Source organism: Hallella faecis, from assembly GCF_018789675.1.
GTDB classification, from domain to species: domain Bacteria; phylum Bacteroidota; class Bacteroidia; order Bacteroidales; family Bacteroidaceae; genus Prevotella; species Prevotella faecis.
Map to the genome: position 1 here is coordinate 1 of NZ_JAHKBE010000025.1, position 42,126 is coordinate 42,126.

At 52.8% G+C, this 42,126-nt stretch carries 37 protein-coding genes and 1 riboswitch; of the genes, 11 read left to right on the top strand and 26 right to left on the bottom strand.

Annotated elements, in window-relative coordinates; all coding sequences use genetic code 11:
• Positions 1 to 8 precede the first annotated feature (8 nt).
• Together KM934_RS07155 and KM934_RS07160 are read right to left on the bottom strand one after the other, a co-directional pair.
• Entirely contained in the window at positions 9 to 548 is a 540-nt protein-coding gene (locus KM934_RS07155) for a DUF1016 N-terminal domain-containing protein (RefSeq protein ID WP_215759973.1), read from the bottom strand.
• A gap of 106 nt (positions 549 to 654) precedes the next feature.
• Positions 655 to 870: a helix-turn-helix transcriptional regulator gene (locus tag KM934_RS07160; RefSeq protein WP_042517970.1), complete on the bottom strand. Its 216-nt coding sequence runs from the start codon at positions 868 to 870 to the stop codon at positions 655 to 657.
• A gap of 162 nt (positions 871 to 1,032) precedes the next feature.
• Here KM934_RS07160 and KM934_RS07165 point away from each other — a divergent pair, with 162 nt between their 5' ends.
• Complete coding sequence (locus tag KM934_RS07165; protein ID WP_215759939.1) at positions 1,033 to 1,335, top strand: hypothetical protein; 303 nt, start codon at positions 1,033 to 1,035, stop codon at positions 1,333 to 1,335.
• 609 nt (positions 1,336 to 1,944) lie between these two features.
• Here the strand turns inward: KM934_RS07165 and rplT are convergent.
• From rplT to KM934_RS07205, 8 genes are all read right to left on the bottom strand, one after another.
• Positions 1,945 to 2,289, bottom strand: coding sequence for a 50S ribosomal protein L20 (gene rplT, locus KM934_RS07170; protein WP_215759940.1), 345 nt, complete (start codon positions 2,287 to 2,289; stop codon positions 1,945 to 1,947).
• 44 nt (positions 2,290 to 2,333) lie between these two features.
• Positions 2,334 to 2,531, bottom strand: a complete 198-nt coding sequence (gene rpmI / locus KM934_RS07175) for a 50S ribosomal protein L35 (protein ID WP_215759941.1) — start codon at positions 2,529 to 2,531, stop codon at positions 2,334 to 2,336.
• 70 nt (positions 2,532 to 2,601) lie between these two features.
• Positions 2,602 to 3,297, bottom strand: coding sequence for a translation initiation factor IF-3 (gene infC / locus KM934_RS07180; RefSeq protein WP_215759942.1), 696 nt, complete (start codon positions 3,295 to 3,297; stop codon positions 2,602 to 2,604).
• 362 nt (positions 3,298 to 3,659) lie between these two features.
• Positions 3,660 to 5,606: a threonine--tRNA ligase gene (thrS, locus tag KM934_RS07185; protein WP_215759943.1), complete on the bottom strand. Its 1,947-nt coding sequence runs from the start codon at positions 5,604 to 5,606 to the stop codon at positions 3,660 to 3,662.
• Positions 5,607 to 6,013: 407 nt separating this feature from the next.
• On the bottom strand, positions 6,014 to 7,993 hold the full coding sequence (locus KM934_RS07190) for a tetratricopeptide repeat protein (RefSeq protein WP_215759944.1): 1,980 nt from the start codon (positions 7,991 to 7,993) through the stop codon (positions 6,014 to 6,016).
• Between the two features lie 34 nt (positions 7,994 to 8,027).
• Positions 8,028 to 8,591 (bottom strand): peptide deformylase, encoded by a 564-nt coding sequence (gene def, locus KM934_RS07195; protein WP_215759945.1) that lies wholly within the window; start codon positions 8,589 to 8,591, stop codon positions 8,028 to 8,030.
• The gene (ruvX, locus tag KM934_RS07200) at positions 8,588 to 9,007 is read right to left on the bottom strand and encodes a Holliday junction resolvase RuvX (RefSeq protein ID WP_215759946.1); all 420 of its coding nucleotides are present in this window, start codon (positions 9,005 to 9,007) and stop codon (positions 8,588 to 8,590) included. The genes def and ruvX overlap by 4 nt, the downstream gene beginning before the upstream one ends.
• A gap of 48 nt (positions 9,008 to 9,055) precedes the next feature.
• Complete coding sequence (locus KM934_RS07205; protein WP_215759947.1) at positions 9,056 to 9,556, bottom strand: SPOR domain-containing protein; 501 nt, start codon at positions 9,554 to 9,556, stop codon at positions 9,056 to 9,058.
• A gap of 251 nt (positions 9,557 to 9,807) precedes the next feature.
• On the opposite strand from KM934_RS07205, the gene KM934_RS07210 reads away from it, so the two are divergent.
• From KM934_RS07210 to KM934_RS07220, 3 genes are all read left to right on the top strand, one after another.
• On the top strand, positions 9,808 to 10,026 hold the full coding sequence (locus KM934_RS07210; RefSeq protein WP_215759948.1) for a YtxH domain-containing protein: 219 nt from the start codon (positions 9,808 to 9,810) through the stop codon (positions 10,024 to 10,026).
• Between the two features lie 95 nt (positions 10,027 to 10,121).
• Positions 10,122 to 10,469 carry a phage holin family protein gene (locus tag KM934_RS07215; RefSeq protein WP_215759949.1) on the top strand — a complete coding sequence of 116 codons (348 nt, stop codon included), beginning with the start codon at positions 10,122 to 10,124 and terminating at the stop codon, positions 10,467 to 10,469.
• Positions 10,470 to 10,499: 30 nt separating this feature from the next.
• Positions 10,500 to 10,742 carry a hypothetical protein gene (locus KM934_RS07220; RefSeq protein WP_215759950.1) on the top strand — a complete coding sequence of 81 codons (243 nt, stop codon included), beginning with the start codon at positions 10,500 to 10,502 and terminating at the stop codon, positions 10,740 to 10,742.
• Between the two features lie 1,279 nt (positions 10,743 to 12,021).
• On the opposite strand, the gene KM934_RS07225 is transcribed toward KM934_RS07220, so the two are convergent.
• The 3 genes from KM934_RS07225 to KM934_RS07235 are packed head-to-tail and all read right to left on the bottom strand — an operon-like array spanning position 12,022 to position 14,671.
• Complete coding sequence (locus tag KM934_RS07225; RefSeq protein ID WP_215759951.1) at positions 12,022 to 12,786, bottom strand: MBL fold metallo-hydrolase; 765 nt, start codon at positions 12,784 to 12,786, stop codon at positions 12,022 to 12,024.
• A 2-nt stretch (positions 12,787 to 12,788) separates the two neighbouring features.
• Complete coding sequence (gene murB / locus KM934_RS07230) at positions 12,789 to 13,814, bottom strand: UDP-N-acetylmuramate dehydrogenase (RefSeq protein ID WP_215759952.1); 1,026 nt, start codon at positions 13,812 to 13,814, stop codon at positions 12,789 to 12,791.
• Positions 13,815 to 13,816: 2 nt separating this feature from the next.
• Positions 13,817 to 14,671, bottom strand: a complete 855-nt coding sequence (locus KM934_RS07235; RefSeq protein ID WP_215759953.1) for a DUF4348 domain-containing protein — start codon at positions 14,669 to 14,671, stop codon at positions 13,817 to 13,819.
• A 110-nt stretch (positions 14,672 to 14,781) separates the two neighbouring features.
• Here KM934_RS07235 and pheS point away from each other — a divergent pair, with 110 nt between their 5' ends.
• Entirely contained in the window at positions 14,782 to 15,819 is a 1,038-nt protein-coding gene (gene pheS / locus KM934_RS07240; RefSeq protein ID WP_215759974.1) for a phenylalanine--tRNA ligase subunit alpha, read from the top strand.
• Between the two features lie 445 nt (positions 15,820 to 16,264).
• Here the strand turns inward: pheS and KM934_RS07245 are convergent, their stop codons facing one another.
• From KM934_RS07245 to KM934_RS07255, 3 genes are read right to left on the bottom strand one after another with little or no spacing between them, the layout of a single operon-like run.
• Positions 16,265 to 18,478 carry a S9 family peptidase gene (locus KM934_RS07245; protein ID WP_215759954.1) on the bottom strand — a complete coding sequence of 738 codons (2,214 nt, stop codon included), beginning with the start codon at positions 18,476 to 18,478 and terminating at the stop codon, positions 16,265 to 16,267.
• Between the two features lie 46 nt (positions 18,479 to 18,524).
• On the bottom strand, positions 18,525 to 19,346 hold the full coding sequence (gene coaW, locus KM934_RS07250; protein WP_215759955.1) for a type II pantothenate kinase: 822 nt from the start codon (positions 19,344 to 19,346) through the stop codon (positions 18,525 to 18,527).
• Between the two features lie 44 nt (positions 19,347 to 19,390).
• The gene (locus KM934_RS07255) at positions 19,391 to 20,056 is read right to left on the bottom strand and encodes a B3/B4 domain-containing protein (RefSeq protein WP_215759956.1); all 666 of its coding nucleotides are present in this window, start codon (positions 20,054 to 20,056) and stop codon (positions 19,391 to 19,393) included.
• Positions 20,057 to 20,378: 322 nt separating this feature from the next.
• Here KM934_RS07255 and ligA point away from each other — a divergent pair, with 322 nt between their 5' ends.
• Both ligA and trmD read left to right on the top strand, forming a co-directional pair.
• Positions 20,379 to 22,379: an NAD-dependent DNA ligase LigA gene (gene ligA, locus KM934_RS07260; RefSeq protein WP_394369490.1), complete on the top strand. Its 2,001-nt coding sequence runs from the start codon at positions 20,379 to 20,381 to the stop codon at positions 22,377 to 22,379.
• Positions 22,380 to 22,474: 95 nt separating this feature from the next.
• On the top strand, positions 22,475 to 23,152 hold the full coding sequence (gene trmD / locus KM934_RS07265; RefSeq protein ID WP_215759958.1) for a tRNA (guanosine(37)-N1)-methyltransferase TrmD: 678 nt from the start codon (positions 22,475 to 22,477) through the stop codon (positions 23,150 to 23,152).
• A gap of 597 nt (positions 23,153 to 23,749) precedes the next feature.
• On the opposite strand, the gene KM934_RS07270 is transcribed toward trmD, so the two are convergent.
• From KM934_RS07270 to KM934_RS07295, 6 genes are all read right to left on the bottom strand, one after another.
• Positions 23,750 to 24,244: a cob(I)yrinic acid a,c-diamide adenosyltransferase gene (locus KM934_RS07270; RefSeq protein ID WP_215759959.1), complete on the bottom strand. Its 495-nt coding sequence runs from the start codon at positions 24,242 to 24,244 to the stop codon at positions 23,750 to 23,752.
• Positions 24,245 to 24,250: 6 nt separating this feature from the next.
• Entirely contained in the window at positions 24,251 to 25,264 is a 1,014-nt protein-coding gene (locus KM934_RS07275) for an iron chelate uptake ABC transporter family permease subunit (protein WP_394369491.1), read from the bottom strand.
• 32 nt (positions 25,265 to 25,296) lie between these two features.
• Positions 25,297 to 26,400 carry an ABC transporter substrate-binding protein gene (locus KM934_RS07280; RefSeq protein ID WP_215759961.1) on the bottom strand — a complete coding sequence of 368 codons (1,104 nt, stop codon included), beginning with the start codon at positions 26,398 to 26,400 and terminating at the stop codon, positions 25,297 to 25,299.
• 1 nt (position 26,401) lies between these two features.
• On the bottom strand, positions 26,402 to 27,496 hold the full coding sequence (locus KM934_RS07285; RefSeq protein WP_215759962.1) for a hypothetical protein: 1,095 nt from the start codon (positions 27,494 to 27,496) through the stop codon (positions 26,402 to 26,404).
• Between the two features lie 51 nt (positions 27,497 to 27,547).
• Positions 27,548 to 29,539 carry a TonB-dependent receptor plug domain-containing protein gene (locus KM934_RS07290; protein WP_215759963.1) on the bottom strand — a complete coding sequence of 664 codons (1,992 nt, stop codon included), beginning with the start codon at positions 29,537 to 29,539 and terminating at the stop codon, positions 27,548 to 27,550.
• A gap of 19 nt (positions 29,540 to 29,558) precedes the next feature.
• Positions 29,559 to 29,799, bottom strand: a riboswitch (cobalamin riboswitch).
• Between the two features lie 80 nt (positions 29,800 to 29,879).
• Positions 29,880 to 30,722, bottom strand: coding sequence for a patatin-like phospholipase family protein (locus KM934_RS07295; protein WP_215759964.1), 843 nt, complete (start codon positions 30,720 to 30,722; stop codon positions 29,880 to 29,882).
• An 88-nt stretch (positions 30,723 to 30,810) separates the two neighbouring features.
• On the opposite strand from KM934_RS07295, the gene KM934_RS07300 reads away from it, so the two are divergent.
• The 4 genes from KM934_RS07300 to KM934_RS07315 all read left to right on the top strand — a co-directional run bounded on the left by KM934_RS07300 (position 30,811) and on the right by KM934_RS07315 (position 37,615).
• Positions 30,811 to 32,211 carry an aminopeptidase P family protein gene (locus tag KM934_RS07300; protein WP_215759965.1) on the top strand — a complete coding sequence of 467 codons (1,401 nt, stop codon included), beginning with the start codon at positions 30,811 to 30,813 and terminating at the stop codon, positions 32,209 to 32,211.
• A gap of 37 nt (positions 32,212 to 32,248) precedes the next feature.
• Positions 32,249 to 33,460, top strand: a complete 1,212-nt coding sequence (locus KM934_RS07305; protein WP_215759966.1) for a C1 family peptidase — start codon at positions 32,249 to 32,251, stop codon at positions 33,458 to 33,460.
• Between the two features lie 449 nt (positions 33,461 to 33,909).
• Positions 33,910 to 35,643, top strand: coding sequence for a single-stranded-DNA-specific exonuclease RecJ (recJ, locus tag KM934_RS07310; RefSeq protein WP_215759967.1), 1,734 nt, complete (start codon positions 33,910 to 33,912; stop codon positions 35,641 to 35,643).
• Between the two features lie 67 nt (positions 35,644 to 35,710).
• The gene (locus KM934_RS07315; RefSeq protein ID WP_215759968.1) at positions 35,711 to 37,615 is read left to right on the top strand and encodes a RecQ family ATP-dependent DNA helicase; all 1,905 of its coding nucleotides are present in this window, start codon (positions 35,711 to 35,713) and stop codon (positions 37,613 to 37,615) included.
• A 202-nt stretch (positions 37,616 to 37,817) separates the two neighbouring features.
• On the opposite strand, the gene ilvC is transcribed toward KM934_RS07315, so the two are convergent.
• From ilvC to ilvB, 4 genes are all read right to left on the bottom strand, one after another.
• Positions 37,818 to 38,861: a ketol-acid reductoisomerase gene (gene ilvC / locus KM934_RS07320; RefSeq protein WP_215759969.1), complete on the bottom strand. Its 1,044-nt coding sequence runs from the start codon at positions 38,859 to 38,861 to the stop codon at positions 37,818 to 37,820.
• Between the two features lie 107 nt (positions 38,862 to 38,968).
• A complete protein-coding gene (locus KM934_RS07325) occupies positions 38,969 to 39,739 on the bottom strand; it encodes an acyl-[acyl-carrier-protein] thioesterase (protein WP_215759970.1) in 771 nt (256 codons plus the stop codon).
• Positions 39,740 to 39,744: 5 nt separating this feature from the next.
• Positions 39,745 to 40,296, bottom strand: a complete 552-nt coding sequence (gene ilvN, locus KM934_RS07330; RefSeq protein ID WP_215759971.1) for an acetolactate synthase small subunit — start codon at positions 40,294 to 40,296, stop codon at positions 39,745 to 39,747.
• Positions 40,297 to 40,315: 19 nt separating this feature from the next.
• Positions 40,316 to 42,073 (bottom strand): biosynthetic-type acetolactate synthase large subunit, encoded by a 1,758-nt coding sequence (ilvB, locus tag KM934_RS07335; protein ID WP_215759972.1) that lies wholly within the window; start codon positions 42,071 to 42,073, stop codon positions 40,316 to 40,318.
• Positions 42,074 to 42,126 lie beyond the last annotated feature (53 nt).

A 42,126-nucleotide genomic window follows, 5' to 3' on the forward strand; every position in this document is an offset into this window, starting at 1 on the left:
TTCAAGCCTTATTTGAGGCTTGATACCCCGCCATGCCCTTTCGCTGAATAGTTACGCAAAGTTACAGCAAAATTATTAGGCATTGTACCTTCCTTCAAATACAGTTGCTCGCGTATATTATATTTAAGTTTATCAACGCTCCAAAATTCACTTGCAACCTTGTAGATATAAAACAATCTTTCATTGAGTGTGTCTGTACGTTGCAATATTTCATAATGATGGGTAAACTGTACTGTAAGAAATGCATCCAGGGTTGCCTTGTCAAATTGGTCCGTTGTCAATGGACCAATTACAACATCTTCAGAATCAGTGATATTGGTGAAATCTGCGATAGAACTATTTTTGGGGAAATCCGAGGGTGTACGAAAGTAATTTTGCCATGCGAGATAGAATGTTTTCATTCTTTTCAACTGCGTTTTAGAAAAACCTTTTAAACCAGGCATCTCTTGTTGCAGTAGTGAAGAAATAGTTTCAAGAATTTTATCACCCCAACTGGATCTTTTCTGACTTTGGCAGATGTACCGTCCTATGCCGTATACAAAGCTAATGCATTTTTGTTTGCACTAAGCATCATTGTCTTTCGCGTTAGCTGAATGGCAGATTTGATAGCAGCTGCAGCTTTCACGACATCAGTTTGGATTATATTTTGTTCCATTATATTTCTTCATTATCAACTATTAATATATCCGAAAGTTCTACATTGAGAAGTTTTGATATTTTTATCAAACACTCAACGTCTGGCTGGCTTGAATTAGTGCACCATTTTGAGATGGTTGTTTTATCTTTTCCAAGTTGCTCAGCCAGCCATAAGCCTGTTTTCTTTTTCTCAACAAGCAATAGTTTTAGGCGATTCAACTCTTTATGTGTCATAATATTTAATTTATACCGCAAAATTACTAATTATTATCAACAAACTTGCAAAACAGCCTTAATTTTATGCTATGTTCTCAACAAGTTGAAAACTATTCAATAGTTTTATGTCTTTTCCGAGGATTGACCTACAATATATCTTTGCTTCAAAAACAGCATATTATGCCCGATACACTTACATTTACATCCGTCCATAACATCTCCGGCACCCACGCCTCCGCAGCTTTCACCTCCAAGACAAGTGAAGTCTTCAAGGAGGAGCACAACATCGCACCAATCATCATCAACGACAAGATGAAGTACATCCCGTGGGGAGGTGACAATCAGATGCCGTACAATATCATTGACCTCATTGAGTCTGACGAGACAATGTACAAGCATAAGTGGATGACTTTATGCAGGACAACGACCTCGCAAGTTACTGTAAAGTTGCACACCTTGGTGCCACAGCTGAAGGTATCGTGAAGCAGACGACTTTGTATGATAATTTGACCAAAAAGTTTGCCTAAGATTTCAGATGAAATAGAAAGCGAAAAGACAATTTGGGGAGAAAAGAACGATCGCAACCAACAGACGCGATCAACATTAGGCATCTTTCGAGATGCAAAAGGGCATCTATCGAGGCTCGAAAAGCCATCTTTCGAGACTCGAAAGGCAAGCTATCGCAAGTCGATTAGGCATGTTTCGCAATAGGAAATACGGAAATTGGGAATATGAAGGGCAAAGCATGATGTGCAGAATGCAGCTTCACCGATACAAGCATCTCATTATCAAAGAATTACAAGATTACGCCAAGAATCGCATATTTGGAACCAACAATGCGCTAACCCGAAAAGAAGTGTGTAGTTTTAACTATAGTTTGTTGCCGATTTTCAACGCAAACAGCTTCCTGCTACGCACCCGTAAAGCCCGTCCAAAGAGAACAACAAGCAAACAATAATGTGCGAATTGTTCTCAACGATAGGCCCGTAACACCCAGCGAAGAAGGTCAATCACAGGGCTGAGAGGCGCTAAACGCAAAAGGTGCGCGAAGCATTGCTCCGCGCACCTCTTGTATGTTGAGTCAATTGTGATTTACTTCACCTTGTCAACGATGGCCTTGAAAGCCTCAGGGTTGTTGACGGCGAGGTCAGCGAGGACCTTACGGTTGATCTCGATACCGGCCTTGTGAAGAGCACCCATGAGCTGGCTGTAGCTCATATCCTGCAAACGAGCGGCAGCGTTGATACGCTGAATCCACAGGGCGCGGAAGTTGCGCTTCTTATTGCGGCGGTCACGGTAAGCGTAGGTCAAACCCTTCTCCCATGTATTCTTGGCAACCGTCCAAACATTCTTACGGGCACCGAAGTAACCCTTCGTGAGCTTCAGGATACGTGTTCTCTTTGCTTTAGAAGCAACGTGATTTACTGATCTTGGCATAATTTTTCTTCTTTAAACGTTCGACTAAAAAGTGAAATGAATGATTAACGCAGATTGAGCAGATCACGCACCTGCTTCATGTTGTCGCGCACGACCACTGTCGAGTGCACAAGGTTTCTCTTCTGCTTCTTTGTCTTCTTAGTCAGAATGTGACTGTGGTAAGCGTGATTACGCTTGATCTTACCGGTAGCTGTGAAAGAAAATCTCTTCTTTGCGCCGGAATTAGTCTTTACTTTTGGCATTTTTTGTTGTTGTTAAAATGATTATAATAAAAGGTGGCAACGCATATACCTGGCGGTACCACTCAGTTTTTTACTCTTGTTCGCCGCTGTTCTCAACCAACTTCTTCAAGGCGTCGCCACCTTTGGCGTTGGCGAGCAGTCCGTTTTTCTCAGCCTGCTCAGCAGCCTTTTGAGCGTTTTCCTCTTTGGCAGCAGCCTCTGCGGCCAGACGATCGCGCTTCTGCTGGCTCTGCTTAGCCACACCTGCCTTCTTAGGAGCCAAGAAGAGGAACATCTTCTTACCCTCCAAACGGGGCAACTGCTCAACCTTGGCATACTCTTCCAGGTCATTGGCAAAGCGAAGCAAAAGCACCTCACCCTGCTCCTTGAAAAGGATGGAGCGTCCGCGGAAGAACACATAGGCGCGCACCTTGTTGCCCTCCTCCAAGAACTCCTGGGCGTGCTTCAACTTGAACTGGTAGTCGTGAGCGTCGGTCTGGGGTCCGAAACGAATCTCCTTGACCTCAACCTTGACCTGCTTCTGCTTCATTTCCTTCTGACGCTTCTTCTGCTGATAGAGAAACTTGCTATAGTCGATGATACGACAAACAGGAGGTTGCGCATTGGGAGAGATCTCCACCAGGTCAACACCCTGCTGGCGAGCCATATCCAAAGCTTGACGAGTAGGCATCACTTCTGAGCCATTGTCGCTAACCACACGAACTTCCCGCACATGGATCTGACCATTGACGCGGTACTGATTCTTCATCTTGTTGTTGTCTTTCATTCAACTATTTTAAGTTCTGTATCGAAGTGGGCGTACTTTCCCCAATTCAGCGTGCAAAATTACGAAAAACTATCGATACTTCCAAAGAATTCCTCAACAATTTTTCAAACCTCAATCGGTCATTTGATTTTGTCAGGGACTAAGCACACACCAATATTGTTCCTGCTCCGGTCTAATGAGCGATTGGGAGTAAAGCAATAAGGTGGAAGTCACGCATTTACATGCGTTTCTTCCACCTTGTCTATTACATGAACCTATGGTGCCACTCCACCCTACCGTCCCGCCGCCCACATGGCAACGATACGTTGCGTGCAAGCCAAACAAAGGGCTCCGGATTGGTTGGGGGCTATGCACCCACGGTATTAAATGTTCTTCAGTTGCTCGGCCACTTCGTCCTTGATGCGCTGTGCAAAGTCTTCCATCTTCATGGTAGCCTGCTCGCCACCGCCCTGAACGCGCATAGACACGAGTCCGTCGGCAGCCTCCTTCTCGCCCACGACGAGCATGTAAGGCACACGCTTCAGCTCATTGTCGCGAATCTTACGTCCAATCTTCTCGTTGCGGTCGTCGATGTAAGCGCGCACATCCTGATCGTCGAAATAAGCCTTCACCTTCTGAGCGTAGTCGTTGTATTTCTCCGAGATAGGCAGGATGGCCACCTGGTCGGGCGTGAGCCACAAGGGGAAATGACCAGCGGTGTGCTCAATGAGTACAGCCGTGAAGCGCTCGAGCGAACCGAACGGTGCGCGGTGAATCATAACCGGAGTCTTCTTGGAGTTGTCCTCTGCGGTATACTCCAAGTGGAAACGCTGCGGCAGGTTGTAGTCCACCTGGATGGTACCCAACTGCCAACGGCGGCCAATGGCGTCCTTCACCATGAAGTCGAGCTTAGGACCATAGAAAGCGGCCTCACCTTCCACTTCGCGAGCCTGGAGACCTTTCTCCTTACAAGCCTCACGAATGGCGTTCTGGCTCTCTTCCCAAATTTCGTCAGAACCGATGTATTTCTCTGTGTCCTTAGGATCACGCAATGAGATTTGAGCCTCATAGTTGTCGAAACCGAAGGTAGCGAAGACCTTCTGGATGATATCGATAACCGACTCGAACTCGGCCTTCACCTGGTCGCTGCGCACGAAGATGTGCGCGTCGTCCTGTGTGAACGTACGCACGCGGGTCAGTCCGTGCAGCTCACCGCTCTTCTCATAACGGAACACCGTACCAAACTCAGCGATGCGCAAGGGCAGATCCTTGTAAGAACGGGGCTTGCGAGAATACACCTCACAGTGGTGAGGGCAGTTCATCGGCTTCAACATGTAGATCTCGTCCTCCTCGGGAGTCTCAATGGGCTGGAAGGCATCCTTACCATAGTGGGCCCAGTGGCCACTGGTGATATAAAGATTCTTAGAGCCGATACCTGGGGTGATGACCTCCTGATAGTTGTAAGGCTTCAGCACGCGGCGCAGCAAATCCTGCAAGCGGAGGCGCAGCTCGGTGCCCTTGGGAAGCCAAATGGGAAGACCCTTACCCACGCGGTCGGAGAACATGAAGAGCTCCATCTCCTTACCAATCTTACGATGGTCGCGCTTCTTGGCCTCCTCAAGCATCTGCAGATACTCGTCGAGCATCTTCTTCTTCGGGAAGGAGATACCATAGATACGGGTCATCTGCTCGCGCTTAGCGTCGCCACGCCAGAAAGCACCGGCTACGCTGGTAATCTTAATGGCCTTGATATTGCCTGTCGACAACAAGTGCGGACCACGGCAAAGGTCTGTGAAAGCGCCTTGGGTATATGTGGTAATGGTTCCGTCCTCCAAGTCGAGCGAGATATGCTCCACCTTGTACTGCTGACCGGCGGCCTCAAACTCCTTGATGGCATCGGCCTTCGCCACTTCGCGGCGAACGACGGGCTCGTTCTTCTTGGCCAACTCTTTCATCTTGGCCTCAATCTTCGGGAAGTCGTTCTCGGAGATAACCTGTCCCTCGGCGGGCATCACATCGTAGAAGAAACCATTCTCCACGGCCGGTCCGAATCCGAACTGTATGCCTGGATAAAGTTCCTGCAAAGCCTCGGCCAACAAGTGGGCGGAGGTGTGCCAGAATGTGTGCTTGCCCTCTTCGTCATCAAACTTAAACAGTTGGATGGCGCTGTCCTCATTGATGGGACGGTTCAACTCGGTTGTCTCACCATTGATCCCACAACATACAACGTCACGGGCGAGAGCCGGTGAGATGCTCTCAGCGATTTGAAGTCCGGTTACGCCCTGCTCGTACTCACGCACAGAACCATCCGGGAATGTGATTTTAACCATGATACAAATTAGTTTTATTTAAATCACCGCAAAAGTAATACATATTTTTTGAATGCAATAACAAAAAGCGGTTTATTTTCAACAGATTGGAAGGACTTTGCCATAAAAGAACAATGGGGCACCCAAAACGCCGCAAACCCAACGACGGGAAAGGCTAACGGCTTGGATGCGCCCTCAACATAGCCATACATTGTGCTCGCAATAGCCTCGCTACATCATCACAAGCGGAGCCTTCTCATTGTTGTTCCACGCTTGTCCCTACGCGCTCCCCGCATTGAACGACGCAACCGCTCATGGCCATTCTCACACAGAAAGAGAATGGCTATCATAATAGATAAGGATGGCTGACAGAACCAACAGGGATGGCCGAATAGGCAAAGGGGAATGGCGCCTGGAATGGGATGGCGCTATTTCTTGCGCGAAAGTTGCTTGCTAATGGCGTAAGCGTTGTAAAGGCCCAACTCACCAGCTTTGCTGAAGTCGTGCAATCCATCAGTTGTTTTTCCAGAATAGCAACGCGCCAAGCCACGGTTGAGATAAGCCTCGGCGAAGTTAGGGTCGATCTCGATGGCGCGCGAATAGTCGTCGATGGCACGCGAATAGTTCTTGGCGGCGGCGTAGAGGTTGCCTCTATTATAGAAAAGGTAGGCGTTCTTCGGTGCCACCTTAATGGCTTCGGCGATATCGCCCTCCACTTGTGCCGACTTCATGCTGACATTCTGTCCACGCGAAGCATCGTAACTATTGAGCATGGCCTGACAAACGGCACGCTCCCAACGGCCGATGGCCGACAGGGTGTCGATCGAGAGGTAATCGTCGAGATCGGCAATGGCGTCGGCATAGTTCTGCGCCTCGGCATAGGCCACGGCACGCTGCAAGAGCAGGGCGGCGCGCGCCATGCGGTCGGTTTCCTCATTGATGCCCTCAGTCAGGGCGTCGATGAGTTGGAATATCTGGCGCGACTGGGTGTCGGTGAGTTTCTCTCGGTTCTGGTTACAGGTCAAATATAGCTTGCGCAAGGGGGCCTGCGTGTTGTTGAACCGATCCACGGCGGCATCGTAAGCCTGGTAATCACGCACGCCATTGGCATAGGTGAAATACGACAACTGGAACATGGGCAAGAAGGCAACCTCCACGTCGCGGTTCTGCACAGCACCACGGTAGTCGCTGTTGTACTCGTGTTCCACACGCGGCTTGTCCTCCACGACGATGTCGTTATACTTGCTCAAGTCGAGTTCCGAGCGCTTACGCACCGCCTTCAACTTCGAACGGCTCCAGCGCTGCTGCACACCCACGTGCTTGTCCATCTGCGCCTTGAAGACACGAAACTCGTCGAGCTCGGCCTTTGCCGTCATGCCCAACTTACGATAGGCTCGGGCACGCTGCGTCAGACCAGTCCAGAAATTGGGGAACTGCTCGATGATGGCGGTATAGTCGCGGATGGCGGCACGTAGGTTGCCCACCTTGTCGTTGAGCAAAGCGCGGTTATAGATGGCCAAGAAATTCTGCGGCTCCATCTTAACAACAAAATCGAAATCCTCTATGGCACGGTTATCGTCGCCCAGTTGCACACGCAACAAACCTCGGTTATAATGGGCCAGGAAGTTGTTAGGGTCAAGGTCGATGGCCAAGTCGTAATCGGCCATGGCTCCCCTGAGGTTGTTCACCTTGAGGCGCGCCAAAGCACGGTTCACATAGTTGCTCGCCACCTTGGGTCGCAAATGTATGACTTGGCTGAGACATGAGTCGGCCACCAACCACTGCTGTCGGTTCAATGCGATGAACGAACGTGTGGCCCAAGCGTCGGCATTGTAAGGCTCTTGCTGCAAACTGCGGCTTAGCCATAGGTCGGCTGTGGTGGTATCCTTGCGCTCCAAATAGATCTCAGCCTTCAACGAATAGGCCGTGGCCGTCTTCGACCAACGCGAGATGATGGTGTCGGCGTCGAGAAGCGCCTGATCGTAATCTTTGGCGTTCAAACGGCAAATGGCACGGTTGAGCCAAAAACTCGACACATTGGGATTGAGCTTGATGGCACGGTCATAGTCGGAGATGGCATCCGTGTATTTCTCCTGACGTATGCGCGATATGGCGCGCAGGTCGAAGATCTGCTCAATATAGGGATTGAGGGAGATGGCTTTGGAGGCGTCTTGCTCGGCGCCCACAAAGTCCTCCAAATAAAACTTGGCCGTGGCACGGTCGTACCAAGGCAACCAAAGGTATGGCTTAAGCGCCAACACCTTATTAAAATACTGTATGGAGAGCACGTAGTCCTCATAGTGCAACGCCACCTCACCACTGGTAATCAGGCGATCCACATTATATTGTGCCTTGGCCTTGCCGCAAAAAAGCAAAGCCAAGAGCATGGGGACGAGCACGCGCTTCATGACAGTCGAATTCTGATGTTAGGCCAAACGACCATTAGCGGCGAGGCGCCTTCACACGATAAGGGCAACGGAACTTGCCTTGCGCGATGCCACGCAACTTGCTGTTAATCATCTGCTTGCGGAAGGCAGACACCCGATCAACGTACATAACGCCCTCCAGGTGGTCGAACTCGTGTTGCATAACACGTGCCAGATAGCCCTCCACCCACTCGTCGTGCGGATTGAGGTCCTCGTCGAGGTAGGTCACATGGATGCGCGTGGGGCGTGTTACGCTCTCGTGGAGACCAGGGATGGAGAGGCAGCCCTCGTCCAACGTCGCCTTCTTCGACTTTTCATCGTACTCCACGATGTGTGCATTGATGTAGGCGTGGCGGAAGCCAGCATACTCCGGAAAGTCGTCCTTCAGCACGTCGAGGTCGATAACGACCACACGCAAGGCCTTGCCCACCTGTGGTGCGGCCAAGCCCACGCCTTCCGCTGCGTCGAGGGTTTCGTACATGTCGGCGATGAACGTCTTCAAGGTGGGGTCGTCCACGGCCACTTCTTGGGCAACCTTTCTCAGAACAGGCTGACCATATGTATAAATAGGTAATATCATCTCTTCTTGGAGTTCATGTAATCCTGAAGTATAATCGTTGCCGATATTTCATCGACAAGACCTTTGTTCTCGCGTCTCTCCTTCTTTCTCACGCCACCGTCGATCATGGCTCGATGGGCAAGCACGGAGGTGAAACGCTCATCATAATACTCGATGGGGATGGAAGGTCGCGCCTTTCGCCAACGGTTGACGAAGTTCTCCACCCTTGCCAAGTTTTCCGACGGCTGGCCATTTGGTTGCATAGGCTTGCCGACAACGATTCGCTCGACCTCCTCTTTTTGCACATATTGGCTGAGAAAGTCGAACAAATCCTTGGTCTCCACCGTCGTCAGTCCATTGGCAATGATCTGCAAGGGGTCGGTCACAGCCAACCCCGTGCGTTTCTTGCCATAATCAATGGAGAGAATTCGCGGCATGAATATCAATTGATGAGCTTCATTGCGTCAAGGCAATCGCTCCGCTTCTTACTTCTTGAAAAGCAACCAAGCGTCGCTCTTGGGGTTATACTGGCTGCCACGGATGGCGTCGCGGCTCTGCACAGCGCTGGCCTTATCGGCATAGGTCGAGGCAACAACGCGATACATATTGATGCTTGAGTTGTAAGCGATTTGTGCATCGTAACCGCCCTGCTTGAGCGTGTTCTGCATGCCCTCGGCGTTGGTCTTCAGCGAGAATGAGCCTACAACGACGCTATATGCCTTCAAGCCAGGACCGCTGACGACGGTAACGTCCTCTGTGCGCACGGTGGCATTGTCAACATTGGTAACTGTGGTCTGGTCGGCCGACTTCTCCACGAGCGGAGTAACAACAGGAGCCGTCTCCTGAGCAGGAGCCTGGTTACGGTTCTGCTCTTCCTGAGCCTGAGCCTTTTCCCACACTTTCTTGTAGGCACTCTCCTGTGATTTACAACCCGTGAAGGCAAAGGCCACGCAGAAGGCCGCGCCCAAAACCATGTATTTCTTCATACTTTTATAATATTATAAATGTTAGTAATATCGCTTTTTAAGCTTTTGCTTCTTTAATTTGCGAAATTACAAAATAATCCACATACGTGCGCCGCAACGCCACATAAAGTTTGTTAAATCAGGAAAATAGGGCTTATTTAACAAAAAATAGCCTTTTTCAGCCTTGATTTTAAGGCGGAATGCTTATATTTGCAATTATAAAATGCGAACTATTCGCTAACGATAACTATTTACCATTAAACGATACGCTTATGAAGACAATCGGTTACATCGGTGCTTTCCTGGGTGGCGCCATCGCAGGCGCAGCCTTAGGCTTGCTCCTGGCACCTGAGAAGGGTGCTGACACTCGCACAAAGATTTCTGACGCTGTGGACGACTTCTGCAAGAAGCACGACATCAAGCTCAACCGCAAACAGACGGAAGACTTGGTCGACGACATCAAGGATGCTGTAGACAACACAGCCGAATAACCTCAAGTCCATCCTCGGATGCGCCAGACTACCCTCTCGGCGCACCCGCAGGAATGGCAAAACACATCATCATCCACGTTTTCCCACAACGAATTATGTTTTCAAACGACAAGAACATAGAGACCATCGGTCAACTGGTGGAAACCCTGAAACACTACGCCACGCTCCAAAGCGAGTATATCAAGCTCGACGTAGTGGAGAAGACAGTGCGCCTGCTGACGGTCATCACCATGACGGTCATCATTTCGCTGCTCGTCATTCTCATGCTCATCTACCTCAGTTTTGCCGCCGCCAGTGCGTTGGCGCCATGGGTGGGCGAAGCTGTTGGGTTCCTCATTGTTGCCGGAGCCTATTTCCTGCTGCTCTTGTTGTTTATCACCTTCAGAAAGCAATGGATCGAAAAACCACTCGTTAAGTTTCTCGCCTCCATCCTTCTTAGCTAACCGTCAACCCGTTTCCAACGCTCATCAACCATGACACCAACGTCTTACACCACCATCGAGGAAATACAACTGCGCAAGGCTATGTTGCAGACAGAAATCCAAAAAGACAGCAACAAGTTGAGCAACGAGTGGAGCTCGCTCTTCAAGAAGCCCGAGGCGCTCGATCGCAAAGCGTCACCCACCAAGCGCTTCAACAGCCTGTTGAGCACCGGAGCCGGTCTCTTCGACGCCATGATCTTGGGCTGGAAGCTCTATCGCAAGTTCAAAAAGTAGGTTTTATCCGTTGTTCCACGCTATCATAGGCGATGCCTCACTTCATCACAAGCATTGCCCCGCCTGCCATTGGAACCACCCAAGCCTATCCACAAGTTGCCCCTCGTCTCACACCAGCCAACGCCACAGCTTACGAATGACGACGCCTCGTCTCACACCAGCCAACGCCATAGCTTACGAATGACGACGCCTTGTCTCACATGAGACTACACAATAACAGCAAAAGCCTCCACGTTCCTGCCCTTCCCGGCAAGCCATCTTCCCTTATCAGGCCGTACTTTTCAACCCAAATCGGCCATTCCATCCCCCCCACACGTAAAACCCCAACTCGCGCTTTGCAAAGCCATAGCTCACGTTTTGTAAAGCTACAACTCATAATTGATAAAGCCACGACTCGGGTTTTACAAACCCACAGCTCGCGTTTAGCAAAAACACGACTCATGTTTTACCCTCCAATCCCTCAAAGACTGCGGTTTCGCATTTTACATCACACGCAATCCCAAATCAACTTTTCAACCCCAAGCGCCAACAAGGCAGAAGGTCATCAGCCCTTAACCTTTCATTAGTGCCACCACACACATCCAACCAGTCCAATTTCGTGGCCACACATCACCAAACCTGCCACGGGGCAACCCACCTCTACACATGTAGCCCAACCTTGCCAAACGAACCTTAAACACAGCCATAACGGTCCTTACAAGGCTAAGCTCCATCCAGCGTCAAAGCCGCTCAGATTGCAACAAAAAACGCAACCGCATTTGGCACAAGGTCTATTTTTGCCACAAAAAGAAAAAAGAAAGAAGAAGGCGTGAAACGCTAACACTTTGATAAGTTTTCTTATTAAAAACTATTAAGTGGAAAATCCGATTTGTTAATGTATGTTATTTATAAGAAATTTATGCGCTATATATTTGCAAGTTCAAATAAAAGTCGTAACTTTGCATCGTGTTTTTCATAGTATTAGATTTAAGGTTAACAAGGTTGGAGTACAGCGGTACTCCTTTTTTTGTGTCCTTTCAAAAACAAGCCCCTTCTATTTAGTGTTTTCAAAAAGCCTTCAGGCTTCACCAAAACACGCCCATCCTCATCGCGCAACCCATTAGTTACCAACCCACTACAATCCACATTTCTATAAAATATCATAGCTATCGATGGTTGTTCAAACAGGTTTAGAACAAGCATTTCCGAGACCTTAACCCCTTACCGGCCATTAAAACGAAACAGGAAAATCGTTAGAAACAAATACCAACAAGAACCAAAAACGAACGGCCGATTGGGGCTAAACCTCTATGATTTCGCCGTCGTAGGCAAACCACATGTTCTTGGGCAAGCGAGCATTAGCCTCATCATGCAGTCCTATTCCGTGGCCCATGTGAGTAAAATAGGTGCGTTCAGCCCCCACCCTTTGCGCAAATGCCATGGCCTCCTCCACCGTCATGTGGCTATGATGCCATTTTTCCCACCGCAGGGCATTGACCACCAATGTCTTTACGCCTCGTAAATGTTCGAACTCCTCATCCTCTATGGTCTTCATATCGGTAATGTAAGCGAAATCGCCGAACCGATAACCCAAGATGGGCAACTTGTCGTGCATCACGCCAAAGGGTTCCACCTCCACGTCGCCAATGACCAATCGTTGGTGGCAACGTATGGTGTGAAGGTTGAATTTCGGCACACCGGGATAAAGATGTTGCACAAAACAATATGGAAAATTATGCATCACGGTCTTCACCGCGATATCGTTGCCATAGATATCGATGTCGCCAAACTTGCAGAAAGGTCGCAAATCGTCGAGTCCACCCACATGGTCGTAATGGCCATGGGTGAGCAGCAGGCCATCGATACGCCTAAAAGGCAATGACATGAGTTGCATTCGGATGTCAGGGCCACAATCGATAAGGATGCGAGTATGGTTGGTTTCCAGCAACGCAGCGGCGCGATACCGCTTGTCGTGCGGGTCCGTGCTCTTACACACCTCACAGTCGCATCCATTCACCGGAACACCCGTGGAGGTTCCTGTGCCCAGGAAAGTAAGCCGCCGCATGCTCATATCACATTCACCTCCGGGTGCAGCTCCAGCCCGAACCGTTCTCTCACCGATGCCTGAACGGCGTGCATCAGCGCCACCACATCCTCGCCTTTCGCTCCGCCTCGGTTCACAAGCACCAAGGCTTGCTTGTCGTGCACACCAGCGCGGCCCAGGCTCTTACCCTTCCAGCCGCATTGGTCGATCATCCATCCGGCAGGAATCTTGTATCGTCCCTCACCCATCTCAAAATAGCGCAGATCAGAATGTTCAGCTTTCAGGCGCTCAAACGTAGCCTCGTCTACGACAGGGTTCATAAAGAAAGAGCCTGCGTTGCCCATCACCTCCGGGTCGGGGAGCTTGGCGCGACGGATATCGACAATTACCTGACGCAGCTGATGGGCCGTCAGCGTTGCCGCATCGATGCCACAACGCTCCAATTCGGCACGTATGTTGCCATAGTCAAGGTCGGGCGTAAAAGTCTTCGAGAGACGGTAACTCACCGTCAGGATAACATACTTGTCTTTCCATTCGTGCTTGAATCGGCTCTGTCGATAGCTATAATTGCAATCTTCCGCCTTGATGACGACATGCTTTCCTGTGGCCAGCTCCACGGCTTCCACATCCACGAGGATGTCCTTTGCCTCAGCGCCATAGGCTCCAATGTTCTGCACCGCCGACGCTCCGCATTCGCCAGGAATGAGGCTCAGGTTCTCCATGCCATACCATCCCTGCTCCACAGCGTAAGCCACCACATCGTCGAACGTGGTTCCAGCCCAGCAGCGAATAACCACATCATCTGCACTTTCACGTTCCACCTTCACGTCAAACCGCTTCTCGGGTGTGATGACGATGCCTGGGAAATCGCGCGTCAGAAGCAGGTTGCTACCGCCGCCCACCAGCAAGTAAGGCATCGAACGCAACTTGTCGTCGAGCGCCACCTGCGTAGCGTCGGCCACATTTTGATAAACCCACAACTCGGCACATTTCTGGTCGATGCCGAAGGTGTTGCGACTGAGCAACGAAATGTCTGTAAATGTCTGCATACTTAGCTGTTGAATTTCACCAATTTCCACTTGCCCTTCACCTTACGGAAAACCAACTCGATCTCCAAACCATTGGCAATGCCACGAATCAGGAATATCTTTCGGGTCGTCTCGGTGTAATGCTGTCCGTAGATAATGTTGTATATGATGCCGCGCGGAATAAGTGTCGGCTTAAAGTCGGGCCACTGCTCGGGCATGATAACGCCTGAGATCTGCGAGAAATCGTCCTCCGGGTCGGGAGCCGTAAACTCCACCTCGTCGGCCATGCTCTTCACCTGGAAAGCCGAATCGACCGCAAAATGATGGTAGAACCTCAGGAACGAGGCGTTCTTGTTCTGATAAAGGGGCTTGTAATTCATCGACGTCAGCATCCATTCGCCCTGTAAACGGTCGAACACAAACTGCTGAACGGTCTTCCTTTTAAAGAAGATCTTCTCCACGACAACATGTCCGATAGTGGTGTCTTTCATCAAATACTTCTGCTTGTTGTTGTCGAACACAATCGTGTAATAGCCTTGATGCATGAAGAAGTGCTCCATCTTCCATTGCTCCTTGTCCACATGCTTGGTCAGCTTCCCGTTATGGTAGACGGGCAGCGGGAACTGGATGCGCCTCATCTGCAACTTGCGGTTGGCCGCAAAATTGAACACAAAGTCGTCAAAAAGCTCGTCGGCGGCCTTGGGAACAGGGGTCTCGGCTATCAAAGTCTCTGTGGAATCGAGGCTCGAAGTGTCGTTAACCAGCGTGTCGGACGCCGCTGAGTCGGCCGATGCTGCTTTCCGGTCGGTGCACCCATAGGGCACGGCCATCATCAGCAAGAGCAAAAAGAAAACAGCAAATACAATTCCTTTTCTCATAACATCATTCATAAACCGAGGCAAAATTACACATATTTTTTTTAATAGAACCGCATTTTCAAATAAAAGTTAGTAACTTTGCAAATCGAATAAAGTTAATCAAAAAGATGATGTTAACAGACAAGATAGACGAACTTCTCAAAGAAGTGTCAGCCCTCTCAGCCAAAAACGCTGAGGATGTGGAGCAACTCAGATTGAAATATCTCAGTAAGAAAGGCGAAATCAACGCCATCATTGCAGATTTCCGCAATGTGGCCAAAGAGGAAAAGCGCGAGCTGGGCATCAAGATCAACGAACTGAAAAAGGCAGCCACCGACAAGATCAACGCGCTCCGCGAGCAGGTGGAGACCACCGAGACAGCCTCGGAGAGCCTCGACCTCACACGCACTGCCTACCCCGTCGACCTTGGCACTCGCCATCCGCTGACACTTGTCCGTAACGAGATCATCGACATCTTCCAGCGTATGGGCTTCACGCTCTACAATGGTCCTGAGGTCGACGACGACAAGCACGTGTTCACCATGCTCAACTTTGCTGCCGATCACCCAGCACGCGACATGCAGGACACGTTCTTCATCTCCCAGAACCCCAACGACGTAACCAAGAATGTGCTGCTTCGCTCACACACCTCGGGCGACGAAGCCCACTATATGGAGACCCACGAGCCGCCTATCCGTGTGCTCTGCCCTGGACGCGTTTACCGCAATGAGGCCATCTCAGCGCGCGCCCACTGCTTCTTCCACCAGGTGGAGGGTCTGTATGTCGACAAGGGCGTAAGCTTCACCGACCTGAAGCAGGTGCTCCTCACCTTCGCTCGCGAGATGTTTGGCGCCGACACGAAGATTCGCCTTCGCCCCAGCTTCTTCCCGTTCACCGAGCCCAGTGCCGAGATGGACATCTCTTGCTCTATCTGCGGAGGAAAGGGCTGCAACTTCTGTAAGCACACCGGATGGGTGGAGATTTTGGGTTGCGGCATGGTCGACCCACACGACTTGGCAGCCTGCAACATCGACCCCGAGGTTTACACGGGCTATGCCTTCGGTATGGGCGTAGAGCGCATCGCCAACCTGAAGTATGGCGTCAACGACCTCCGTCTCTTCTCAGAGAACGACACCCGTTTCCTCGAGGAGTTCCAAAGCGCATACTAATAGGGCTTAACCCGCAGGTTGAAACCTCCCTATATAATAAAGGAGAAAATCATTCCATTCAATACTAAAACGCCAAGAAGGCGCAGCGGTAACGTTGCGCCTTCTTGGCGTTTTAGGCGAATACACATTTATCACCAATCGACCTATTAAGCCGAAACAGGAAGATTGTTAGAAGACTTCCGGCTCTTTTCAACGCTTACCGGCATTTCTTTCGGTCTCATGCTTCCATTCGCGTTTCCGCCATAGTCAGCCTGCTCGAAACAAACACGAACAAGAACTACACACACACCGTCTTTCCTAAGCCGTTTTTAGACAGGAAAGGCCGAACCCCCTTCGTAGGGTTTCGGCCTTTCCAATATTTATCGTTCTGTTTCATTGCACCTTTTCTCGCCATGGCAAAGTCCAATCAAGCTCGGCTCTGCTCATCTGGCTTGGTGCAAAATCATCACTTCAGATCCGACCACTTGGGGGGATCTACTTTGTAGAGGTGCTTCACGAAGAAGTCGAAACGCTTGTGCTCGCCAAAGGCCTCGCCCATGGTGTGGCGGGCTCCAGGAATGACGATGAGGTCAAAGTCCTTACCTGCCTTCTCCAAAGCGTCGACCACCTGATAGGTGCTTGCAGGATCCACGTTGTTGTCGATCTCGCCAACAGCCAGCATCAATGGGCGCTCCAACTTGTGGGCGTTGTAAACATTGCTGCACTCCACGTAGCTTGAGTCGACGGGCCATCCCATCCACTGCTCGTTCCACCAAATCTTGTCCATACGGTTGTCGTGGCATCCGCATGAGCTATAGGCGCACTTGTAGAAATCGCCGTGGAACAACAGGGCGGTTGTCGATTCCTGTCCACCTGCCGACATGCCGTAGATACCCACGTTGTTGGCGTCCATGTAAGGATACTTGGCGGCAGCGGCCTTGATCCACTGAATGTGGTCGGGCAGTCCGGCGTCCTTCAGGTTCTTATAGCAGATCTCCTCAAACTTCTTGCCACGGTAGCTTGTGCCCATACCGTCGACCTGAACCACAATGAAGCCCAACTCGGCCAAAGCCGTGGCATTCCAGAAGAACGGGGTGAACGACTTGGGAACGTAAGCGTCGCCAGGTCCTGCATAGATGTACTCGATGATGGGATAAGTCTTCGACGGGTCGAAGTTGGTGGGACGGTAGATGAGTCCCCACATGTCGGTCTTTCCATCGCGACCCTTCGCCTTGAATATCTCGGGAGCCACCCAGCCATTGGCCTTCAGCTTCGAGATGTCGGCCGTCTCAAGCGTCTTCAGCAGCTTGCCGTCGACGGCGCTTCGCAACTCGGTTACAGGAGGCACATCGGTCTTGCTGTAAACATCTACCAGGTATTTGTAGTCGGGTGAGAACACGGCGTAGTGGTTGCCCTCAGCCGGGGTGAGACAGGTCATGTTCTTGCCGTCGAAGTCGATTCTATAATAATGTACGAGATAAGGATCCTCGTCCTTGTTGACGCCCGAAGCCGAGAAGTAAATAACGCGGTTGGCCTCATCCACATACTGCACCTTGCGCACAAACCAGTCGCCCTTGGTAATCTGGCGAGGCTGTGCCATGCGGCCCTTCTTGTCGGGGCGCACGTCATAGAGGTAGATGTGGTTCCAGTTGTCGCGCTCCGAGATCCAAAGCATCTGCTTGCTATCGTTGATAAACTGGCGCCATAGGCGATAATAGTTGATGAACGTTTTGGCGCGCTCCTCCACAATGGTGCGGAATCCGCCCGTATTGGCATCCATGGCCAGCACCTGATAGAGCTTGTGCCCACGCTGGTTATATTCCATGGTCACCTCGCGGCTATCGGGCGACCACCAGAACCAGTTGAGCTCATACTGGTTTTCGATGGTGCGCGGGTCGCCTTCCACCTTCTTCACAGTCATGCCATCAATAAGGCTTCCCTTCGGATTCTTGGCCATTGCGGCCGAATCGGGAACCGTAAGGGTGAAGATCACAGGCCAGTGCTGCGGCAGTTCGTCGCCAGGCTTGGCATATTCCTGCTTGTGGAGACAAGGCTGCTCTTGGTCGGCGGGCGACGACTCTACATAGTAGACGTAGCGCTTCTCAACCTTGTTGCGCTTGCAAACGAAGATCTTGCGTGAGTCGGGGCTCCAATAGATGTCGGAACTGTAGTAGCGGCCGATGGTTCCGTCTTGCGAGAGGGCGCGCTTCTTCGACCAGGGCTTGCCCACCTCGTGAACATACACATTGTTGTTCTCAATCCACGCGTCGAGCTTGCCGTCGGGCGAAGCCACCACACGTTGGTCCTGCTCGTCGTAGGTATCCATCCAGAAAGACTCTTTATGGCGGAACGGATCGTTGTAGGTGCGCTGACCATTTGCGTTGCGACGCTCCTTCATGCCGAGCGCCTTCTTCATCTCCCTCTCAGAGTTGTAGGTCTTCGAGATACCATACGTCACATCGTATGATATATAACGTCTTCCATCTTGTGTGTCGATGTAATAGTGCAACACTGAGGAAGAATCCTTCCATCCGATGTCGTGTGCCCAATGGGCAACGGTCTTTTGTTGGAACTTGCTTTGAAGACTGTAGGCCCGCTTGTAGTCGGCTGCCGTACCTTGGGCGCGTACGGCCGTGGCGGCGAGGGTCAATGCCGCCAGTCCAATCAATTTTAATTTCATAGTGATGTATTTAAAGTTAATGGAATAAACAGCTGGGAGGTCAAGCTCATCGGCCCGACTTATAGCACAAAGCCGCACCAATGGCCGTGCAAAACTCCGAGTATTTAGGAATTATGAAATGCACATTGTAGAGCTTTTCCATCGCTGGGAACACCTTTTGGCATTGAGGCAGCAGCGTCAGGTTGCCGATGAGCACATACTTACGGATGCCCGTGTTGAGCGACGCGAGTATGCAGCTCGACCCAATGGTTTGCAGCACCGTGGTGATGATGCCCAGTGCCGTATCCTCGCGGGAGGCGTCGCTCTTGGCGTTTCCGAAGAGAGAGGCCGTGGCGTTCTTGGGAAGGCCGGGCAGCGGACTGGGACTGATGTCGCCAATCTGCACGTCGATATTGGCCGAGTTGCCCTGCATGGCCAGGCTCACCACCTGCTTGATGTCGTCGGTTTGCAGCATGATGCGGCTCAGTCCGGCAAGCGTTCCACCGCCAAGGCCCAGTCCACCAATGTGGCGAATGTCGTCGCCGTCGCACTGCACAAGGCTCGTGCCCGTTCCCATCGACACCACAAGCATGCGGTTGATGCCCGTTTCGTAGCGCGCTCCCAAGCCATCGGCTATAAACTCCTCGGCCTTCTCCGTTGGCAAGCCATAGACGGGCGAGTTGATGTAGGCCGATCCCACGCCCGTGATCATCACGCGCTCAATGTCCTCCAGTCGTATTTTGTTGTCGTATAGATATTTTCCAAACGCTCCATAGAGGGATGTCACCGGGTCGGTGGCTTTGATGCGAATGGGCGACACCACATCGCCTTCCTTGTTGATTCCAACAATCTTGGTGGTGCTGATGCCCACATCTATTCCTATTACCATAAAGTGTGAGTTAATTGGGTTGGTATTGCATGTTGGCTTTGCGACTATCGGTAGATGTAATAGCTTCCGCCATCGCTTTCCGCATACTTGCGCAACAATTGTTGTATGTACTCGGCGTTCTCACGCACATGGCTCTCATCGCCGTCGTAACCATTGATGAGCACCATGAGGTGGGTGGTTTCGAGCGTGATCTTGGTGCGCTCATTGTCGGAGGTGGGCGTTCCCACGCCACCCTTCTCGTCGCGGTAGACGGGCAGTCCGGCAATGTTTATCATTCCACGGCCTATGCCCTCGTAAGGCTCTCCCTCACGCCCGATGCCGAGCGTCAGCGTATCGCCCACCATCTTGTCGGCGTCGAATCCGCCAATACTGTACCCGTAGGCTATGCTGGCCAAGTTCACCAGGTCGACCAGTGTGTCGATTTGATAGAGCGCCTTGCCCTGCAACTGCCGGCGAATGAGCGCCTCCGAGGCGGGACGATAGCGCGAGGGGTCCTTGCCGCAGGCGCGGTAAACCCGACGTGTGGCGGCAATGCCCGAAAGCTCCTTTACCGTATCGGTGGTCAGGAAGCTCCGATAGCGCTCGCCCAGCGCCTCTATCTCCTCCCACAACGCCGCGCAATAAGGCGTGTTTCTGACGGAGGCTTCCACACAAGCCCCCACGAAGGTAGGACAGGCTTGTTCGATATCTTGACTTACTATGACATTCATGCGTTAATGATAGGATATTATATCCGCAAAGTTATATAAAAACCCATGAGCATGAAAGGGAAAAACGCTGAAAAGTTTCGTTAAATCACGAATTTGGACTAAAATGCCATTGATTGGAACATTTTCGTGAAGCCGTGGCAAGAAAAGATGCCGTGAAAAGGATGATATTGCGCGAGGAGCACGGTTCGGAGGAACTTTACCACTTATGTTTTGAAAACATTCTTTGCGCCTTTGGCGTTTATTCGATTCTTTTTTTGTAAGTTTGTCGATGTTTTGATAGTCGTTGCTGTTGGCGAAAGGCCAACGACGCAATCATAAAATCATGGAAATGGACATAACTATTCAGATGAGGACACTCGTCGAGGAGCTCAACCGCGCTTCCGACGCATATTATAATGGTCGTGGAGAACTCATGACCGACTATGAGTGGGACGCGAAGTTCGACCAGTTGAAACAGTTGGAGAGCCAATCGGGCGTGGTGTTGCCCGATTCGCCCACCCACCGTGTGTCGGCCGACACCACAGTGGGCAAGAAAGAGGAGCATGAGTTTTCGGCCCTCTCATTGGCGAAAACCAAGCAACCCACCGACTTGGTGAAATGGGCAGAGGGCCGCCCCATTTGGTTGTCGTGGAAGCTCGACGGCCTGACGTTGGTCGTTACCTACGACGAGGGGCAGCTCACCAAGGTGGTGACACGTGGCGACGGACACATCGGAACCAACATCACCCACCTGGCACAAGCCATCAATGGAATTCCCGCAACCATCCACGCTACGGGCCATGTGGTGGTGCGCGGCGAGGCCGTCATCTCGTATGAGGACTTTGATCGGTTCAACTTGGAGAGCGACGAGGAGTATGCCAACCCCCGCAACCTGGCTTCGGGATCGCTCACCCTGAAGGATCCGCGCGAGGTGGCGCAACGCCATATCCGCTGGATACCGTTCACACTGGTCCACACCGACGAGGAAATACCCACGTGGGGAGCACGCATGGACTGGCTGAAAAAGGCCGGACTGGGCGCCGTCGACCACGAACGCATCGACGATCCCACACTGGAGCATATGGAGGCGGCCATCGAGCGCTGGACGGAGAAGGTAACCAAGCGCGAGAACCCCTACCCCGTCGACGGCCTGGTCATTGTTTACGACGACGCCGAATACGCCGCAACGGGTTCGGTAACGGGCCACCACGCCACACGCGCCGGCTACGCCTTCAAGTGGGCCGACGAGAGTGCGAGCACTGAGCTCGACCATGTGGAATGGAGCTGCGCCGCATCTACCATCTCGCCTGTGGCCGTGTTCCGCCCCGTGGAGCTCGAGGGAACCACGGTGAAACGCGCCTCACTCTGCAACATCAGCGAGTGTGAGCGCCTGGGAATGGGCGGAAAGGGAACGCAACTGGAGGTTATCAAGGCCAACAAGATTATTCCGAAGGTCATCAAGGTGAAGCAAGCCGTGGGACCATTCTGCATCCCCGATCGGTGCCCCGTGTGCGGATCGCCCACACGGGTCGAAGTGAGCGCAGCAAGCGGCACCAAGACCTTACATTGCACCCATGCCGCCTGCCCCGCCAAGCAACTGAGGAAGTTTGCGCGATTCGTGTCGAAGCAGGGTGTCAATGTCGACGGCATCTCCGAGCAGACCTTACAGAAGTTCATCAACTTAGGATGGATTCGCGACTATGCCGACATATTCGACCTGCCCACCCACGCAATGGAAATAGCCGCCTTGGAGGGCTTTGGCGTCAAGTCGGCCACCAACATTCGGCAGTCGGTGGAGCGCGCTCGCAAGGTGGAGGCGCGCCGATTGTTGTACGCCTTGTCAATCCCCCTGTGCGGACAGGATGTTTGCAACCGCTTGCTGTCGGCCTATTCGCTCAACGACCTCATAGCCCTGGCCGAGGGAAACGTGCGCCCCACAGACCTCTTCACCCCGTCGGCCGAGGAAACACTGGCCATGATTCCAGGCATCGGCCCCGAGAAGGCCAAGTCGTTTGTGGCGTGGTTTGCCCAGGAAGAGCATCGCTCCGTAATGGCTCGCCTGCTCAACGTGCTCACGGTGGAGCAAACGTCGACCGCCGCTACGGGCGAGAAGTGCAAGGGATTGGTGTTTGTCGTTACGGGCGATGTGCATCATTACAAGAACCGCAACGAACTGAAGGCCTACATTGAGAGTCAGGGTGGAAAGGTGACGGGCTCGGTGAGCAAGTCGACATCCTACCTTATCAATAACGACGTGACCTCCACCAGCAGCAAGAACCAGAAGGCCCATCAGTTTAACATACCCATTATCTCGGAAGACGAGTTTGTGGAACGGTTTGGATAACGGTCCTCCCCGCACGCCTGTTTATGCGTTTCGCATGGGCTTTTATTCCAAAATCAGGTTGTTATACACTTATTTTTCGTAACTTTGCACTCAGTATGAGAATAGACATTATTACCGTTTTGCCCGAAATGTTGGAGGGCTTCGTAAACGAGAGCATATTGGCCCGTGCCCAGAAGAAGGGCTTGGCAGAGATACATTTGCACAATCTGCGCGACTACACCAGCGATAAATGGCGTCGTGTGGACGACTATCCCTATGGCGGTTTTGCCGGCATGGTGATGCAGTGTGAGCCCATCGACCGCGCTATCAGCGCCTTGAAGGCCGAGCGCGACTACGACGACGTGATCTACGTGACGCCCGATGGCGAGCGCTTCGACCAGAAGATTGCCAACGGCATGAGCCTGCAGAAGAACCTCATCATCCTTTGCGGCCACTACAAGGGTATCGACCAGCGTATCAGGGAGCACCTCATCACCCGCGAAATCAGTGTGGGCGACTATGTGCTGACAGGGGGCGAACTGGCTGCCGCCTGCATCGCCGACGCCGTGGTCCGACTGGTTCCGGGTGTGATAAGCGACGACCAGAGCGCCCTTTCCGACTGTTTCCAAGACGATTTGCTGGCGGCGCCCATCTACACGCGCCCCGCAGAGTACAAGGGTTGGCGCGTGCCCGACATCTTGCTTTCGGGCAACGAGGCCAAGATTAAGCAGTGGGAGATGGACCAAGCCATGGAGCGCACCAAGCGTTTGCGCCCCGACCTGCTGAAGAAATAACTGAAGCTGACACCTGTTTCGGCAGATAAGAATCATCCATACGTTGGGTTCTTATCTGCCGAAATTCGTTTTAGGGCCTCAACGCTCACTCATGCAAACTACTCCAAGGCTCCCGCTTTTGCCGTCTAAGAGGCAGAAATCATTGTGGCTCACATTCCAATTTTCGCAACAACCTATATTGAAATCTACACATTTGTTTTCCATCACAGAAATATTTGGCGCAAATATGCGATTCTTAGCACATTTTCGTAACAGCCTAACATTCAACTACTTACAGGCAAAGTTCCTTGTTCAACATTCCACATTTAACATTCCACATCATAAAACATGCCTAATCGAGGTGCGGAAGACGCCCATCGGCAGTGCGAAAGACGCCAAACGGTGGCTCGTTTAGGCATGTTTTGCAACTCGAAAGATGCCTAAACGCAAATTCATGGTTCGTTCGCGCCAGTAAGATTCCACAAAAATGGCAATTTCGCTCGCTGGTTTGAGCAAAATCCCGACACAACTTTTTAACCAAAAATCACAACTCCTTCCTTTCCGTTTGACTAACAAGAATGGCCAAACGGAAAAGAAGCGGCGGTTCTACCCTACCGGTCAAGGCCGACCGACGGCCAACGCAAACAGGTAATCGGAGAGGCGGTTGAGGTATGTAAGCAACAGGGGCGGCACCGCTTCGACCTTGGCCAACGTCACCATGCGGCGCTCGCAGGTGCGCGCCTTGGCACGCGCCAGATGCAGGGCGGCATCGGCAAGATCGCGCCCCGGAAGCACAAAGTTGAACCGTGGGGCATCGCCCATACGCCGTTCCATCTCTTGTTCCATGTGGGCCACGGCCGTCTTCACCTGCTGTTCGGCGGTAGCGGGAAGCGAGGCGGTGGGCTTTGCCACCAGCGCCATGAGTCCCATCAGCTGGCGTTGCAGGGTGGTGTAAGGCTCAGCCTGGCAGCAGGCCGCCTTGCACAAGCCGAGGTAGGCCGACAGTTCGTCGAGTTGGCCATTGAGTTCGATGCGAAGGTTGTCTTTTTCGACACGTGTTCCGTCGCCAAGCGAAGTGGTTCCCGTGTCGCCTTTCGTGGTAGTGATAGTCATGATAGCTTAGGGTTTCTTGTCCAACAACACATAGATGATGACCGGTGCGCCAATGAGCGGCGTCACCGCATTGAGCGGCAACACACCCGCGTCGCCGGGTAAGGTGGTCAGCACGTTGCAAAGCAAGGCCACGACCTGTCCTGTAAGAATGGTCATGCCGAGCAACTGGCGATGGTCGGAGGTGCGCAGTAGCATGCGTGCCATGTGGGGAACGGCAAGGGCTATGAACGCGATGGGGCCGCAAAAGGCCGTCACCACAGCTGTGAGCAGACCGGTAAGCACCAGGAGCGCACGTCGCAACGCCTTGACATCGACGCCCAGATTTTCAGCGTAGCGCTCACCCAGGAGCAACGCATTGAGCGGTTTCACGAGCAAGAAGGTGCTCAGGGTGGCAAGCAGCGTGAGGGGTGCAAACACTGGCATCATATCCATCGACACGTTGCCAAAGTTGCCCATGCCCCACACGGCGAAGTTCTTTACGCCTTCCTCGGTGGCGAAGAAGTTGAGCAGCGTTATGCCGCTCGAAGCCAGATAGCCCACCATGATGCCCACCACCATGAGCACCACCGGACTATGCACCCATCTGCTCAGCGCAAAGATGAGGGCGGTAACGGCAAGGGCTCCCACAAAGGCAGCCGCAACCCCCGAGAGATAACCCACAGCCATGGGCAGGGCGGCCACGGGAGCCAATGTCAGCAAGGCCACGGCCAACGACGCCCCACTGGTCACACCGAAGATGTCGGGGGCGGCCAAGGGATTGCCAAAGGCCGTTTGGAGCAACAAGCCGCTTGCGGCCAGCGCACCGCCTGCCAGCAAAGCCGTCAGGGCTTGTGGCAAACGCGTCTCCATCACAATGAAGCGCCAGCTCGCCTTACTCGGCTCGCCCAGCACAATGGCCACCACCTCATCGGTGGGAATGTTCACGCTGCCATGCAGCAGGCTCATCAAGAACAGTAGGACGACACCCAGCATCAGCATTAGCATGACGCCCACACGTCGGTTATCACACAGGGTTCTCATCAGGATCATTATAAGGTTCAACCCCAATGTACTTATTGGGCCAAGGGGGGTGAAGCAATTTTCGTGAAATAGCGCAAGTTGCCCAAAGCCGCCTTCGGATGCGCCAGCAGGATCATCTCGCGCAGAAGATAGTCGGGGCGGAAGCTCACCTCTTCAAAGTAAGGGGTCAGCGAGGCGTTGCACTCATAGATTTCGCCCGTTTGGAAAGCGCGCAAAGCTTTGTAGCCCTGATACTCGCGCAGCAAATCGGTGCGTGTCATGGGGCGCTGGCCATTGAACTTAAAGGCCCACACATCGGACGCCCCGGCCTTGTCGAGCACCTGTTCGAACGAGAGCGAGAGGCTACCACTATGTTCGTCGTTGGCAAAGGCGTACGGACTGTTGGCATCGGCAAGGAGCACGCCCATCGAACTTTGTCCTCCAGGCACATACCACACCGCACCCGTCTTGCGCTCGGTAAGGATGCTGCGCCCCTTGGGCAGGCGGGCGGCATAGGCCTTCAGCGCGCCGTAGGTGGAATCGACCACATGGAAGAGCGAGTCGGACTTGGCCGCCTCGCCAAACAAGCGACCGTAATAACGCATCCATTCGGCACGTCCCAAAGCGGAGGTCTCCATGTAGTCGGCAGCCATAATGAGCGGAATGCCGAGCTTTTCGAGGCGTCCGTAACTGCCACCCTCGAAGGGAGAAAGGATGATGGCGTCGGGATTGAGGCTCACGATCTTCTCCACGTCGGGACTCATGGCATCGCCACAATCGGCTATCGCACCGGTCTTCACGCGTTGTTGGATGTCGGGGATGAGCATATACTGCACATCGCACACGCCAACAATGCGGTCAGCCAGACCCAGATACTCCAACAACTGACAGTGGGAGGTGGTGAACACCACCACGCGGCGCAAGGGGCGCAACACGCCATTGCCCTCCGCAGTGCCCAAGGTGAGGCGCTGGAGCGTCTTGCCCGCGTGCCACGGGTCGCTCACGGTGACATGGGTCGACGCGCCATCCTCGACCATGGTCAGCAAAGAGGCATGGTCGAGGGCCAGCGTGTCGCCCTGGGGGCCGCTGCCTGCCGTGTGGTTTCCACAGGAGCAGAGCAGCAGCACGCAAGTGATAAAGCTTAGTAACCGCAACATCTTAGTGGAGGAACACGATGCGGTTGGGGTTGGCGCCATACGATGAGAAGCTCGTCTCATAGTTGCCATTGCCATCGAACACATACACGCGGCCATCGCTCACATAGTCGGAAGCCGATGTGGCCAAGTAGATCTTGTGGTTGTAGGGGTTGACGCTGATGCTGTAGACGTTGGTGGATGCCAACTCAGCGGGCTGGTTCTTGAAGAAGTTGGCGTCGGTCTGACCGGTCTTTACGTTATAGGCACCCAGGGTTGTGGTGGTGATGTGTGTGGTATAGTTGGTCTTGCAATAGGCCGTATAGACCACGTCGTCGCCCACACCAATGACCGAAGCTTGGCCCAGTTCGGTGTAAGTGCCCTTGGCAGGATCGTAAACGCCCCAAGGATTGTCGTACATGGCGCCATAGCCGGTGATGAAGATCTTGTCGTCTTCCTCATACACCTTCACCGGATTCTGCATGATGGTGGCATAGCTGATGGTCTTGAAGTCGTTGCTCACAATGGCCAAACGGTTGTCGGTATAGTCCTGGCCCTGCAGGGTGATGTAGAGCTTGCCATCCTCTTCCACCACGTCCTCAGGACGGTCGCCAACGCGCAGCGAGTCCATGTAGACCAGTTGGTTGCCCGAAATGCGCAGACGGCTGACGTAACCGCCATACGACACAGCATAGATGATGCCATCTTCCTCGTCGATGGAGCGCACCTGTCCAAGGTTCTTGTAGGGCTCAAAGCTAACGCGGCTCTTCTCCACACCATAGCCATCGAGCAAGGCGATGTAGTTGCTCACGTTGACAGCCACCACCAACTTGTTGTTGTCGACAGTGAGAATGTCGTTGCCCGTGTCGCCCAGCACACGGTCGTTCTGCGCGCGGAAGAGGTCGGAACCGTTCACCTGACCCGTCGACCAATCGAAATAAATCAGATTGGAGTTGTTGTGGTTCATCGTTCCCTCATTGAGGATAAAGGCGCGGGCCGGAGAGGTCATCTCCACTTTTCCGCCACCGGTCTGGTTCCACTCGTCGTCATCGCTACACGCGGTGAAGGCCACGCTGGTTGCCAGCAAGGCCACTGCAAGATAAATGTTTCTGAATTTCATGTTGTTAAAATATATAATGTGAATGATAAGTCATGCGTATCGGGCCATCCATCACCAATGGATCATGGCGGAGACGGTGTATTGTCGGCCGGGCATGGGGTAGTATTGTATGATGGAATATTGCTCGTTGGTAAGGTTCGACACCTTGCCACTCAGCGCAAGGCGCACCTTGCCGAGCGTCAACTCGCGCGACAGGCTGATGCCGTGGTCCCAAAAGGCAGGCATGCGATACTCAGGTTTGTTCTGCCCCAGACTGTAACGGCTACCCTGCATCACGACGGTGTAGCCCAGAGTGAGCCACGGTGTCACCATGGCCAGCGAGCCACTCCCGCTCCAACGTGGCGTGTAGGGCAGTTGGTTGTTGTAGGTTTGTTGCGTTCGGTTGGTCTTGTCGACGGCGTGTTGCCAGGTGGCCGAGGCCGAACCGCTCACGCTCCATTGCCGCGCCAAGTCGACCTGCGCGCCCAAGGTGAAGTCGGCGCCAAGTATTTCCACCTTGCCATAGTTCACCATGCGCCACACATAGGTGCTGGGGAACGCCACAATCTTGTCGGTAACGTCGTGGTAATAGCCGTCGGCTGTAATCGTCAGGTAACGCAAGCGCAACGTGTGGGTCTCCCAGGTCAGGCCCAAGCTCCACTGCCGAGCTTTCTCGGGCTTCAAGTGGATGTTGCCCAAGCGGCGATAATACAGGTCGTTGAACGTGGGCACACGAAACGAATGCTTGTAAAGGGCCCTTATATAGATAGGTGTAGAGGACAGCAAGCGATAGCTCAAGGCCACCGAGGGGGTCAGGCGCCGCTTGTCGGCCGGACGATCGCCCTCGCTAACCCGTTCCGCCGCATAGGTGTAGACGGTGTTGGCCTGCAACTTCATCCTACCCCACTGGGCCTTCATGGCCACGGCGGAGATGGAGGTCCAGCGCGACGGGCGCGGCACATCATACTGGGTGTTGACGTAGACATTATTGTTCAAACGGTTGTACGACAGGTCTTGCGCCACAGCAAACTGAAGTCCCTCGGCCGCCAACCATCCCAGCGTGGCAGAGGCATAGCCCTCGTCCTGGCGGTCGCGGTCGGTCTGAACGCCATCGGTATACTGTGAGCCCCAGTCGCGATATTGGTTCCACGAGTGGGTATACTTCAGGCGGGTTTGCAGCCGCAGGCGAGTGCCCAACGAGCGCCGATAAGCCATTTGGGCAAAGAAGTCCTCGTCCCACATGCGCTCATCGGAAGGGTTGGCATAGAGAATGACGGTTCCGGGCAGTCCCCGCTCAGAGTAATACCAATAGGCTTTCATCGCCAGCTCGCTTCCGTCGGCAAATGTATGGTAAGCGTTGGCCTCTGCTTGCCAAGCGGTAATGTCGGTGTTGTATCGGCGTTGGCGCGACGAGGTGTTGCCATTGCGCAGGGTATAAGGGTAGATTCCATCGGCCCGTGTCATCTTGGCCGAGAGCGAAAAGGCTGTGCGCTCAAAGGGTTTCACCCACCATCGCAACGAGGGCGAGACCAAGCCGAAAGAGCCTGCGCCAACTCCCACACGCAACGTCTGCCATTGCCCATCGGCGAAATGGGGACGCTCTGTGGTCAGGGTGAGCACACCGGTCGACACATATTGGCGGGCAGAAATGATCAACTGGTCGTCGTCGGCCACCGACATGCTGATACTCGCGAGGTTGTCGGTGTCGTATCGGCCAATGTCGATTTGTCCGGCTTGGGTGTTGCTGAGTGCCACGCCATCGTAAACCACGGCCGTATGCTGGGTGCCAAGACTGTGGATGGACACGGTTTTCATACCGCCAATGCCACCATAGTCCTTCACACTGACGCCGGCAAAGTGCTTCACAGCATCGGCCACATGATCAAGGCCCAACTGGCGCATCTGCTTGGCCGTAAGCGATTGGGTGGGATGGGCGCCTGTCACATTGCGGTTGAGGGCAACAGCGGTCACCTCCACGCCGCGGAGCGAAATGGAATCGGTTTGCGCCAATGCAGCCAACGGGCTCAGCAAGAGCGCAAAGGTATAGGTCAATTGTTTTCGCATTCTTCCTCGAGAATTGGAAATCATCAAATAAGCAATGGCAGGTCTTCTGGCTTGCGACCATCCACACGTCTTCCCAATCATAGGCATCGCACCATCGCCAAGGGTTCCTCGGGAAACCTTAGGCGACCTACGTGCCCATCACCAGTGACTTTTTGCTGTGGGGATGAGAGAATGTCACTTACAGCAGCGGGACTGCCCAGGACTTTCACCTGGTTCCCTTTTCATCTCCTCGCGGAGAACCGATTGCCGAATAAGTTGGTTGCAAAGATACTTAAAAAATGTTGCGATACGTCATTCCGTACCATATTTTTTCCATTTCACTCGCAACACGTTGTTGTTATCACCGCAAACTATCGCAAAACGCCTCGCCCAACTGGAAGCCTTCCTCGTAGAGACGCTCCAACTTTTGGGTGTCCTTCTCTATGCGGCCCACTTCCATGGGGCGCTGAGGACGTATCACCACTATGTCGCCAGCACGCTCCAGGTCTTCCATCATCTGCAATTGTTCGTTGTAGGCGTCGATGCGATGGCTCAACACCACACGCAAACGGGGATAATGACGATAGATGAAGGGGGGTATCTTGCGGTCGCGCCCCGACTCGCGATAGCCGTAATTGCGCGTGGAAACGACCACATTGAAAGGATGTCCCATGTCGCGCGCGTGCTGGAAAGGAATGGAATCAGTAATGCCACCATCCAGCATCGGCACACCGTCGACCGTTACCATCTTGCTCACAAAGGGCAGCGAGCTCGAAGCCATGACAATATTGATGGCGCGTTGATGGTCGGACGTTTCGGAGAGATACTCGGGACGCCCCGTCAAACAGTTGGTTGTAACCATCTCAAAGTTGGCTGCATGCTTGAAAAACTCATCGTAATCGAAAGGAATGAGCTTGTTGGGGAAACGATCATACAGCAGTTTCTTATCCAAGATACTTCCTTGGGTGAACAAATAACGCAAGCCCAAATAATTGTATTGGCTCAAGAAATCAATGTTGGAAAGGCGCGCACGACGGGGCTGGCGCGAAATGTAGCTCATGCCATTGCATGCCCCTGCCGAAACGGCAACCACATAATGAAAATAAAGCTCGTGCTTCATAAAAGCGTCGAGCACACCACTGGTAAACACGCCTCGCATGCCTCCTCCTTCAAGAACTAAGCCTGTATTTCTATAAATCTGCATGAAATGCTAAAATTTAGTTGCAAAGTTAAGCAATTTCTCCCAAGTTTTTTTATATCTTTGCATCATTGAACGCTAAAAAATCTATTTTATGTTTAACACAGAAACATACGTCGGCCGCCGCGCAGAGCTCAAGAAGCTCGTAAAGAGTGGCATCATCGTGTTGTTTGGTAACAATAGTTCACCAGCCAACTTCCCCAACAACGGGTACTATCCCTTCCGTCAGGATTCGACGTTCCTGTACTATTTCGGGCAGAACCACGACGGATTGGTGGGGGTCATTGACATTGACAATGACAAGGAAACACTTATCGGCGACGACATTTCCATCGACGACATCGTGTGGTATGGTTCAGTAGATAGCGTACACGACATGGCTCAGCAAGTGGGTGTGGCCAACTCGGCTCCCATGAAAGCGCTGAAGACCATCTGCAATGAGGCTCTGCGCCAAAAGCGTAAGATCCACTTCTTGCCCCCTTATCGTGCCGACATCAAGATCCAGATATTCGACCTCCTGGGCATCCACCCCAACCAACAGAAGGAAAGCGCCAGCATGGAGCTGATCAAGGCTGTGGTGAAGATGCGTAACATCAAGACCGATGAGGAGATTGAGGAACTGGAGCGCGCAGCCGTTCTCGGCTACAAGATGCACACAACGGCCATGAAGATGTGCCGCCCAGGTGTAACAGAGAAAGAAATTGCTGGAACGCTCGCCGGCATCGCCAACTCGTATGGAGCCATGGTTAGCTTCCCCACAATTCTCTCGCAGCACGGCGAGATTCAGCACGGAACGCCCTCTGAGGCACCCCTGGTGGCTGGCAAACTGATGCTCTGCGACTGTGGAGCGGAAACCATAAACAACTATTGCTCTGACAACACACGTACAACACCGGTCAGCGGTCATTTCGACCAGCGCCAGTTGGAGATCTACTCGATCGTGGAGGCCTGCCACGACTATGCCGCAAGCGTGGCAAAACCAGGCGTGAAATGGTGGGATGTGCACTTCGGCGTTTGCCGTTTGATGACAGAGAAACTGAAGGAGCTCGGCCTCATGAAGGGCGATACCGACGAAGCTGTGGCAGCTGGAGCGCACGCCATGTTCATGGTTCACGGCTTGGGTCACATGATGGGCATGGATGTGCACGACATGGAGAGCCTCGACCAGATCAACGTGGGCTTCGATGAGGAGGTACGTCCGAACCTGGAGCAGTTTGGTACCAACTGCCTGCGCTTGGGTCGCCGACTGGAGAAAGGTTTCGTGGTCACCGACGAGCCAGGCATCTACTTCATACCCGCACTCATCGACGACTGGAAGGCAAGCGGACACTGCAAGGAGTTTATCAACTTCGACAAGCTGGAGACCTATAAGGACTTTGGTGGCATCCGCATTGAGGACGACCTGCTCATCACAGACGACGGTTGCCGCTTCATCGGCAAGGACATCATCCCCTACCACCCGAAGGATGTGGAGGAGTTCATCGCCAACAACTAATAAAATAAGAACATAAACAATAAAAACAATACTATTCATGAAGAAAATCATCCTGGCCGCTATGGCGGCCATGCTGACCCTCAATGCAGGCGCAGCTGAGAAGAAGGACGGTGAGAAGGCCAACCAGCCCGTATTCACCACTGTCAAGGCAAACCCCATCACCAGCATCAAGAACCAAAACCGTTCGGGAACCTGCTGGGACTATAGCACACTCTCTTTCTTCGAGGCTGAACTGCTGAGAAAGACCAACAAGACATTCGACCTCTGCGAGGCTTTCGTTGCCAACAAGACCTACATGGACCGCGCCATTCAGGTGGTGCGTCTGCATGGCGACTGCCAGTTCGCACAGGGCGGTAGCGCCTACGATCCCCTCTTCGCCATCCAGCACTACGGCATCTGCCCCGAGGACGCTATGCCTCGCACAGGTAGCCTGTATGGCGACACGCTGTTCAACTTCAACGAGTTCTTCAACGTGATGTCTCCATACGTGGCCGCTGTGGCTAAGAGCAACGCAAGCAAACTGTCTCCCGCATGGAAGAACGGCCTGCAGGGCATCCTCGACTCATACCTCGGCAAGTGCCCAGAGAGCTTCAAGTATGAGGGCAAGACCTATACTCCGAAGAGCTTCGCTGCCGCCATCGGCCTCGACTCTGTGGCTTGCAACGAATATGTGAGCTTCACATCTTACACACACCATCCGTTCTGGACCACATTCGCAGTTGAGGTGCAGGACAACTGGCGCAACCCATTGTCATGGAACGTGCCTATCGAAGACCTGGGCAGAATCATCGACAACGCCATCATGAACGGCTATACCGTGGCTTGGGGCGGCGACGTTTCTGAGGAAGGCTTCACACGCGACGGCCTGGCCTACATGTACGACACCAAGAAACTGGAGAGCCTTGAAGGCTCAGACATGGCTCGTTGGCTCAAGCTTACCAACACCCAGAAGAAGAACCTCATCGACTCTTTGGGCGTAAACGTGCCTGAGGTGACTCCTACACAGAAGCAGCGCCAGGAGCGTTACGACAACTGGGAGCTGACAGACGACCACGGTATGCTCATCTACGGTATCGCCAAGGACCAGAACGGCAAGGAGTACTACATGGTGAAAAACTCTTGGGGTGAGACCGGCAAGTACAAAGGTACTTGGTACATGACCAAGAACTACATCATTGCCAACACCATGGACTACATGGTCAACAAGAACGCAGTGCCTAAGGACATCCGAAAGAAGTGCGGTTTCTAAGTCCAACAACTTAGAAGCATAGCTATAACAACACCAAGGGCCATCCCCGTCAACACTGACAGGGATGGCCCTTTTGCATATCCGCACAAAAGCAAAGCACATATCGCCCCACCCCACAACCCAAGGGGACAAATGCTTAACACCTTCGGCACATAGCCAGACGCATTTAACCTTATCGCCCATTAAACCGAAACAGGAAGAACAAAAGGAGCACCATTGGTTCTTTTCAACGCTTGTCGGCGTTTCTTTCGACATCTTACTTCCATCCGCATTTCGACATAGCCCACAATGCTTTCAATGCCCCCGGCACCACCTGCTTGAAACAAACACTAACAGGAATTAAAATCTAATGGCCGATTTGGTTGGCAAATGCCAAATTATTCTATAGAGATTAACACATATATCTTCATTTTTTCGTATCTTTGCCATAGAAACAAAAACAACTAAAGATGCATTTCAAGTGGAAGTATGACGCACCTACACCACAACAATCGCAGCAAGCCAAAGAATTAGGCGACAAACTGAGCATGAGCCCCATTTTGGCCCAACTGCTCATCAAGCGTGGCATCACCACCGAGAGTGCGGCCAAGCGCTTCTTCAGGCCCCAGCTTGCCGACCTCATCAACCCTTTCCTCATGAAGGATATGGACGTGGCGGTCGACAGGCTTAACGATGCCATGGGGCGCAAAGAGCGCATCTTGGTATATGGCGACTACGACGTGGACGGTTGCACGGCTGTGGCTTTGGTGTATAAATTCCTTCAGCAATTCTATTCGAACATCGACTATTACATACCCGACCGCTACGACGAGGGATATGGCGTCAGCCAAAAGGGAATAGACTACGCGAAGCAAACAGGCGTGAAACTCATTATTATCCTTGACTGCGGAATAAAAGCCGTCAAGGAGATAGAGTATGCCAAAAGCTTGGGCATTGACTTCATCATCTGTGACCACCATGTGCCCGATGAGGTAATGCCGCCGGCTGTGGCCATCCTCAACCCCAAACGGACCGACGACAGCTACCCCTTCAAGCAGCTGTGCGGATGTGGTGTGGGCTTCAAGTTTATGCAAGCCTTCGCCAAGAACAACGGCATCCCGTTCTCGCGACTCATCCCCCTACTCGACTTCTGTGCCGTGAGCATCGCCGCCGACATCGTTCCGGTGACCGACGAGAACCGCATACTTGCCTTCCACGGCCTGAAACAGCTCAACCAAAACCCCAGCGTGGGCCTAAAGGCCATCATCGACATCTGCGGGCTTAACGGACGCGAGATATCGATGAGCGACATCATCTTCAAAATAGGACCACGCATCAATGCGTCGGGACGCATGGAGAATGGCAAGGAGAGCGTCGACCTGCTCGTAGAGAAGGACTTCTCGCTGGCACTAAAAGCCGCACGACACATCAACGAATACAACGAGCAACGCAAGGACATCGACAAGCAGATGACCGAAGAGGCCAACCTAATCGTGTCGAAACTGGAAAACCAAAAGCACCAGTCGAGCATTGTGCTCTACGACGAGAACTGGAAGAAGGGTGTCATCGGCATCGTGGCGTCGCGTCTCACGGAAATCTATTTCCGCCCAACCGTGGTGCTAACGCGCGATGGCGACTTAGCTACCGGATCGGCGCGCTCGGTGATGGGATTCGACGTTTACGCAGCCATCAAAAATTGTCGCGACCTATTGCTCAACTTCGGAGGCCATTCCTACGCCGCCGGCCTCACACTGAGATGGGACGATATACGAGAGTTCCGCCAACGATTCCAGCATTATGTGGAAGAACATATCCAACCAGAACAAACGGAGCCCATACTCAACATCGACGCTGTGCTCGACTTCAAGGACATCTCAAAGCGTTTGCACAACGACCTGAAGCGATTCTCGCCCTTCGGACCGGGCAACACCAAACCTGTGTTCTGCACAACGGGCGTGTACGATTACGGAACGAGCAAGGTGGTGGGCCGGCAGCAAGAGCACATCAAGTTGGAACTGGTCGACTCTAAGTCGGGAACTGTGGTCAACGGCATAGCCTTCGGCCAAAGCGCCTCCGCACGATACATAAAGTCGCGACGATCGTTCGACATCGCATACACCATTGAAGGCAATATCTTCAAGCGTAACCAGGTTCAACTGCAGATAGAGGATATCCGGCCGACGGAAAGCGAGGATGAACTATAAACACATCACGGAGATGCATACGGATACCGCAGGCGTCTCCGTTTTTTAACAACAATCGGTCATTAGATTGCCACAAGACGACAAATACTTAGGGATACTTAAGAAATACTGGGGCTACTCGGAATTCAGAGGTATCCAGCGCGAAATTATTGAGAGCATAGGGGCAGGCAAGGACACGCTCGGCCTTATGCCAACGGGCGGAGGGAAATCCATTACATTCCAGGTTCCCGCCATCGCCCAGGAGGGCGTGTGCATTGTCGTCACACCTCTTATCGCCCTCATGAAGGACCAAGTGAGCCACTTGAAACAGAAGGGCATACAAGCAGCCGCCATCTACTCAGGACAGGCGCGCTCCGAAATCATCAAGATTCTCGAAAACGCTATCTTCGGCGCCGTCAAACTGCTCTACGTATCGCCCGAACGCCTCGCTTCCGACATCTTCTTGGTGAAGCTCAAGCACATGAAGGTGAGTTTCATCACCGTCGACGAGGCCCACTGCATCAGCCAATGGGGCTACGACTTCCGACCATCCTACCTACAAATTGCGGAGATCCGACGCGTCAAGCCCGACGCTCCCGTGTTGGCCCTGACCGCCACCGCCACACGACGCGTCATGGACGATATCATGGAACGCCTACAATTCAGAGAAAAGAAGGTGTTCCGCATGAGCTTCAAACGCGACAACCTGGCTTACGTGGTACGCGAGGCGCTGGACAAATACGCCGAACTGCTCCATATTCTTAAGTCGGTAGAAGGCAGCGCCATCATTTACACACGTAGCCGGAGGCGAAGCAAGGTCGTGTCGGAATGGCTTGAACAGCAAGGCGTGTCGGCCACATTCTATCACGCAGGATTGGAACCCGCCATTAAAGACGAACGGCAAAAGCTTTGGCAAACCGATAAAAAACGCGTCATGGCAGCCACCAACGCCTTCGGAATGGGTATTGACAAGCCTAACGTGCGCCTTGTGATTCATCTCGACTGCCCAGATTCGGTAGAGGCTTATTTCCAAGAGGCGGGACGAGCTGGACGCGACGGAAAGAAAGCGTATGCCATCCTGTTGTGGAACGGCCACGACCATGCCGTACTGGCAAAAAGGATCAAGACCACCTTCCCATCCAAGGAGATCGTGCGCGATGTGTATGATCATCTGGCTTATTTCTTCCAAGTGGGACTGGGCAGCGGCAACGGGCACACCTTCACGTTCAACATAGATCAGTTCTGCTATATCTATCACTTCTACCCTCTCTACGTAAACTCCGCGCTGCACATCTTGCAAAGCGCAGGTTACATCGAATATGAGACCGATCCCGACGCGCGAGCACGACTTAGGTTCCTGCTTGGACGCGACGAGCTCTACAAGCTATACGAGACAACGCCCAACGAGGAGGCCGTCATCTCCGCCTTGCTACGGAACTATAGCGGTCTCTTCTCCGACTACCGTTACGTTGAAGAGGCACTCATCTCACAGGTTAGCGGGCTCAGTCAGAATGAGGTTTACCTCATCCTAAAAAGCCTGAGCCACAGGCGAATACTACATTTCATCCCTCAGCGCAAGACACCATTCATCACCTACACCCAAGATCGCATAGACGGTTGCGACGTGGTGATACCTGCCAGCGTGTACGACCAACGCAAAGAGCAATTCATCAAGCACGTCAACGCCATAGAAGCATACGCCACCAACAACCACGTGTGCCGTAGCCGACAGCTCCTCCGCTACTTCGATGAGACGAAATCGGAAGACTGCGGCATCTGCGACGTATGCGTTGACCACCAGCCCAACCCCAATGCGGAACAAGAATTCAAAGACGCCAAGCAAGCAATACTCGACCTCTTAGCCGATCATAAGCCCCACGACATCAAAGAAACATCCGAGCTTCTTTTGCCCCGAAAAGCCTTCAAGGAAGCACTCAAATATCTCTGCAATGAGGAACTCGTTCACATAGACGGTCTCATGATTTACCGCTAATCACGAGAATCGCCCTACATTATCAAACCTCAGCCCCCAAACGTCACATCCAAAGCGCCGCATTGCAACAGGACAATGGCCCAACGGCATGTTCAAAACGCAACCTTTCGAACGCTACAAAGACATAAATCCCTGACTCTCACTTTAAGGAGAGCCAGGGATTCCTATTTGTGTTTGTGCTTGTGTTTGTGCCTATATCCTATTAGTTGTTTTCAGGACGCAACTGGCGTACTGTCTCGGCGGCACGCCACATCTCCATGTCGTGCATGGCCTGCAGCTCGGCATTGAGCTTCTCGCGGTAATCGGGCAGTGAGTTCTTGTCGATAGAAATCTGAGCCTCTGTGCCATTCTCCACACTCAGGTAAAGCCACTCCATCACAGGCTTGATGGCTGCCTTGAAGCGAGGAGCCCAGTCGAGGGCGCCACGCTGGGCCGTTGTTGAGCAATTGGCATACATCCAATCCATTCCCTTCTCACCGAACAACGGGGCAAGGCTCTGTGTGAGCTCCTCAACAGTCTCATTGAAAGCCTCAGAGGGTGAGTGTCCGTGAGAACGGAGCACCTCATACTGGGCCTCGAACAATCCCTCGATAGCACCCATCAGCGAGCCGCGCTCACCAGTAAGGTCAGACGTAGCCTCCTTGTGGAAGGTTGTCTGGAACAAGTAACCAGCGCCAATGCCGATACCGAAAGCTATGCACTTCTCCTCGGCCTTGCCCGTAGCATCCTGATAGATGGCATACGAGCAGTTCAAGCCACGGCCCTCAAGGAACATAGTGCGAAGTGATGTGCCCGATCCCTTAGGAGCCACCATGACGACATCAACATCCTCGGGAGGAACAACACCTGTGCGATCCTGCCAGTTGATAGCAAAGCCATGACTATAATAGAGGGTCTTACCCTTTGTAAGATACTTCTTAAGCTTAGGCCAAACGGCAATCTGACCGGCATCGGAAAGCAACATGCAGATGATGGTTCCTTTCTCGGCAGCCTCCTCTATGGAGAACAAAGTCTTGCCCGGTACCCATCCATCGGCAACAGCCTTGTCGTAGGTCTTACCCTGACGTTGGCCTACAATTACATTGAAACCATTATCCCTAAGGTTGCCTGCCTGACCAGGACCCTGAATACCATATCCGATAACAGCGATTGTCTCGTCCTTCAAAATCTCACGAGCTTTCTCCAACGGAAACTCTTCCTTGGTGACAACATCTTCTACAACGCCACCAAAATTCATTTTTGCCATAAGCTAATATTATTAAAAACGTTATACGTCAAAGTTCTCTCAGCATCTTCATGCATTGTTTACGTGCACAAAGGTAGTGATTTAAAATAATATATGCAAGTTTTCTTTTAATCTTTTACAAATTTCATTAAACATCTTACGATTTCTTGCTTTGTATCATCATCGCGAGTGATACGCACACAATACTCATCGACTCCAGTTTGCTCTTTCCATAAGCTCAGCCTGTCGCCTTGATGAGCCTCAGCCACATAGGCAACCTCGAAGCGTTTGAGCCGATGCTGGCGGTACCAATCGAGGTCGAAAAGATCGAGCACATGCTCGATGTATTTTACGGAATTGATGTGTCCGTTGACATCCACATCATTATAATAGGTGTCGATGGTGCGAACGAGCGCCGCATCTTTGCCCATCTTCACCCTACCCGGCTTGTCGATGGGGCACGGCTTGTCGGTTTCCACATACTCGCTGATCAATCCCCCTTGCACCTCGAAGATGTCGGCAGGCTGGCGTGTTTCTGTATCGATCAAGGCCCACACGCTGCGTCCATAGCCATAGACTTTGCCATCGTCGGGACTTTTCACAGCGAAGTTACGGCTGGTAAAGAAGCGCATCACGCCCTCAACCCACGTCTCGATGTCGAACTTCTCGTATGCCACCGGCATCTCCTCCATCTCAATGACCAGTCGCGACAACACCCACGTGCGGTGGATCTTGTTGAGGTAACTCATGCCATAGTCGCGGTCGTTGCTATGGAAGTCGGCGGCATTGAGCATAGAATTGCCAAGATGTCCAACAAACAGATGGTTGCTGAAGTCGCAACGGAACGGCTCCGCCATGAATGCATAGCGGCCAACCTTAGGCAATAGTTCCTTCTTCATAGTTGTTATTCTTGATGTTTATTAAGGTAATCGGTGACTGGTTCGTCAAAGCTGCGGGTCACGGCGATGTGGCCTGAGCGTGTGTACTGCAAGATACAGCGGAACCTGTTGAACTGCTCATAGAGGTCGGTGATATCCTCTGTCAGTCCGGCTTGCAACACCGTGGAATATGTGGGGTTAACCTCCATCATACGCGCACCGTGCTTTCGGATGACGCGCGATATCTCTGAGTTGTCGAGCAGTACGGGGGTGGAGATCTTAAAGATGGCCACCTCGTGGATAAACAACTCTTCGTTGGTATAGTAATTGGCCTTGATGACATCTATTTTCTTCTCGATCTGCTTGGTGATTTTCTCGATCTGGTCGGGGGCGCTCCAACAAGTGATGGTGTACTTGTGGATTCCCTCCAGGCTCGAAGCCGAAACATTGAGGCTCTCTATATTCACTTGGCGACGAGTGAAGACGGCCGTCACTTGATTGAGAACACCCACTACGTTCTCGCTGTAAACCAGCAGGGTGTAAAACTGCTTGGCCGTTTCTTTATCCTTATTATCCATACGTTTTCTCAATTTGTGGTTAAATGTCCAGATGCAGCAGCATCTCGTCGATGGCACTACCGGGAGTGATCATCGGCGTTACGTTCTCGTCCTCCTTCACTGCGCACTCCAACAAATAAGGTCCATCGATGCTGAGCATCTCGGCTATCTTAGCCTTCAAGTCGGCTCGGTCGACAGCCACACTATAAGGGATGCCGTAACCGCGTGCGATGATCTCGTAACAGGGATTCATCATGCGGGTGAACGAATGGCGATGGTTGAACATCAGGTCTTGCCATTGGCGCACATTGCCCAGGTAATTGTTGTTGAGCAAAATCATTTTCACGGGTGCCTGCTGCTCCATGATAGTGCCCAGCTCTTGGATGGACATCTGGAAGCCGCCATCGCCCATGAACAGGCAGATGGTGCGGTCGGGCGCGCCAAAGGTGGCACCGACAGCCGCTGGTAGACCAAAGCCCATGGTTCCCAGGCCTCCGCTGGACACAACGCTCCGCTTGTGCTTGTACTTGAAGTATCGACAAGAGAACATTTGGTTCAGGCCCACATCGTTCACGAGAACAGCATTGCCCTCGGTAGCCTCTGCCACGGCATTGACCACCTCGCCCATCAGCAACGGTCCACCGGTGGGATGGATAGAGGGCGTGATAACCTCCTGCTGTTCCTCGGCCTGCAACGGCTTGAACGAGTCGCGCCACTCTTGGTGCGAAGCCTCATGGAGCAAACTTGTAATGGCGGGCAACGACACCTTGCAGTCGCCCACCACGGCCACATCGGTCTTCACATTCTTGTCGATCTCCGACGGATCGATGTCGAGATGAATTATCTTAGCTTGACGGGCATAGCTATCGAGGCGCCCCGTGACACGGTCGGAGAAGCGCATGCCAATAGCGATCAGCACATCACACTCCTGCTCCTTGACGTTGGGCGCATAGTTGCCGTGCATACCCAGCATACCCATGTTGAGCGGATGATCGGAAGGCAGGGCCGAGAGGCCCATCAGCGTGCGGCCCGCAGGGATGTCGGCCTTCTCGAGAAACGCCTTGAGTTCCTGCTGTGCGCCACCCAGTTCCACGCCCTGTCCTACGAGGGCAAAGGGCTTCTGAGCCTTGTTGATGAGTTCGGCGGCCTGTCGCACAGCCTCCTCACTAACCTCGGGATACGGGTTATACGACCTCACATTGTCGGCCTTGCCCGGCATCCACTTGGCCTTGCCCGTCTGCGCATTGCGCGGAAAATCGAGCACCACTGGGCCTGGGCGACCACTGCGGGCGATGTAGAACGCCCGATTGACGGCCCAAGCCACATCCTCGGCGCTGCGTATCTGATAGCTCCACTTGGAAATGGGTTGCGCCATTCCCACAAGGTCGACCTCCTGGAAGGCGTCGGTGCCAAGCGAAGCCACACCCACCTGTCCAGCAATAACCACAATGGGCGTAGAGTCCATCATGGCATCGGCCACACCGGTCAGCGTGTTGGTGGCGCCGGGACCCGACGTCACTACAGCCACGCCCACTTCGCCGCTCACCCGCGCATAGCCCTCGGCGGCATGGGCGGCAGCCTGCTCGTGGCGCACCAACACATGGCGGAACCACGGATCGCGCTTACGCGTATAGGTGTAGAGCGCATCGTAAACGGGCATGATGGCTCCACCGGGGTATCCAAATATCGTGCGCACACTTTCCTGATACAGGGCGCGCATCAAAATCTCTGCTCCTGTGCATTCCTCACCAATGCGGATTCCAGCCCAGGGCACTTCCTTTATGTTGTCTTCTGTCATACAATACTCTGTTAATTCTAACGTAATCGTTTGAAAATGAGGGAGTTAATTAA

Coding starts and splice junctions, on each gene's coding strand:
- ruvX (WP_215759946.1), bottom strand. CDS start 9,007: ATGCCGCGAATTCTCTCCATTGATTATGGCAAGAAACGCACGGGGTTG.
- rpmI (WP_215759941.1), bottom strand. CDS start 2,531: ATGCCAAAAGTAAAGACTAATTCCGGCGCAAAGAAGAGATTTTCTTTC.
- KM934_RS07245 (WP_215759954.1), bottom strand. CDS start 18,478: ATGAAATTAAAATTGATTGGACTGGCGGCATTGACCCTCGCCGCCACG.
- ilvN (WP_215759971.1), bottom strand. CDS start 40,296: ATGGATAATAAGGATAAAGAAACGGCCAAGCAGTTTTACACCCTGCTG.
- KM934_RS07160 (WP_042517970.1), bottom strand. CDS start 870: ATGACACATAAAGAGTTGAATCGCCTAAAACTATTGCTTGTTGAGAAA.
- recJ (WP_215759967.1), top strand. CDS start 33,910: ATGCATTTCAAGTGGAAGTATGACGCACCTACACCACAACAATCGCAG.
- KM934_RS07190 (WP_215759944.1), bottom strand. CDS start 7,993: ATGAAGCGCGTGCTCGTCCCCATGCTCTTGGCTTTGCTTTTTTGCGGC.
- trmD (WP_215759958.1), top strand. CDS start 22,475: ATGAGAATAGACATTATTACCGTTTTGCCCGAAATGTTGGAGGGCTTC.
- KM934_RS07305 (WP_215759966.1), top strand. CDS start 32,249: ATGAAGAAAATCATCCTGGCCGCTATGGCGGCCATGCTGACCCTCAAT.
- KM934_RS07290 (WP_215759963.1), bottom strand. CDS start 29,539: ATGCGAAAACAATTGACCTATACCTTTGCGCTCTTGCTGAGCCCGTTG.
- KM934_RS07285 (WP_215759962.1), bottom strand. CDS start 27,496: ATGAAATTCAGAAACATTTATCTTGCAGTGGCCTTGCTGGCAACCAGC.
- ligA (WP_394369490.1), top strand. CDS start 20,379: ATGGAAATGGACATAACTATTCAGATGAGGACACTCGTCGAGGAGCTC.
- KM934_RS07270 (WP_215759959.1), bottom strand. CDS start 24,244: ATGACTATCACTACCACGAAAGGCGACACGGGAACCACTTCGCTTGGC.
- KM934_RS07280 (WP_215759961.1), bottom strand. CDS start 26,400: ATGTTGCGGTTACTAAGCTTTATCACTTGCGTGCTGCTGCTCTGCTCC.
- KM934_RS07225 (WP_215759951.1), bottom strand. CDS start 12,786: ATGCGGCGGCTTACTTTCCTGGGCACAGGAACCTCCACGGGTGTTCCG.
- KM934_RS07255 (WP_215759956.1), bottom strand. CDS start 20,056: ATGAATGTCATAGTAAGTCAAGATATCGAACAAGCCTGTCCTACCTTC.
- KM934_RS07165 (WP_215759939.1), top strand. CDS start 1,033: ATGCCCGATACACTTACATTTACATCCGTCCATAACATCTCCGGCACC.
- KM934_RS07275 (WP_394369491.1), bottom strand. CDS start 25,264: ATGAGAACCCTGTGTGATAACCGACGTGTGGGCGTCATGCTAATGCTG.
- rplT (WP_215759940.1), bottom strand. CDS start 2,289: ATGCCAAGATCAGTAAATCACGTTGCTTCTAAAGCAAAGAGAACACGT.
- KM934_RS07215 (WP_215759949.1), top strand. CDS start 10,122: ATGTTTTCAAACGACAAGAACATAGAGACCATCGGTCAACTGGTGGAA.
- ilvC (WP_215759969.1), bottom strand. CDS start 38,861: ATGGCAAAAATGAATTTTGGTGGCGTTGTAGAAGATGTTGTCACCAAG.
- murB (WP_215759952.1), bottom strand. CDS start 13,814: ATGCAGACATTTACAGACATTTCGTTGCTCAGTCGCAACACCTTCGGC.
- def (WP_215759945.1), bottom strand. CDS start 8,591: ATGATATTACCTATTTATACATATGGTCAGCCTGTTCTGAGAAAGGTT.
- pheS (WP_215759974.1), top strand. CDS start 14,782: ATGTTAACAGACAAGATAGACGAACTTCTCAAAGAAGTGTCAGCCCTC.
- coaW (WP_215759955.1), bottom strand. CDS start 19,346: ATGGTAATAGGAATAGATGTGGGCATCAGCACCACCAAGATTGTTGGA.
- ilvB (WP_215759972.1), bottom strand. CDS start 42,073: ATGACAGAAGACAACATAAAGGAAGTGCCCTGGGCTGGAATCCGCATT.
- infC (WP_215759942.1), bottom strand. CDS start 3,297: ATGAAAGACAACAACAAGATGAAGAATCAGTACCGCGTCAATGGTCAG.
- KM934_RS07220 (WP_215759950.1), top strand. CDS start 10,500: ATGACACCAACGTCTTACACCACCATCGAGGAAATACAACTGCGCAAG.
- KM934_RS07210 (WP_215759948.1), top strand. CDS start 9,808: ATGAAGACAATCGGTTACATCGGTGCTTTCCTGGGTGGCGCCATCGCA.
- KM934_RS07295 (WP_215759964.1), bottom strand. CDS start 30,722: ATGCAGATTTATAGAAATACAGGCTTAGTTCTTGAAGGAGGAGGCATG.
- KM934_RS07300 (WP_215759965.1), top strand. CDS start 30,811: ATGTTTAACACAGAAACATACGTCGGCCGCCGCGCAGAGCTCAAGAAG.
- KM934_RS07325 (WP_215759970.1), bottom strand. CDS start 39,739: ATGAAGAAGGAACTATTGCCTAAGGTTGGCCGCTATGCATTCATGGCG.
- thrS (WP_215759943.1), bottom strand. CDS start 5,606: ATGGTTAAAATCACATTCCCGGATGGTTCTGTGCGTGAGTACGAGCAG.
- KM934_RS07205 (WP_215759947.1), bottom strand. CDS start 9,556: ATGAAGAAATACATGGTTTTGGGCGCGGCCTTCTGCGTGGCCTTTGCC.
- KM934_RS07235 (WP_215759953.1), bottom strand. CDS start 14,671: ATGAGAAAAGGAATTGTATTTGCTGTTTTCTTTTTGCTCTTGCTGATG.